At 72.1% G+C, this 57,532-nt stretch carries 48 protein-coding genes, 1 pseudogene and 1 riboswitch (2 of these 50 cut by a window edge); of the genes and pseudogenes, 17 read left to right on the forward strand and 32 right to left on the reverse strand.

The features are described 5' to 3' along the window. The 10 genes in view from ACFYX0_RS01605 to ACFYX0_RS01650 are tightly spaced (at most 6 nt apart) and all read right to left on the reverse strand, a layout consistent with a single transcriptional unit that may run on beyond the window. Positions 1-1,246 carry the 5' portion of an NADH-quinone oxidoreductase subunit N gene (locus tag ACFYX0_RS01605; RefSeq protein WP_388965097.1) on the reverse strand. It extends 254 nt beyond the left edge of the window, so only the first 1,246 of its 1,500 coding nucleotides appear in the window; it begins with the start codon at positions 1,244-1,246; the stop codon falls past the left edge of the window. Continuing rightward, complete coding sequence (locus ACFYX0_RS01610) at positions 1,243-2,817, reverse strand: NuoM family protein (RefSeq protein ID WP_388965100.1); 1,575 nt, start codon at positions 2,815-2,817, stop codon at positions 1,243-1,245. Before ACFYX0_RS01610 ends, ACFYX0_RS01605 begins: the two co-directional genes overlap by 4 nt. Positions 2,818-2,823: 6 nt before the next feature. Then, positions 2,824-4,815, reverse strand: a complete 1,992-nt coding sequence (locus ACFYX0_RS01615) for an NADH-quinone oxidoreductase subunit L (protein WP_388965103.1) — start codon at positions 4,813-4,815, stop codon at positions 2,824-2,826. Continuing rightward, positions 4,812-5,177 (reverse strand): NADH-quinone oxidoreductase subunit NuoK, encoded by a 366-nt coding sequence (gene nuoK / locus ACFYX0_RS01620; RefSeq protein WP_311696845.1) that lies wholly within the window; start codon positions 5,175-5,177, stop codon positions 4,812-4,814. The genes ACFYX0_RS01615 and nuoK overlap by 4 nt, the downstream gene beginning before the upstream one ends. Next, on the reverse strand, positions 5,177-5,809 hold the full coding sequence (locus tag ACFYX0_RS01625; RefSeq protein WP_388965106.1) for an NADH-quinone oxidoreductase subunit J: 633 nt from the start codon (positions 5,807-5,809) through the stop codon (positions 5,177-5,179). The genes nuoK and ACFYX0_RS01625 overlap by 1 nt, the downstream gene beginning before the upstream one ends. Then, the gene (locus tag ACFYX0_RS01630; protein ID WP_388965109.1) at positions 5,806-6,432 is read right to left on the reverse strand and encodes a NuoI/complex I 23 kDa subunit family protein; all 627 of its coding nucleotides are present in this window, start codon (positions 6,430-6,432) and stop codon (positions 5,806-5,808) included. Before ACFYX0_RS01630 ends, ACFYX0_RS01625 begins: the two co-directional genes overlap by 4 nt. Positions 6,433-6,434: 2 nt before the next feature. Next, positions 6,435-7,403 carry a complex I subunit 1 family protein gene (locus tag ACFYX0_RS01635; protein WP_311696848.1) on the reverse strand — a complete coding sequence of 323 codons (969 nt, stop codon included), beginning with the start codon at positions 7,401-7,403 and terminating at the stop codon, positions 6,435-6,437. Then, positions 7,400-8,863, reverse strand: coding sequence for an NADH-quinone oxidoreductase subunit C (locus ACFYX0_RS01640; RefSeq protein WP_388965112.1), 1,464 nt, complete (start codon positions 8,861-8,863; stop codon positions 7,400-7,402). Before ACFYX0_RS01640 ends, ACFYX0_RS01635 begins: the two co-directional genes overlap by 4 nt. After that, a complete protein-coding gene (locus ACFYX0_RS01645; protein ID WP_388965115.1) occupies positions 8,860-9,516 on the reverse strand; it encodes an NADH-quinone oxidoreductase subunit B in 657 nt (218 codons plus the stop codon). Before ACFYX0_RS01645 ends, ACFYX0_RS01640 begins: the two co-directional genes overlap by 4 nt. Continuing rightward, complete coding sequence (locus ACFYX0_RS01650) at positions 9,507-9,956, reverse strand: NADH-quinone oxidoreductase subunit A (protein ID WP_388965118.1); 450 nt, start codon at positions 9,954-9,956, stop codon at positions 9,507-9,509. Before ACFYX0_RS01650 ends, ACFYX0_RS01645 begins: the two co-directional genes overlap by 10 nt. Positions 9,957-10,309: 353 nt before the next feature. On the opposite strand from ACFYX0_RS01650, the gene ACFYX0_RS01655 reads away from it, so the two are divergent. The 5 genes from ACFYX0_RS01655 to ACFYX0_RS01675 all read left to right on the forward strand — a co-directional run bounded on the left by ACFYX0_RS01655 (position 10,310) and on the right by ACFYX0_RS01675 (position 17,534). Then, complete coding sequence (locus tag ACFYX0_RS01655; RefSeq protein WP_388965121.1) at positions 10,310-11,506, forward strand: sensor histidine kinase; 1,197 nt, start codon at positions 10,310-10,312, stop codon at positions 11,504-11,506. Positions 11,507-11,763: 257 nt separating this feature from the next. Further along, on the forward strand, positions 11,764-13,116 hold the full coding sequence (locus ACFYX0_RS01660; RefSeq protein WP_388965123.1) for a sensor histidine kinase: 1,353 nt from the start codon (positions 11,764-11,766) through the stop codon (positions 13,114-13,116). A gap of 444 nt (positions 13,117-13,560) precedes the next feature. Then, positions 13,561-14,220 (forward strand): LuxR C-terminal-related transcriptional regulator, encoded by a 660-nt coding sequence (locus ACFYX0_RS01665; RefSeq protein ID WP_388965333.1) that lies wholly within the window; start codon positions 13,561-13,563, stop codon positions 14,218-14,220. A gap of 313 nt (positions 14,221-14,533) precedes the next feature. After that, positions 14,534-16,462: a 2-oxoacid:acceptor oxidoreductase subunit alpha gene (locus tag ACFYX0_RS01670; RefSeq protein WP_388965126.1), complete on the forward strand. Its 1,929-nt coding sequence runs from the start codon at positions 14,534-14,536 to the stop codon at positions 16,460-16,462. Further along, on the forward strand, positions 16,455-17,534 hold the full coding sequence (locus tag ACFYX0_RS01675) for a 2-oxoacid:ferredoxin oxidoreductase subunit beta (protein WP_388965129.1): 1,080 nt from the start codon (positions 16,455-16,457) through the stop codon (positions 17,532-17,534). Before ACFYX0_RS01670 ends, ACFYX0_RS01675 begins: the two co-directional genes overlap by 8 nt. 21 nt (positions 17,535-17,555) lie before the next feature. Here the strand turns inward: ACFYX0_RS01675 and ACFYX0_RS01680 are convergent, their stop codons facing one another. Continuing rightward, entirely contained in the window at positions 17,556-17,918 is a 363-nt protein-coding gene (locus ACFYX0_RS01680) for a helix-turn-helix domain-containing protein (RefSeq protein WP_311701475.1), read from the reverse strand. A gap of 177 nt (positions 17,919-18,095) precedes the next feature. On the opposite strand from ACFYX0_RS01680, the gene ACFYX0_RS01685 reads away from it, so the two are divergent. Next, a complete protein-coding gene (locus ACFYX0_RS01685; protein ID WP_388965132.1) occupies positions 18,096-18,950 on the forward strand; it encodes an SDR family oxidoreductase in 855 nt (284 codons plus the stop codon). 140 nt (positions 18,951-19,090) lie between these two features. After that, a complete protein-coding gene (gene rarD / locus ACFYX0_RS01690) occupies positions 19,091-20,107 on the forward strand; it encodes an EamA family transporter RarD (protein ID WP_355908473.1) in 1,017 nt (338 codons plus the stop codon). Positions 20,108-20,258: 151 nt separating this feature from the next. On the opposite strand, the gene ACFYX0_RS01695 is transcribed toward rarD, so the two are convergent. The 5 genes from ACFYX0_RS01695 to ACFYX0_RS01715 form a co-directional block, all read right to left on the reverse strand. After that, on the reverse strand, positions 20,259-21,629 hold the full coding sequence (locus ACFYX0_RS01695) for a tetratricopeptide repeat protein (RefSeq protein ID WP_388965135.1): 1,371 nt from the start codon (positions 21,627-21,629) through the stop codon (positions 20,259-20,261). A gap of 357 nt (positions 21,630-21,986) precedes the next feature. Beyond that, positions 21,987-22,883: an ABC transporter permease gene (locus tag ACFYX0_RS01700; RefSeq protein WP_311701280.1), complete on the reverse strand. Its 897-nt coding sequence runs from the start codon at positions 22,881-22,883 to the stop codon at positions 21,987-21,989. Then, positions 22,870-23,892 (reverse strand): ABC transporter ATP-binding protein, encoded by a 1,023-nt coding sequence (locus tag ACFYX0_RS01705; protein ID WP_388965138.1) that lies wholly within the window; start codon positions 23,890-23,892, stop codon positions 22,870-22,872. Before ACFYX0_RS01705 ends, ACFYX0_RS01700 begins: the two co-directional genes overlap by 14 nt. Before the next feature lie 47 nt (positions 23,893-23,939). Continuing rightward, the gene (locus ACFYX0_RS01710) at positions 23,940-25,217 is read right to left on the reverse strand and encodes an outer membrane lipoprotein carrier protein LolA (protein WP_388965140.1); all 1,278 of its coding nucleotides are present in this window, start codon (positions 25,215-25,217) and stop codon (positions 23,940-23,942) included. 367 nt (positions 25,218-25,584) lie between these two features. After that, positions 25,585-26,595 (reverse strand): polyprenyl synthetase family protein, encoded by a 1,011-nt coding sequence (locus ACFYX0_RS01715; RefSeq protein WP_311701277.1) that lies wholly within the window; start codon positions 26,593-26,595, stop codon positions 25,585-25,587. A gap of 826 nt (positions 26,596-27,421) precedes the next feature. Continuing rightward, a riboswitch (cyclic di-AMP (ydaO/yuaA leader) is annotated at positions 27,422-27,622 on the forward strand. 4 nt (positions 27,623-27,626) lie between these two features. On the opposite strand from ACFYX0_RS01715, the gene ACFYX0_RS01720 reads away from it, so the two are divergent. Then, positions 27,627-28,136 (forward strand): transglycosylase SLT domain-containing protein, encoded by a 510-nt coding sequence (locus ACFYX0_RS01720; RefSeq protein WP_355908491.1) that lies wholly within the window; start codon positions 27,627-27,629, stop codon positions 28,134-28,136. A gap of 61 nt (positions 28,137-28,197) precedes the next feature. On the opposite strand, the gene ACFYX0_RS01725 is transcribed toward ACFYX0_RS01720, so the two are convergent. From ACFYX0_RS01725 to ACFYX0_RS01735, 3 genes are all read right to left on the reverse strand, one after another. Next, positions 28,198-29,064 carry an HAD family hydrolase gene (locus ACFYX0_RS01725; protein ID WP_355908494.1) on the reverse strand — a complete coding sequence of 289 codons (867 nt, stop codon included), beginning with the start codon at positions 29,062-29,064 and terminating at the stop codon, positions 28,198-28,200. A 572-nt stretch (positions 29,065-29,636) separates the two neighbouring features. Continuing rightward, positions 29,637-30,839, reverse strand: coding sequence for an FAD-dependent oxidoreductase (locus tag ACFYX0_RS01730; protein ID WP_388965143.1), 1,203 nt, complete (start codon positions 30,837-30,839; stop codon positions 29,637-29,639). An 84-nt stretch (positions 30,840-30,923) separates the two neighbouring features. Beyond that, positions 30,924-32,186 (reverse strand): ATP-grasp domain-containing protein, encoded by a 1,263-nt coding sequence (locus tag ACFYX0_RS01735; RefSeq protein WP_388965146.1) that lies wholly within the window; start codon positions 32,184-32,186, stop codon positions 30,924-30,926. A 223-nt stretch (positions 32,187-32,409) separates the two neighbouring features. Here ACFYX0_RS01735 and fahA point away from each other — a divergent pair, with 223 nt between their 5' ends. Beyond that, positions 32,410-33,624, forward strand: coding sequence for a fumarylacetoacetase (gene fahA, locus ACFYX0_RS01740; RefSeq protein WP_388965149.1), 1,215 nt, complete (start codon positions 32,410-32,412; stop codon positions 33,622-33,624). A gap of 358 nt (positions 33,625-33,982) precedes the next feature. Here the strand turns inward: fahA and ACFYX0_RS01745 are convergent, their stop codons facing one another. Then, positions 33,983-34,489 (reverse strand): ATP-binding protein, encoded by a 507-nt coding sequence (locus ACFYX0_RS01745; protein WP_388965151.1) that lies wholly within the window; start codon positions 34,487-34,489, stop codon positions 33,983-33,985. Positions 34,490-34,745: 256 nt separating this feature from the next. Here ACFYX0_RS01745 and ACFYX0_RS01750 point away from each other — a divergent pair, with 256 nt between their 5' ends. Further along, positions 34,746-35,468: a TetR/AcrR family transcriptional regulator gene (locus tag ACFYX0_RS01750; protein ID WP_388965154.1), complete on the forward strand. Its 723-nt coding sequence runs from the start codon at positions 34,746-34,748 to the stop codon at positions 35,466-35,468. A 10-nt stretch (positions 35,469-35,478) separates the two neighbouring features. Beyond that, entirely contained in the window at positions 35,479-36,627 is a 1,149-nt protein-coding gene (locus ACFYX0_RS01755; protein WP_388965157.1) for an FAD-dependent oxidoreductase, read from the forward strand. 206 nt (positions 36,628-36,833) lie between these two features. Here the strand turns inward: ACFYX0_RS01755 and ACFYX0_RS01760 are convergent. The 4 genes and pseudogenes from ACFYX0_RS01760 to ACFYX0_RS01775 all read right to left on the reverse strand — a co-directional run. Beyond that, positions 36,834-37,490, reverse strand: a pseudogene (locus ACFYX0_RS01760) (MBL fold metallo-hydrolase); the annotation flags it as partial. After that, positions 37,436-37,600 carry a hypothetical protein gene (locus ACFYX0_RS01765; RefSeq protein WP_355907365.1) on the reverse strand — a complete coding sequence of 55 codons (165 nt, stop codon included), beginning with the start codon at positions 37,598-37,600 and terminating at the stop codon, positions 37,436-37,438. The pseudogene ACFYX0_RS01760 and the gene ACFYX0_RS01765, both read right to left, overlap by 55 nt. A gap of 130 nt (positions 37,601-37,730) precedes the next feature. Continuing rightward, the gene (locus tag ACFYX0_RS01770; protein WP_388965160.1) at positions 37,731-37,988 is read right to left on the reverse strand and encodes a hypothetical protein; all 258 of its coding nucleotides are present in this window, start codon (positions 37,986-37,988) and stop codon (positions 37,731-37,733) included. Between the two features lie 152 nt (positions 37,989-38,140). After that, complete coding sequence (locus tag ACFYX0_RS01775) at positions 38,141-38,599, reverse strand: RrF2 family transcriptional regulator (RefSeq protein WP_388965162.1); 459 nt, start codon at positions 38,597-38,599, stop codon at positions 38,141-38,143. A 64-nt stretch (positions 38,600-38,663) separates the two neighbouring features. Here ACFYX0_RS01775 and ACFYX0_RS01780 point away from each other — a divergent pair, with 64 nt between their 5' ends. Then, a complete protein-coding gene (locus ACFYX0_RS01780) occupies positions 38,664-41,639 on the forward strand; it encodes a beta-galactosidase (protein WP_388965164.1) in 2,976 nt (991 codons plus the stop codon). A 57-nt stretch (positions 41,640-41,696) separates the two neighbouring features. Here the strand turns inward: ACFYX0_RS01780 and ACFYX0_RS01785 are convergent, their stop codons facing one another. The 8 genes from ACFYX0_RS01785 to ACFYX0_RS01820 all read right to left on the reverse strand — a co-directional run bounded on the left by ACFYX0_RS01785 (position 41,697) and on the right by ACFYX0_RS01820 (position 49,532). After that, on the reverse strand, positions 41,697-42,596 hold the full coding sequence (locus ACFYX0_RS01785) for a 3-hydroxyacyl-CoA dehydrogenase (RefSeq protein WP_355907354.1): 900 nt from the start codon (positions 42,594-42,596) through the stop codon (positions 41,697-41,699). Then, a complete protein-coding gene (locus tag ACFYX0_RS01790; RefSeq protein ID WP_388965166.1) occupies positions 42,593-43,609 on the reverse strand; it encodes a 3-hydroxyacyl-CoA dehydrogenase NAD-binding domain-containing protein in 1,017 nt (338 codons plus the stop codon). The genes ACFYX0_RS01785 and ACFYX0_RS01790 overlap by 4 nt, the downstream gene beginning before the upstream one ends. Beyond that, positions 43,606-44,838, reverse strand: coding sequence for a CaiB/BaiF CoA transferase family protein (locus tag ACFYX0_RS01795; protein WP_388965169.1), 1,233 nt, complete (start codon positions 44,836-44,838; stop codon positions 43,606-43,608). The genes ACFYX0_RS01790 and ACFYX0_RS01795 overlap by 4 nt, the downstream gene beginning before the upstream one ends. A gap of 5 nt (positions 44,839-44,843) precedes the next feature. Beyond that, positions 44,844-46,070, reverse strand: a complete 1,227-nt coding sequence (locus tag ACFYX0_RS01800; protein ID WP_388965172.1) for an acyl-CoA dehydrogenase family protein — start codon at positions 46,068-46,070, stop codon at positions 44,844-44,846. A gap of 254 nt (positions 46,071-46,324) precedes the next feature. Then, positions 46,325-47,170, reverse strand: a complete 846-nt coding sequence (locus tag ACFYX0_RS01805) for an SMP-30/gluconolactonase/LRE family protein (protein ID WP_388965175.1) — start codon at positions 47,168-47,170, stop codon at positions 46,325-46,327. Continuing rightward, on the reverse strand, positions 47,167-47,940 hold the full coding sequence (locus ACFYX0_RS01810; protein WP_388965178.1) for an IclR family transcriptional regulator: 774 nt from the start codon (positions 47,938-47,940) through the stop codon (positions 47,167-47,169). The genes ACFYX0_RS01805 and ACFYX0_RS01810 overlap by 4 nt, the downstream gene beginning before the upstream one ends. 194 nt (positions 47,941-48,134) lie before the next feature. After that, positions 48,135-49,376, reverse strand: a complete 1,242-nt coding sequence (locus ACFYX0_RS01815) for a helix-turn-helix domain-containing protein (protein WP_355907336.1) — start codon at positions 49,374-49,376, stop codon at positions 48,135-48,137. 3 nt (positions 49,377-49,379) lie between these two features. Then, the gene (locus tag ACFYX0_RS01820) at positions 49,380-49,532 is read right to left on the reverse strand and encodes a hypothetical protein (protein ID WP_311697425.1); all 153 of its coding nucleotides are present in this window, start codon (positions 49,530-49,532) and stop codon (positions 49,380-49,382) included. 247 nt (positions 49,533-49,779) lie between these two features. On the opposite strand from ACFYX0_RS01820, the gene ACFYX0_RS01825 reads away from it, so the two are divergent. From ACFYX0_RS01825 to ACFYX0_RS01845, 5 genes are all read left to right on the forward strand, one after another. Next, positions 49,780-50,757 (forward strand): DUF3068 domain-containing protein, encoded by a 978-nt coding sequence (locus ACFYX0_RS01825; protein WP_388965181.1) that lies wholly within the window; start codon positions 49,780-49,782, stop codon positions 50,755-50,757. A gap of 337 nt (positions 50,758-51,094) precedes the next feature. Next, entirely contained in the window at positions 51,095-52,282 is a 1,188-nt protein-coding gene (locus ACFYX0_RS01830) for a glycosyltransferase family 4 protein (RefSeq protein ID WP_388965184.1), read from the forward strand. Positions 52,283-52,413: 131 nt separating this feature from the next. Further along, the gene (locus ACFYX0_RS01835) at positions 52,414-53,124 is read left to right on the forward strand and encodes a class I SAM-dependent methyltransferase (protein WP_388965335.1); all 711 of its coding nucleotides are present in this window, start codon (positions 52,414-52,416) and stop codon (positions 53,122-53,124) included. Beyond that, positions 53,121-57,410, forward strand: coding sequence for an alpha-(1->3)-arabinofuranosyltransferase family protein (locus tag ACFYX0_RS01840; protein ID WP_388965187.1), 4,290 nt, complete (start codon positions 53,121-53,123; stop codon positions 57,408-57,410). Before ACFYX0_RS01835 ends, ACFYX0_RS01840 begins: the two co-directional genes overlap by 4 nt. Beyond that, positions 57,407-57,532, forward strand: the 5' portion of a protein-coding gene (locus tag ACFYX0_RS01845; protein ID WP_388965190.1) for a condensation protein. The gene runs 1,176 nt beyond the window's last position; the window shows 126 of its 1,302 coding nt (coding positions 1-126); it begins with the start codon at positions 57,407-57,409; its stop codon lies off the right edge, out of view. The genes ACFYX0_RS01840 and ACFYX0_RS01845 overlap by 4 nt, the downstream gene beginning before the upstream one ends.

The raw sequence follows: 57,532 nt of genomic DNA on the forward strand, positions 1-57,532 counted from the left end.
CCTTCGCGAAGAGGCCGATGATGCCCGGCGGGAGGCCGGCCAGGCAGAGCAGGAAGAACGCCAGCAGCAGGGCCGCGAGCGGGTGGGACGCGTACAGACCGCGGTAGTCGCTGATCCGGTTCAGGGCTTTCGCCCGGCCCACGAGCGCGGCCACGGCGAAGGCACCGAGGTTCACCGCCCCGTACATCAGCGCGTACGCCACGGTGGAGCCGATCGACTTCTGGGCGTCCTTGGAGTAGGCGGCCGCGGCGATCGGCACCAGGAGGTAGCCCGCCTGGCCGACGGAGGACCAGGCGAGCAGGCGTACGGCGCTGTACGCGCGCGTGGCCTGCTGCCGCAGGGCGCCGACGTTGCCGACGGTCATGGTCAGGGCCGCCAGTGCGGCGAGGGCCGGGCCCCAGACGTCCGCGTACGACGGTAGGGCCACCACGGTGACGAGGATCAGACCGGAGAAGCCCACCGCCTTGCCGACCACGGACAGGTAGGCGGCGACCGGAAGCGGCGCGCCCACATAGGTGTCGGGCACCCAGAAGTGAAACGGCACCGCGGCCGTCTTGAAGGCGAAGCCGACGAGGGTGAGGACGACGCCCGCCTGCGCGAGGGTGTGCAGCTGGCCGTCCACGTGCTGGATCCGGTCGGCGATCCGGACGAGGTAGAGGCTCCCCGTGGACGCGTACACGAAGCTGATGCCCATGAGGCTCACCGCGGTCGCGGTGACGGACGACAGGAAGAACTTCAGGGCCGCTTCGGAGGACCTCTTGTCGCCGTACCGGATGCCGACGAGGGCGAACGCCGGCAGGGACGCGACCTCCAGGGCGACGATGAGGGTCGCCAGGTCGCGGGAGGCGGGCAGCAGGGCGGCTCCGGCGGAGGAGGAGAGCAGCAGGAACCAGAACTCCCCTTCGGGGACCGTCTTTCGGGCGTCCTTCAGGGTGGTGACGGACAACAAGGCCGCGAGGAGGGCGCCGAGGAGGACCAGGAGCTGGATGACGAGGGTGAAACGGTCCGCCGTGTAGCTGCACAGGTGCGGATCGCCCGTCAGGCAGAAGGTGGCGCGGTTGCCGTCCAGGAGGGGCAGCAGCATGAGCGTCGCGACGGCGAGCCCCGCGACGGAGACCCAGCCGAGCAGGCCCTTTCTCCGCTCGTCGAGGAAGAGGTCGGCGACCAGGACGACCAGTCCGACGACCGCCGCGATGGTGGGTGGCGCGATCGCCAACCAGTCGACGGACTGGACGAGGGAGCTCATCGGGTGCCTCCTGCGAGGAGCTGCTGCACGGCCGGGTCGGTCAGGCCGAGGAGGGCCCTGGGCCACAGGCCGGCGACGACGGTGAGGACGACGAGCGGCGTCCAGGCCGCGAATTCGTAGGTGCGGACGTCGGCGAGGCTCGGGGCCTCCTGCGGCACGGCGCCCATGCACACCCGCCGTACCACGATGAGCATGTACGCGGCGGTGAGCAGGGTGCCGAACGCGGCGATCGCCATGAAGGTGAGGAAGGCCGGGCGGCTGAGGTCGGCGGCGGGCTTGAAGGCGCCGAACATGGCCAGCATCTCGCCCCAGAATCCGGCCAGTCCCGGCAGACCGAGGGAGGCGACGGCGGCGAAGGCGACCAGCCCGCCGAGGCGGGGTGCCTTGCCGTAGAGACCGGCGCCGGTCTCCTCGGCCAGGGTGTCGAGGTCGGTGGTGCCCGTTCGGTCCTTCAGCGCGCCGACGAGGAAGAAGAGCAGGCCTGTGATGAGGCCGTGGGCGATGTTGGCGAACAGCGCGCCGTTCACTCCGGTCGGGGTGGTCGAGGCGATGCCGAGCAGTACGAAGCCCATGTGGCCGACGGAGGAGTAGGCGATGAGGCGCTTGAGGTCGCCTTTCGCACCCCGCTTGGCGAGGGCGAGGCAGGCCAGGGATCCGTAGATGATCCCGACGACGGCCAAGGCGGCGAGGTAGGGCGCGAAGGTGTGGAACCCCTCCGGCGCGACCGGCAGGAGGATGCGCACGAACCCGTACGTGCCCATCTTCAGCAGCACGCCGGCCAGCAGGACCGAGCCGACGGTGGGGGCCGCGGTGTGGGCGTCGGGCAGCCAGCTGTGCAGCGGCCACATCGGCGTCTTGACCGCGAGCCCGATCCCGATCGCCAGAACGGCGATGACCTGCACGGATGTGGTGAGTGACCGGCCGTTGTCAGTGGCGAGTGCCACCATGTCGAACGTGCCTGCCTTGAGTCCGATCAGAAGCAGGCCGAGCAGCATGACGACGGAGCCGAGCAGCGTGAAAAGGATGAACCGCCACGCGGCCTGGGTCCGCCCCTCACCGCCCCAGCGGGCGATGAGGAAGTACATCGGGATGAGGACCATCTCGAATGCGAGGAAGAACAGCAGCAGGTCGAGCACGGCGAACGTGGCGAGGGTGCCGGACTCGAGGACGAGCAGCAGAGCGACGAACGCCTTCGGGGAGGGTCCCGTGGGCGGCTTGAAGTACGAGTAGAGCGCGCAGAGGAAGGTCAGCAGCGCGGTCAGGACCAGAAGGGGGAGGGAGATGCCGTCGATGCCGAGGTGGATCCGCACATCGAGTGCGGGGATCCAGCTGATGTCGGTCGTGGCCTGCATCTTGGACGGGTGGCCATGGTCGAAGCCGAGCGTGAGGACGATCGCGGCGACGAGGACGGCGCCGGTGACGGTGACCCCGTGCCGCAGCACCGCCTGCTCGGGTGACTTCCCCTTCAGCCCGGGCGGGGCCGGCAGGAGAGCGGCGAGCGCGCCGATGAGCGGCACGACGACGATGAATGCCAGAAGGTACTGCATCACGGACTCGCTGATATCGATCACGTCTGCTCACACTCCCGTGGCGACGAGGAGGGCGGCCACCGCCAGGAGGACGGTGCCGGCGAGCAGCGCGCTCACATAGGTCTGCACATTGCCGGTCTGGGCACGTCGTACGGCGGCCCCCAGCAGGCGGGGCAGGGCGCCTGCGCCGCGTACATAGGTTTCGACGACCTCGCGGTCCAGGAACCTGACGAGGCTCGCCCCGGCCCTGACGGGCCGGACGAAGAGCGCGTCGTACACGGCGTCCAGGTGGAAGCCGACGGCCGCGTGGCGGTGCAGCGGGCCGAGCAGCAGACGGCCAGGGTCCGCCGGGTCGGGCGCGTAGGCGACGTCTCCGTACACGGGTGTGTGGCTGGCGATGGCCTCGGCCTCGACCAGTCCGGCGTCTGCCTCGGGGTGGGCCGCGACCGCACCCAGCGGGACACGGGTCGCGAGGGCGGTGGTGTGCCGCCAGGCTCCGTAGGTCACGAGTCCGCCGACCAGGGCGAGGCCCGTGCCGAGGACGGACGTGGTGAGCGCCGGGGTGAGGGAGCGGCCGTCGAACCAGCCGGGCAGTACGCCGTAGGCGAGACCGAACGCGAGCGACGGGACGCAGAGCACCCACAGCACCGCGTTCATGGTGAGGGGCTGCTTGCCGTGGTCGGGGGCCTCGGGGCCGTGGCCGCGGAAGACGAGCAGCCACAGGCGGGTCGCGTAGGCGGCGGTGAGCACAGCGGTGACCAGGCCGGTGACGAGGACGATCCACCCCGCGGCACCGGGTGCGTGCTCGGTGTGGCCGGTGGCGACGTGTTCGGCGGCGCCGAGGACGGACTCCTTGGAGAAGAAGCCCGCGAAGGGCGGGATCGCGGCGAGCGACAGCAGCGCCACGGTCATCGTCCAGTAGGCGTCGGGCACTCGGGCCCGCAGGTCCTTCATACGGGACATGGCGGCCAGCGAGTTGGTGCCGGCGGCGTGGATGATCACGCCGGCGGCGAGGAACAGCAGCGCCTTGAAGGCGCCGTGCGACAGGAGGTGGAAGACGGCGGCTCCACGGTCGCCGACGGCGAGGGCGCCGGTCATGTAGCCGAGCTGGCCGATCGTCGAGTAGGCGAGGACGCGCTTGATGTCGTCCTGGGCGAGCGCGGCGAGCGCCGATCCGGCCATCGTCACGGCGGCCATCATGGCGAGGACCACCATCGCGGCCGAGGAGGCCTCGAAGACCGGAAGGAGACGGGCGATGAAGTAGACACCGGCGGCGACCATGGTCGCGGCGTGGATCAGCGCGGAGACGGGAGTGGGGCCCGCCATCGCGTCGGGGAGCCAGGTGTGCAGCGGGAACTGCGCCGACTTGCCCGCCACACCGGCCAGAAGCAACAGGGCGACCAGGGTGGGGTGGTGCAGCCCGCCGCTCGCCACGGTGCCGAGGACCCTGGTGATGCGGAAGGAGCCGGCGTCGGTGCCGAGCGCGAACAGTCCGATAAGGAAGGGGACGTCGCCGAGCTTGGTGACCAGGAAGGCCTTGATGGAGGCGGCGCGGGCTTCCGGGGTCTCCCAGTAGTGGCCGACCAGGAAGTAGGAGCAGATGCCCATGACTTCCCAGCCGACCAGCAGCACGATCAGGTCGCCCGAGTAGACGACCAGGAGCATCGCGGAGGTGAACAGGGAGACGAGAGCGGAGTACGAGGGATAGCGCGGGTCGTCGCGCAGATAGCCCGTCGAGTAGATCTGCACACAGGTGGCGACGACGCCGGCCAGGACGGCGACGAGGGCGGCGAAGCCGTCGATGTGCAGGGCGAGTTCGATCGGGACCGAGCCCGTGGGCGTGAGTTCGGTGGCCGAGTCGATCGCCGTGCCGCCGCCCTGACGCGCGGCGACCAGCACGGCCAGCACGAGCGACGCGAGGGTGGGCAGGACGGCGAGGGGACGGACGAAGCCGGGGGCCGTGCGGCCGAGCAGCAGGCCGGCCGCGGCGCCGAGGAACGGAAGGAGGGGAACGAGAACGGCGAGGGTGGTCGTGGTCACGCGGTGGCCTCAGCCTTCTCAGCCGCCGGGGTGTCGGCGTCGTGCCCCTCGGCGGTGTCGCGGAGCCGGTCGATGTCCGAGGTGCCGCGGTTGCGGTAGACGGCGAGGACGATCGCCAGACCGATGCCGATCTCGGCGGCGGCGATGGCGATGGTGAACAGGGTCAGAGCCTGGCCGGAGTGCAGCGTCTCGCGGGCGGTCCTGCTCAGCCAGACGTCGAAGGCGACGAGGTTGAGGTTGACGGCATTGAGCATCAGCTCGACCGACATCAGGACGAGGATCGCGTTGCGGCGCGCGAGGACGCCGTACAGACCGGTGGAGAAGAGAAGAGCGGAGAGCACGGCGGGATAGACGAGGTGCATCAGCGGGCGCCTTCCTTCTCGCTCCGGCCGCCCGGGACGACCGGGGCGCTCGCGGTGGTGGCCGCCGCGTCCGCCTTGGCCTTGCGGGACAGGACGATCGCGCCGACCAGGGCGGCGAGGAGGAGGACGGAGAGCGCCTCGAAGGGGAGGACCCAGTTCTGGAAGAGGCTCGCGCCCGTGACCTTGGTGGAGCCGGAGGCGGCGCCGCCGAGATCCATCCAGGTCGTACGGAAGGCGTCGACGACCACCCACACCAGCGCGGCCGCCGCGGCGACGGCCACCGCGAGGGCGGCCCAGCGATTGCCGGAGTCGGCGTCCGGGGAGCGGCCGATCGGGGCCTTGGTGAGCATCAGACCGAACAGAAGGAGGACGACGACGGAACCGACGTAGATGAGGACCTGCACCCAGGCGATGAACTCGGCGGTGAGCAGGAGGTACTCGATGGCGAGCCCGCCGAGGGTCGCCACGAGCCACAGCGCGGCGTGCACCAGCTGCCGGGTGGTGACGGTGACCAGCGCGGCGCCGAAGGTGACCACCCCGACGAGGAGGAAGGCGACCTCCACTCCGGTCGGGGAAAGGAAGCCGTGCGTGGGGGCGGCCCCGACGGCCGCCGTCGCAAAGGCGAGGCTCACGACGCTCCTTCCTGCGGACCGGCGGACTCGGCCGACTCGGCGGCCTGGGCCGCGGCCAGCTTCTCGGCGGCCTTGAGGGCGGCCGCGACCTCCTTGGGCTCCTCGGCGCCGGGGTCGAGGGCAGGCGGGGCCGGCACGGTCCACATCCACTCGCGGAGCTTGTCGCGCTCATGGGTGAGATCGCGGATGTCGGTCTCGGCGTACTCGAACTCCGGGGACCAGAAGAGGGCGTCGAAGGGGCAGACCTCGATGCAGATACCGCAGTACATGCAGAGGGAGAAGTCGATGGCGAAACGGTCGAGGACGTTGCGGCTACGCTCACGGCCGCCGGGAGCAGCGGGCGGGACCGTCTCCTTGTGGGAGTCGATGTAGATGCACCAGTCCGGGCACTCGCGGGCGCACAGCATGCAGACAGTGCAGTTCTCCTCGAACAGACCGATGACGCCGCGGCTGCGGGGCGGGAGGGCCGGCTGGGACTCCGGGTACTGCTCGGTGACGGATTTCCTCGTCATCGTGCGCAGGGTGACGGCCAGCCCCTTGGCGAGGCCGGAGCCGGGGATCGACAGGCGGGACCGCCCGGAGGGCGTCGTCGAGGCGTGGTGGTCGGGCGACGGGCGGGACATGGTTAGGAGATCACCACCTTGACGATGCCGGTGAGGGCGATCTGGGCCAGGGAGAGGGGGACGAGAAGGGTCCAGGAGAGCTTCTGGAGCTGGTCCTCGCGCAGACGGGGGTAGGTGACGCGAAGCCAGATGACCACGAAGGCGAGGATCGCGGTCTTCAGGAGGGTCCACAGCCAGCCGAGGCCGTCGGCACCCCAGGGGCCGTGCCAGCCGCCCAGGAAGAGAACCGTGGTCAGGCCGCACAGGACGACGATCCCGGCGTACTCGGCGAGAAGGAACAGAGCGAAACGAAGACCGGTGTACTCGGTGTACGCGCCGAAGATGATCTCCGAGTCGGCGACGGGCATGTCGAACGGCGGGCGCTGCAGCTCGGCGAGGCCGGCGACGAAGAAGACGAGCGCGCCGATGATCTGCCAGGGCAGCCACCACCACTCGAAGGCGTTGACGATGCCGGGGAGCGAGACCGTGCCCGCCGCCATGGCCACCGAGGCGGCGGCGAGCAGCATGGGGAGTTCGTAGGCGAGGAGCTGGGCGGCGGTACGGAGGCCGCCGAGGAGGGAGAACTTGTTCGCGGAGGCCCAGCCGGCCATGAGGGAGCCGAGCACTCCGACGCCCATGACGGCCAGGACGAAGAAGATGCCCGCGTCGATGACCTGGCCGACCGCGCCCCGGCTCGGGCCGATCGGGATGGCCAGGAGCACGAGGAGGTAGGGCAGCAGGGCGACGGCTGGGGCGAGCTGGAAGATACGGCGGTCGGCGCCCGCCGGGACCACGTCCTCCTTCTGCGCGAACTTCACGCCGTCGGCGACGAGCTGGGCCCAGCCGTGGAACCCGCCGGCGTACATCGGACCCAGACGGCCCTGCATATGGGCCATGACCTTGTGTTCGGTCTGACCGATGATCAGGGGGAACGTGAGGAAGACGACGAACACGACGACGAGTCGCAGAGCGACGTCGAGAGCGCCGTTCACTGCGTGCCTCCGGGGGAATCGTCGGGGGTGGTCTCGTCGGGGGGCGTGCCGTCCTGGACGGGCGGCTCGGGGGGCTGCCGGTCGCCGGGGCGGGGCTTGCCGGGGCCGGTGTCCTCGGGGCGGGGTTCGCCTGGGTCGGACTCGGCGGGCCGGGGCTCGCCGGGGTCTTCGCCGGGACGTGTGCCTTCGTCGGTCGCGTCGGGCTCAGCTACGGCCGCGGTCTCGATTCCGGTCCCGGTCCCGGTCGCCGGAGGCTCGGCGCCGACCGACGGCTCAGCGTCGGCCGATGGCTTCGCGGGCTGTTCGGGAGCGACCGGCTCGGGCTCGTCGAAGGCCGGGCGGGCGTGGTGCCACGGGGCGTCCGCGCTGCGCGGGGCGGTGGGCGGCTTGCGGTCCGCGCCCGTTGCCGAGGCGGCGTCCGCGCGCTGCGAGGCCGACCCCTCCGAGGCGCTCCGGGCGCGGCGGGGGCCGGACGGAGGACCCGCAGGAGCAGCAGGCTGAGCGGCACCCTCGGTGCTCTCGGCAGCGCGCTGCGCGGCCGAGCCCTGCGACGCGCTCCGCGTACGCCGGGGGCCGGCCGGGGCGGCAGGGGCAGCCGTCGCCCCGGTGTCGCCCTCGGTGCGCTGCGAGGCGGAGCCCTCCGAGGCGCTCCGGGCGCGGCGCGGACCCGACGGAGCCGCGGCTTCCGTGCCCGGCTCCGCCCCGCGCTGCGAGGCCGACCCCTCCGACACGGAGCGAGCGCGGCGCGGCGCAGGTGCGGCCTCCGCGGATTCGACGCCTGCCGGGGCCTGGCTCGCCGAGCCCTCGGCTGTCGTACGGGCGCGGCGCACCGGGCGCTCGCCCGCGGCACGGCCGGCGGCGGCTCGGGCCGGACGGGCGGGAGCGGGAGGCAGCTGGCCCTTGAGAGGGCCCCACTCGTTCGGGTCGGGGACGCCCGGGGGCAGCATCTGACGGCGCTTGGGGCCGCCGTGGTCGGACTCCCCCGGTTCCTTGGCACCGGGCCAGGCCTTGGCGACCCGGGCTGCCAGGACGAAGTCCTTGCGCAGGGGGTGGCCCTCGAAGCCCTCGGGCAGCAGCAGGTGGTCCAGCGCCGGGTGGCCCTCGAAGGCGACGCCGAACATTTCGTGGGTCTCGCGTTCGTGCCAGGCGGCGCCCGCGTAGACCTCCACGGCGGAGGGCAGGACGGGGGCCTCGTGCGCGACCGTGGTCCGTACGAGGAGACGGCGGACCGGGGACAGAGCCACCACATGCGCCGAGACGCGCAGACCGGTGCCCGGTTCGTCGACGGCGCTCAGCCAGTCGAAATAGGTGCACCCCAGCTCCTCGCGTGCGACACGCAGCGCCGCGATCCAGCCCGCGGGCGGCACGTCGACCGTCAGGACCTCGTACGACTCCTCGGCCGTGGCCTCCGGGCCGAAGAGGTCCTCGACGGGTACGGGCAGCCAGCCGACGGCGGTCATCGCGCCACCCCGGAGGCCGGGTCCGCACCGGAGCCCGAGTCCGTGATCGCAGCAGCCGACGGCGGCTGGACCAGACCGCTCTGCAGGGCGGCGGCGGACGGTCGCGAGGAGCCGTACCGCTCCCCCAGCGACTCGCGCGCAATCTTCTCCTGGAGCTTGAGGATGCCCTGGAGCAGCGCCTCGGGGCGCGGCGGGCAACCGGGGACGTACACATCCACCGGGATGATCTGGTCGACACCCTTCGTGACCGAGTACGAGTCCCAGTAGGGGCCGCCGCAGTTGGAGCAGGCCCCGAAGGAGATGACGTACTTCGGCTCGGGCATCTGCTCGTACAGACGTTTGACCGCGGGGGCCATCTTGTCCGTGACCGTGCCGGACACCACCATCAGGTCGGCCTGGCGCGGCCCCGGCGCGAACGGGATCACCCCGAGGCGGATGAAGTCGTGCCGGGCCATCGACGCGGCGATGAACTCGATCGCGCAGCAGGCGAGGCCGAAGTTGAAGACCCACAGCGAGTAACGGCGGCCCCAGTTCAGCACCACCTTCATCGGCTCGGGAGCGAGGCGGGCCAGCGCGCCGAGCCGCTTCGGCTCGGGCAGCAGCACGGGCTCCGGGACCGGGGAAGCAGAGGCGGCCGAGGGGTTCACGTCCATGCCAGGACGCCCTTCTTGTATGCGTACAGCAGGCCTACGGTCAGGAAGCCGAGGAAGATGAACATCTCCACGAGCGTCGCCGCGCCGTAGCCGGGGGCGGCGAAGACCGTCGCCCAGGGGAACAGGAAGATCGAGTCGATCGCGAAGATCACGTACAGGAAGGCGTAGACGTAGTAGCGGACCTGGGTGTGGGCCCAGCCCTCGCCGACGGGGTCGACACCGCACTCATACGTCAGGAGCTTTTCCGGGGTGGGAACGACGGGACGCAGCAGGCGGCCCGCGCCGAAGGCGACGGCGACGAAGAACACGCCGATGACGGCGAGCAGCCCGACGACGGAGTAGGAGTGGAAGTAGCCCGCCGCGATGACGTTCCCCGTGTTCGCGGCGTTCCCCGCGCTCCCCGTCTCCGCCATGACAGCGACGGCGGTCGGATCCGGCACGTCAGCCCCTCGCTCCCTGACCTCGTGACTCTGGTGAACGTTGTGTTCGACGATCTGTACGCACGGGAGTCTAGGCCCTGCTAAAGAGAGGGTAAGCAGCCCGTCACACCTCGAGACGGGCCGGCCCTCCCCCGTGCGCTCCGGTCACTACCCATCGTGCAACCGCGCGCACGCCTCACGGGACCCCGAAAACCCGCCCAGCGCCCCCGAGAACGCGCGCACCGTCTCCATAGGCGTGCCTCGCCGCCCCCGGAAGGTGGGGATTTCCCCACCGGATCGCGGCGGCCCGCCTCATGGTGTCGCGGCGGGCGGCACGGCAGGCTGAAAGACATGACCGAACGAGGCCGGCAGATATGACCGAACGCATGACGCCCCAGAGCGTCCGGGACCACGACGAGCACCCGCCGCCCGCGCGTCTCGCCCTGGACGGGCACACCTGGCGAGAGATCGCGTATCTGCTCGCGAACCTGCCGATGTCGCTGGTTGGGTTCATCTACGCCGTGACGGTGCTGTCCACGGGTGCGGGGCTGACGGTGACCGTGATCGGTCTCCCGGTGCTGGCGGCCGGGCTGGCGGGCGCCCGGCAGATCGGCAAGCTGGAGCGGGCGCGGGCCAGGGCGCTGCTCGGGGTGCGCGTGGACGAGCCGACACCGCTGCGCCTGCTCAGAAGCCGTGGACTGGTCCAGCGGCTGTGGATGGCCCTGAAGGATCCCGTGGGCTGGCGGACGATGCTGTACGGCTTCATCCGGCTGCCCTGGGGGATCCTGACCTTCACGGTGACCCTCGTATCGCTGTTCGTGCTGTGGCCGATTCTGCCCTTCCTGGCGCGCGGGCTGACGAACGTGGACCGGGCGATGGCGCGGGTCCTGCTGTCCCCCTCCGACGAGCTGGAGCGGCGCATCGCGGAGCTGGAGTCCGACCGCGGGGTGGTCGTGGACACGGCGGCGGCCGACCTGCGGCGCATCGAGCGCGACCTGCACGACGGGGCGCAGGCCCGGCTGGTGAACCTGGCGATGGGGCTCGGACTGGCCAAGGAGAAGCTGCTGGAGGACCCGGACGCGGCGGCGGCGATGGTCGACGAGGCGCACGGCGAGGTGAAGCTGGCGCTGCAGGAGCTGCGGGACCTCGCGCGGGGCATCCATCCGGCGGTGCTGACCGACCGGGGACTGGACGCGGCGCTGTCGGCGGTCGCCACCCGCTGCACGGTGCCGGTCAAGGTGACCGTGGACCTCAGCCGGAGACCGGCCGCGGCGATCGAGGGCATCGCGTACTTCACGGTCTCCGAGCTGCTGCAGAACGTCAGCAAGCACAGCGCGGCGAGGTCGGCCTCCGCCGATGTCTGGCGCTCGGAGGAACGGCTGCTCATCCAGGTCCGGGACGACGGTCGCGGCGGCGCCCGCCTCGACGGCGGCACCGGCATGGCGGGGCTGGCGGAGCGGCTGGACGCGGTCGACGGCGTGTTCGCCGTGGACTCCCCGGTGGGCGGCCCGACGACGGTCACGGCGGAACTGCCGTGGCGGGACCGGGAGGACAAGACGCCCGGGCGGTAGGGCGTACGCGCGAGTTGTACGGCAGGGAGCGGTCGTGCGCGGAGGCGTGCGGCCGCTTCTGCGTATGTGGGCTCGCCTCGGCTCGTCCCCGAGGCGTGCGCGCCCGTCGTAGGGGGTGGGGAAAACCCCCGTTCCAAGAGGCCGACGCGCTCCATGGCCGGGCGGGCGCGGGACCGGGAGGGTAGAGGTACGAACCCGGAGAGGCCAGCACGGACCGAGCGCACCGGGGTGGACGACGAGGAGAACGGAAGACACCGATGGCGACGTACTACGGGCAGGGGTACGGAGAGTGGGACGACCCGGAATCCCCCGGCGCCGGAAGGCGGCCGCACCGGCTTCCGGTCGTGCTGCGGGCGCCGTTCGAGGGGCGCAGCTGGGGTGAGTTCTGCTATCTGCTGCTGAGCCTGCCCCTCGGGACCCTGATGTTCAGCTACAGCGTCACGATGCTCTCACTCGGCGCAGGCCTGCTGGTGACGTTCCTGGGGATACCGGTGCTCGCGGCGACCCTCGCGGGATGCCGGGGCTTCGGGGCGCTGGAGCGGGCGCGGGCCCGGGGGCTGCTGCGGCTCGAGGTGGCCGAGCCGGGGCCCCTGGTAGTGAAGAGGCGGGGGCCGATGGCCTGGGTCGGGGCGATGCTCCGGAGCGGGGTGTCGTGGCGGCACATGCTGTACACGGTGCTGCAGTTCCCGTGGGCGGTCTTCTCGTTCGTCGTGGGGGTCACTTTCTGGACGTGTGGATGGGGACTGCTCACCTATCCCCTGTGGTTCTGGGTGTTCCCCATGTACGGCGGCCGAGGCGGCATTCAGCTCTACGGCGACGAGGCCCACAGCGTCTACCTCGACAACCCGTTCGAGATCACGGTGACCGCACTGGTGGGCCTGCTGATCACGCTGGCCACGCCGTGGATCGTCCGGGGGCTGACCACCGTGGACCGGCTGCTGGTGCAGGGGTTCCTCGGGCCGTCGCGGCTGGCCACCCGCGTGGTGGAGCTGGAGTCGGACCGGGGCGTGGTGGTCGACACGGCGGCGGCGGACCTCCAGCGCATCGAGCGGGACCTGCACGACGGTGCGCAGGCGCGGCTGGTGGCGTTGGCCATGGATCTGGGGCTGGCCAAGGAGAAGCTGGCGCAGGACCCTCAGGCGGCGGCTCGGATGGTGGACGAGGCGCACGGAGAGGTGAAGACGGCTCTGCAGGAGCTGCGGGACCTGGCACGCGGGATCCATCCGGCGGTGCTGACGGACCGGGGACTGGACGCGGCGCTGTCGGCGGTGGCCTCGCGGTGCACCGTGCCGGTGCGGGTGGAGGTGGACCTGCCGTCGCGGCCGGCCCCGGCGATCGAGGGAATCGCGTACTTCACCGTGTCGGAGCTGCTGCAGAACGTCAGCAAGCACAGCGGGGCGAAGTCGGCCTCCGTCGATGTGTGGCGGGCGGAGCAGCGGTTGCTGCTCCAGGTGGCCGATGACGGGGTGGGAGGCGCGGACGCCTCCAGCGGGTCGGGACTGGCCGGGCTGGCGGAGCGGCTGGACGCGGTGGACGGGGTGCTGGTGGTGGATTCGCCGCCCGGGGGGCCGACCCGAATCACCGCCGAACTGCCCTGGCGATCGTCCTGACTGACCACACCTCACCGACCAGGACTCCTAGCCCCTCGAACACCTCGGCACCCCACACCCGAAGACACCCGACCCACGCGCCCTGACGGAACCCCACGGACCCCCCACTCCATGCCCCACCCCCGCCGCACCCCTCCCCGTCTCCCTGACCCGCCGCTCCGTCATCCCGTGCCCGCCACCCTGACCCGCCACCGGCCGCATTCCCGCCCGTCCCGAAGCCCCGGGCCCATCGGCCCGCCCCGCCCCACCACCCCTTCCACGGCACGAAATCGCCTCCCAACACGGCCGCGCGAGGCTTATCCACAGGCCCGATGTGGAAGTGTGGATCGCGCGATACTGAGGTGCAGAAGGGGGCTGGGCGTCGGGCGTCCAGGACATCGCCGGACGCGCAGACGCACGGTCGAAGACAAAGGGCACGGGGGGCCGAGGATCGTGGAGGACAGGGTGCGGGTGGTCATCGCCGAGGATTCAGTGCTGCTCAGGGAGGGCCTGACCCGGCTGCTGACCGACCGCGGGCATGAGGTCGTCGCCGGTGTCGGTGACGGGGTCGCGTTGATCAAGACCATCACCGAGCTGGCGGACCGGGGCGAGCTGCCCGACGTGGTCGTGGCCGACGTCCGGATGCCGCCGACGCACACGGACGAGGGTGTCCGGGCCGCGGTGCAGCTGCGCAAGGCGCACCCGGGGCTCGGTGTCCTGGTGCTGTCGCAGTACGTGGAGGAGCGGTACGCCACCGAACTGCTGGCCGACTCCAGCCGCGGGGTGGGCTATCTACTCAAGGACCGGGTCGCCGAGGTGCGCGAGTTCGTGGACGCCGTGGTGCGGGTGTCCCAAGGGGGTACGGCGCTGGACCCGGAGGTGGTCGCCCAGCTGCTCGGCCGCAGCCGCAAGCAGGACGTGCTCGCCGCGCTCACTCCGCGTGAGCGGGAGGTCCTCGGACTGATGGCCGAGGGACGGACGAACTCCGCGATCGCCCGGCAGCTGGTCGTGAGTGACGGAGCCGTGGAGAAGCACGTCAGCAACATCTTCCTGAAGCTCGGCCTGGCGCAGAGCGACGGGGATCACCGGCGTGTTCTGGCCGTGCTCACCTACCTCAACTCCTGATCGACCGACACTGTGTCAGGCGGCGGGACGCTCAGGCGCGCACCCGACGGCCTCTCGGGGCCGGGCCGGACACCGGCACGGCCGCAAGGCAGCACCCCGAAGTACCAGCACCGAATGATGAACAGGGAGCGTCGTCGAAAACAGCGCCGGGAGGCGGAGAGAACATGGCACACCAGGTCGTCGGACTGCCCCTCGATCGCGTCCATCGTGCGAGACGCCGAGGGAAGGCGACCCTTACCGACGTAGGGTTGATTTCGGGTAGGCCGACGGGACGGCCACACCCCGACAGCTGCCTCGAAGGAGGTCCAGTTCAGTGACCAGCCAGGTCAGCAGGACAGCGGAGCAGGCCGACGGAGCCGTCGTAGGAGAACAGCGCAAACCGGCGAGCGCGAAGGACGTGCGCAAGCTCGACCGGGTGATCATCCGGTTCGCGGGCGACTCCGGTGACGGAATGCAGCTCACCGGGGACCGTTTCACCTCCGAGACGGCGTCCTTCGGCAACGACCTGTCCACCCTGCCGAACTTCCCAGCCGAGATCCGCGCCCCTGCCGGCACCCTGCCGGGCGTCTCGTCCTTCCAGCTGCACTTCGCCGACCACGACATCCTCACCCCCGGCGACGCGCCGAACGTCCTGGTGGCCATGAACCCGGCCGCTCTGAAGGCCAACGTCGGCGATCTGCCCCGCGGCGCGGAGATCATCGTCAACACGGACGAGTTCACCAAACGGGCGATGCAGAAGGTCGGCTACGCCGCCAGTCCGCTGGAGGACGGCACGCTGGACGGCTACAGCGTCCACCCGGTGCCGCTCACGACGCTCACCGTCGAGGCGCTCAAGGAGTTCGACCTCAGCCGTAAGGAGGCCGAGCGCAGCAAGAACATGTTCGCGCTGGGCCTGCTGTCGTGGATGTACCACCGGCCGACCGAGGGCACCGAGAAGTTCCTGCGCGCGAAGTTCGCGAAGAACCCGGACATCGCGGCCGCCAACATCGCCGCCTTCCGCGCCGGCTGGAACTTCGGCGAGACGACGGAGGACTTCGCGGTCTCGTACGAGGTGGCGCCGGCCGCCAAGGCCTTCCCGGTGGGCACGTACCGCAACATCTCCGGGAACCTGGCCCTGTCCTACGGCCTGATCACCGCCTCGCGCCAGGCGGATCTGCCGCTGTTCCTGGGTTCCTACCCGATCACCCCGGCCTCGGACATCCTGCACGAGCTGTCCAAGCACAAGAACTTCGGTGTGCGGACCTTCCAGGCCGAGGACGAGATCGCCGGGATCGGTGCCGCGCTGGGCGCGTCGTTCGGCGGTTCACTCGCGGTCACCACGACCTCCGGCCCCGGTGTGGCCCTCAAGAGCGAGACCATCGGGCTCGCTGTCTCCCTCGAGCTGCCGCTGCTGGTCGTCGACATCCAGCGTGGCGGGCCGTCCACCGGCCTGCCGACCAAGACCGAGCAGGCCGACCTGCTCCAGGCGATGTACGGGCGCAACGGCGAGGCGCCGGTTCCGGTGATCGCCCCGCGCACCCCGGCCGACTGTTTCGAGGCGGCCCTGGAGGCGGCCCGGATCGCGCTCACCTACCGCACGCCCGTGTTCCTGCTCTCCGACGGCTATCTGGCGAACGGCTCCGAGCCCTGGCGGATCCCCGAGGTGGACGAGCTGCCGGACCTCCGGGTCCAGTTCGCCCAGGGTCCGAACCACACGCTGGACGACGGCACCGAGGTGTTCTGGCCCTACAAGCGCGACCCTCAGACCCTCGCCCGCCCATGGGCCATCCCGGGTACCCCGGGCCTGGAGCACCGCATCGGCGGCATCGAGAAGCAGGACGGCACGGGCAACATCTCCTACGACCCGGCCAACCACGAGTTCATGGTGCGCACGCGTCAGGCGAAGGTCGACGGAATCGTGGTACCCGATGTGGAGGTCGACGACCCGCACGAGGCGGGGACCCTCGTTCTCGGGTGGGGGTCGACGTACGGCCCGATCACCGCGGCGGTACGGCGGCTTCGCACGGCGGGCGAGTCGATCGCGCAGGCCCATCTGCGGCACCTCAACCCGTTCCCGCAGAATCTCGGTCCGGTTCTGAAGCGTTATGACAAGGTGGTGATCCCCGAGATGAACCTCGGTCAGCTCGCCACGCTCGTCCGGGCGAAGTACCTGGTGGACGCCCATTCGTACAACCAGGTGAACGGTATGCCGTTCAAGGCCGAGCAGCTCGCCGCGGCTCTCAAGGAGGCCATCGATGGCTGAGACGACCACGGAAGGCACGGACACTATCGAGGCGCTTTCCCTCGTCCCGAAGGCCGTGGCCAGGCAGTCCATGAAGGACTTCAAGTCCGACCAGGAAGTGCGCTGGTGCCCCGGCTGCGGCGACTACGCGATCCTCGCCGCCGTCCAGGGCTTCATGCCGGAACTGGGCCTGGCCAGGGAGAACATCGTCTTCGTCTCCGGCATCGGGTGTTCGTCGCGCTTCCCGTACTACATGAACACGTACGGCATGCACTCCATCCACGGCCGTGCTCCCGCGATCGCGACCGGGCTTGCCTCCTCGCGTCGCGATCTGTCGGTCTGGGTGGTCACGGGTGACGGCGACGCGCTGTCCATCGGCGGCAACCACCTCATCCACGCCCTGCGCCGCAACGTCAACCTGAAGATCCTGCTGTTCAACAACCGGATCTACGGGCTGACCAAGGGCCAGTACTCGCCCACCTCCGAGGTCGGCAAGATCACCAAATCGACGCCGATGGGCTCGCTGGACGCGCCCTTCAACCCGGTGTCGCTGGCGATCGGCGCCGAGGCATCCTTCGTGGCCCGCACGGTCGACTCCGACCGCAAGCACCTGACCGAGGTGTTGCGTCAGGCCGCCGCCCACCCGGGCACCGCACTGGTGGAGATCTACCAGAACTGCAACATCTTCAACGACGGCGCCTTCGACGCCCTCAAGGACAACCAGACCGCGGAGGAGACCGTGATCCGGCTGGAGCACGGGCAGCCGATCCGGTTCGGGGCCGAGGGTTCGCGCGGTGTCCTCCGGGACATGCGCACGGGCGATCTGAAGATCGTCCCGGTCACCGCGGAGAACGAGGCGGAGATCCTGGTCCACGACGCCCACGCCGCCTCGCCCACGACGGCGTTCGCGCTGTCCCGGCTGGCCGATCCGGAGACCCTGCACAACACCCCGATCGGCGTCTTCCGCTCCGTGGACCGGCCCGTCTACGACATGCAGATGTCCGACCAGCTCGACACCGCCATCGAGCAGAACGGCAAGGGCGACCTGGCCGCGCTCCTGGCGGGCGGGGACACCTGGACGGTCGTCGGCTAGAAGAGCCGGAAGAGAGCGGTTCTACGAGGCCTGGGCGCTCCGCGTCCGGGCCTCGTCGTATGTGTGGCGGGCGCGCTCGACGTCGGGCATCCGCTGCTCCGTCCACAGTGCCAGCGCACGCACCTGGTCGGCCGCCTCGCGGCCCAGGTCGGTCAGGGAGTAGTCGACCCTCGGCGGGATCACCGGCTTGGCGTCGCGGTGCACCAGGCCGTCCCGTTCCAGGGTCTGCAGGGTCTGGGTGAGCATCTTCTCGCTGACGCGGCCGACCCGGCCGATCGCCCGGCGCAGCTCGCTGAAGCGGTAGGGGCGGTCGAGCAGCTCGATCAGCACGAGGACACCCCAGCGGCTGGTGACGTGCTCCAGGACGATCCGGTAGGGGCACATCGCGGCGTCGGCGTCCGTCGCACGGACTGCCGGGGCGGCTGCACGGACTGCCGGGGCGCCGGAGGGGCGTGAAGCACTTACCGTCATACCAGTACCTTACTTCGAAGTGGGTACTTTCCAACAGTTAGTGCCCCTCCTAGGGTGAGTGTCAGACCCACCCCACAAGGAGATCCCGTCATGAGCATTGTCGTCACCGGAGCCACCGGACACCTCGGCCGCCACGTGGTGGAGCAGCTGCTGGAGAAGGTTCCGGCCGGCCAGATCACCGCCGTCGTACGCACCCCGGAGAAGGCCGCCGGCTTCGCGGACCGCGGTGTGCGGATCGCGGTCGCCGACTACAACGCCCCCGAGACCTTCGGCGGCCTCTTCGCGGCCGGCGACAAGGTGCTGCTGATCTCCGGGAACGAGTTCGACAAGGGCCGGGTCGGCCAGCACCAGGTCGTCCTCGAAGCCGCCAAGGCCGCCGGCGTGGCCCTGTTCGCCTACACCAGCGCCCCCGGCAGCCTGACCGCCGCCCTGGCCGACGACCACCGGGCCACCGAGCAGCTGATCGTCGAGTCGGGCGTGCCGTATGCGCTGCTGCGCAACGGCTGGTACCACGAGAACTACACCGAGAACCTGGCCCCCGTCCTGGAGCACGGTGCGGTCGTCCAGGCCGCCGGTGAGGGCCGGGTCGCGTCCGCCTCCCGCGCCGACTACGCGGCCGCCGCCGTCGCGGTGCTGACCGGCGAGGGCCACGAGAACGCCACCTACGAGCTGAGCGGCGACACTGCATGGGGCTTCGCCGAGTACGCCGCCGAGCTGAGCCGGCAGACTGGCAAGGAGATCGCCTACAACGCCGTCCCGCTGGACGTCTACAGCGGCATCCTGACCGGCGCCGGACTGCCCGGGCCCCTCGCCGCGATCCTGGCCGGCGTGGACGTCGCCATCGAGAAGGGCGAGCTGGCCGTCACCACCGGCGACCTCTCCCGGCTGGCCGGCCGCCCGACCGCCCCGTTCACCGAGTCGATCACGGCCGCGCTCAAGGGCTGACACCGCCTCGGCAGGCTCCTGATCACCACGGCCCCCCGCCTGTCATGACCGTATGGCGATACGGGTATGACGGGCGGGGGTCCTCGCGTTACCTTCTTGGATGCTGCACAGGAGCAGCCGAGAGCGAGTGAGGAGGGCCCGTGGCCGAGAAGTCGACGGGCGAGCGGCGGACAGGTCTGCTGAACGGCTTCGCGGCGTACGGGATGTGGGGGCTCGTCCCCCTCTTCTGGCCGCTGCTGAAACCCGCCGGGGCGATGGAGATCCTCGCCCATCGCATGGTGTGGTCGCTGGCCCTGGTCGCCCTGGCGCTGCTGGTGATGCGGCGCTGGGCCTGGGCGGGCGAGCTGCTGCGGCAGCCCCGCAAGCTGGCGTTGATCACGGTGGCGGCGGCGGTCATCACCGTCAACTGGGGCGTGTACATATGGGCCGTGAACAGCGGCCATGTGGTGGAGGCCTCGCTCGGCTACTTCATCAACCCGCTCGTCACCATCGCGATGGGCGTGCTGCTTCTGAAGGAACGGCTGCGGCCCGTCCAGTGGGCGGCGGTCGCGGTCGGCTTCACCGCCGTGGTCGTGCTGACGATCGGGTACGGCCGTCCGCCGTGGATCTCCCTCTGTCTCGCTTTCTCCTTCGCCACGTACGGGCTGGTCAAGAAGAAGATCGGCCTGGGCGGCATCGAGTCGCTGGCCGCGGAGACCGCCGTGCAGTTCGTGCCCGCGCTGGTCTATCTGCTGTGGCTGTCGGCGCAGGGCCGGGCGACGTTCGCCTCCCACGGCGCCGGGCACGCGACGCTGCTCGCCGCCACCGGGGTGGTCACCGCGCTTCCCCTCGTCTGCTTCGGCGCCGCCGCGATCCGGGTGCCGCTGTCCACGCTCGGTCTGCTGCAGTACCTGGCGCCTGTCTTCCAGTTCCTGCTGGGCATCTTCTACTTCCATGAGGCGATGCCGCCCGAGCGGTGGGCGGGCTTCGCGCTGGTCTGGGTCGCGCTGGCACTGCTGACCGGGGACGCGCTGCGCACGGCCCGCGCGGCGGCGCGCGCGCTCAAGGGCCGCTCCGTGGTGGCGGGCTCCGTCCCCACCGTCTCCGGGACTGTGAGCGCGCCGCGGAACCCGGACGGTGTGGCGGCCGGCCCCGATCCGGTGGACGCCACGTCGTAGTACGGGGCGGTCGGCTCCTGCCGGGGCCCGAGGCCGGACGGGGTTCCGCGCGGCTCAGTACGGGTCCCGTCGACCGACGAGTGCCGTGGACGGCGGTTGCGTCACCGGGCGGACCCAAGGCTGCGGGTCCGAGGGCCCACGACCCCTCGGGTCACTGGACGCCGACGGGTGCCTCGCCGGTGGCGGCGCGGGCGCGCTCGGACAGCCGGCCCATACGGGTGCGGGCGCGTTCCAGTTGCTCGAGGTCGCGCGCGGCGGGGCCCGGTCCGGCGGCGAGTTCGCTCCACACCTCGATGAGGTCGCGGCCTAGGTCCAGGCCCTGGTACGGATCACGGACGGCACGCCAGGCGGCCGCCGCGCTCTGCACATTGCCGTACGCGCCGCGCGCGTCGCACTGACGACGGCGGACCCGGGCGAGGTCGAGCGAGAGGCGGAACGAGCGCAGCGGCTCGTCGGCGAGGTAGGCGACGTAGGCGGAGAGTTCGCGCAGGCGCAGCACATCGGGGTGGTCGGCGCCGAGGGTCCCGGAGGCCTCGGCCAGGGTCCGCTCGGCCGTCTCGGAGGCCTCCGTGATCCGGCCCTCCTTCACGGCCTCGTTGATCCGGGCCAGGGGCCCGGCCAGGGGCCCGGCCATGTCCGCGTCGGGCGCGAGCACCGCCTCGGCGACGGAGTCGAACTCGCGTACCGGCGGCTCCACGGGCGCCTCCTCGTCCCCGGTGACGGGAACGGCCGGCGGAGCCGGGACGGGGGCGGGCTGCCACTCGGGCGCGGAGTGCGAGTCGAGACCGGACCCGAAGTCGGGCTCCGGCGTCTGCGGATCGTCCGGCTCGGTCGCGGGCGCCGGCCACACGGGAGCGGTCACCGGCGGAAGCCCGAGAGCCCCCGCCGAGGAGCCGAAGGCCCCCGCCGGGGAGCCGAAAGTTCCTGTCGGGGCGCTGAAGATCCCTGTCGGAGGCCCGAAGGTTCCGGTCGGGGGCTGGACCGTCCCCGGAACCACGCCCTCAGCCCTCGGCCACACCTGGGCCGGTCCTGACGTCGCCGTGATCAGCGGCTCCTGCTCGGGCGCCGCTTGCACCATGCAGGTCGCGACGGCGGCTCCGGGGCGCTCCGGTACGTCCCCCGCGGTGGCCGCGTCGGCCGGGCAAGCGGACGTGTCGGGCGTGTCCAGCTGCCTCGGCTCCCCCGTGAACTCGCTCGATCCGTCGACCAGGACCCGGACCGACACCACGTACCCGATCCGCTCGTCACGGACGGCCGCGAGGACAGGGTGGCCCGCGGTGAGGGCGAGCCGGTGGAGGTGGTTCAGGACGGCCTGCTGGACCGACTCCCCCGGTGCCGCGACCACCGGCATCCCGCCGACGGTCGCCCCGATCCCGATCCCGGTCCCGGCATCGGGAGCCCCGTCCCGCGCGCCCACCGGCACATGGACCTCGATCGGCGTCATCCCGGACTCCGTTCCCTCCATGGACGCGGCCACGGCGGCGGAGCTTCCCCGCTCGGGTTCGCGGCTGAGTCGAGACATCGTTCCCCTCACTCGGGTCGGCCGGTCGAGAAAAGGGCGGCGGTGGGGGTGCCCGCGACGACGAGCACACGGCAGGCAAGCGTACGCGGACCGGGCGGGGTCCGGTGTCCTCTGCGTCCCGTACCCGTCGTACGTGCCCTGAGTGCCGTACGCGTCATCCTGCCCCTCCTCACCCGGGCCCGGCCACGATGTCCGATCGGCCTATGTGAAGTCTGCGGCCGCCATGCCCTTCCGGCGTCACCGCAGCGTCACAGGCCTGTCCCAGGATCCGACCCGCCCCTTGCGGAGTGGGGCCTCGACGGTTTCAACGGCTTCGACGGCTTCGACGCCCTGAACGGGTGAGCGGGGTAGACGCCCTCAGGCAGTGATGTCCTTCGTCGTGAAGCGCGCCCACGCCGCCGAGCCGAAGACCGCCACGTACAGGGCCTGGAGGCCGAGGTTGCGGGTCAGATCGTCCCAGTAGACCGGGTCGCGCATGAGGTCCGCGAAGGACATCCAGTAGTGCGGGAAGAAGTACGGCTGCAGTGCGTGCAGTTGGGGGATCTGGTCGAGGATCTGCACGGTGATCACCAGACCGACCGTGGTCGCCATGGCCGCGATTCCGCTGTCGGTGAGGGTGGAGACGAACAGCCCCAGGGCCGCGAGCCCGGTCAGGGACGCGGCGACGGCCAGCGCGATGAGCAGGGCGCGGCCGAGGCCGTCGGCGAAGTCGATACGGGTGCCCGAGATCGTCGTCAGGTCGCCCAGCGGGAAGAGCAGGGCGCCCACGGCGAGCGCCGAGAGCGCGACGACGAGGGTGGCGAGCAGACAGAAGGCCATCGTGGTGGCGTACTTGACGAGGAGGAGGCGGGTGCGGCCCGCGGGGGCGACCAGGAGATAGCGCAGGGTGCCGGAGTTGGCCTCCCCCGCGATCGCGTCGCCCGCGACCACACCGACCGCCATCGGCAGGAAGAACGGGAGCGTCACGGCGAGCGCGGTGAAGACCAGGAACAGGCCGTTGTTGGTGATCTGCGCGATGAACGCGGGGCCGCCCTCACCGCCTCGTCCGCCGGCACCGGGACCGTCGCCGGTCTCCACCTTCACGGCGATCCCGACCAGGATCGGTACGGCCGCGAGTACGGCCAGCAGCGCGAGCGTACGCCAGCGCCGAAGGGTGGTCACCAGCTCACTGCGCAGCAGTCCGAGGGACCACAACGGGTTGCGTTCCCGCGCGACCAGGGTCCGGTCCGGCCCCGTCCACTCAGCCTGCGACATCGAATCCCTCTCCCGTCAGCGCCACGAACGCGTCCTCCAGGGAGGCCCGTTCGACGCCGAAGCCGCGGACGCGGACTCCGGCGGTGACCAGTGCGGTGTTCACGTCCGCCGGTTCGCCCTCCGGGGGATCCGCCGTGACCCGGCCGTCCCCCACGACCACGTCGGCGACGCCCTGTTCCTTCAGGACGCGGGCCGCCTCCGTCATGTCCGGGGTGGTGACGACAAGACGTCCGCGCGCCCCGGCCGCCAGGTCCGCCACCGCGCCCTGCGCGATCAGCCGGCCCTGCGCCATCACGGCGGCGTGCGTGCAGACCTGTTCGATCTCGTCGAGCAGATGGGAGGAGAGGAAGACGGTCGTGCCCTCGGACGCCAGTTCCCTGACGAGGGAGCGGATCTCCCGCATGCCCTGCGGGTCGAGGCCGTTGGTCGGCTCGTCCAGGACGAGAAGGCGGCGGGGCTGGAGCAGGGCGGCCGCGAGGCCCAGGCGCTGCTTCATCCCCAGGGAGTACGCCCTGGCCTTCTTGCCAGCCGCCGCCGAGAGGCCCACCCGGTCCAGCGCGGTCCCGACCCGGGCACGCCGGGTGCGCGGGTCGGCGGTGGGGTCGGCTGAGTCGTAGCGCAGGAGGTTGCCGCGGCCGGAGAGGAAGCCGTAGAGCGCCGGGCCCTCGATGAGGGCGCCGACGTGCGGGAGCACGGCGCGCGAGGCGCGGGGCATGGGCCGCCCCAGCACGCGCGCCGTGCCCGAGGTGGGCTCGATCAGGCCCATCAGCATGCGGATGGTGGTGGTCTTGCCCGAGCCGTTCGGCCCGAGGAAGCCGAAGACGCTGCCCGCCGGGACGGTCAGATCGAGTCCGTCCACGGCGAGCTGCCCGCCGCGGTAGCGCTTGGTGAGGGCACGCGTGGCGATGACCGGGGCCTCCTCGGCCTCGGGGGCCTCCTGGGAGCCCGGGTCGCTCACCGTCGCCCCGGAGCCGTGCGACTCCCCTTCCCCGGCGGGCAGTTCCTCCATGGACTCTCCTGCTCCCCTGCTCCAGCCATCCGTGCCGCGCGGGGGGACTACTTCCCCGCGTCGGCCGCCTTCACCAGCGCGTCCTTGGTGACCGCGCCCACGTACACCTTGCCGTTGTCCGTGATCAGGGCGTTGACCAGGCGGGTCGAGAAGACCGTGCCCGAGCCGAACTTGCCCTTGACGTGGTCGCCCAGGGAGCCCAGGAAACCGGCGACCGCGCCGCCCTTGGACGCGTCGCCCTTGGACGAGGTGCCCGAGGGCACGCCGCCCTTGCTGCCCGAGTCGAGGACGTAGATGGAGTTCCAGCCCTCGCCGATGGTCTTCGGCTCGGTGCCGGGCACCGCCTTCTCGGAGCCGCGCGCCGCCTTCCAGTCGCCGTGCGCCGACTTCTCGGTGCCGTGGGACGGCGCCCTGCCCTCGTCCTTCAGGTCGTCGCCCTGGGTGACCTTGGTGCCCTTGGGCGGCGTGAAGGTGAACGCCGACGCGGCCGGCTTGCTGAACGACACCTCGGTGAAGCCCGCGTCGACGACGGCCGCGCCGCCCGACGCCGGGGTCAGGGTGAACTTCAGCGGCAGTCCCGTCTTCGCGTCGACCGCGATGCTGATGGCACCGACCGTCGTACCCGACTGCTTGGGCCGGATGAGCAGCTTGTACGCGTCGCGGCCCGCGACCTGCGCGGTGCCGTCGACCGTGACCGACGTCGTCTTGTCGGCGGCCTTGAGGGCCTCCTCGGCCATGTCCTTCGGCGTGGCCGGCATGTCCTCGGGCGCCGCCTTCGCGCCCTTGTGGTCGCCCGCGCCGGTCGCGTGGAAGGCCTCGTTGGACGCGCTGTCGTAGGTCCACACCTGGTCGCCGTTGCGGATGACGCTGTACTCGGCGGCCTTCTCCATGAGGGAGATCTTCTGCTTGTCCTGGCCGTCGGCGGCGACGCGCACGGTGTGCGTGCCGGTGGCCAGCTCCAGCAGCTTGGCGCTCGGGTCCGCGGCCGAGCCGCTCTTGCCGCCCGCGCCCTGCGAGAGTGCGCCCGAGGCGAGACTGCTCTCCAGGCCGCCCAGGTTGGGCAGGCCCAGGTCCGTGCTGATCTTCACCGTGCCGGACAGCTGCTGGACGTCCGACTTGGCGATCTTCTCGATGAGCTGCTGGGCGCTGATCTTCGGCAGATCCGGGTCACCGGATCCGGCGAACGCCGGGACGAGCCCGATGGTCGCGGCCGCCACTCCCACCACCGCGACCGGGACGACGTACCGTGCGGCGGTGCGCCGCCCGTCGCGTACGTCCTCGGCCTCGCCGGCGGGCGTGCTGCCGTCGGATTCGTACGGTGCCATGTGTGCCTTACCTCCGTCGTCGGCGGCGGCCTACCATCTGTGCCCTGGTCCACCCCTGTGCCGCCATTCTCACCCGAACTCCTTTGAGGTGGTGTCCCCCATCTGACCAAATCGGCCCGGCAGAAGCGTCAGCCCGCGGGCTCAACTCCGCGTAATCCTGGGGTATGACATCGGGGAGACGGCACCTGCCCCGACCCGTAGGGGTTCTACGGGGAGGGGCGCCGGCCGGGCGGTTTCGGGTACGGGTACGGGTACGGGTACGGAACTGATCTCGGCCTGGACCCGATCCAACCCCGGGGCCCGGGTCATACGGCTCCCACGACGAGTGGACCCGAAGGTCCCCTGCGAGGGTGACACGCGGGCGGTGTCAGCCCGCCCGGTGCACCACCGCGTCACACAGCTCCATCAGGGCCGCCTTCGCACCGCACTCCGGCAGCGGGGCCAGACCCGAGCGGGCGTCCTCCACATAGCGGACCGTGTCGCGGCGCGCCTGCTCCAGGGCCGGGTGTGCGCGCAGCCGGGCGAGGGCCTCGGCGTGCCGGGCGTCGTCGGTGAGGTCGGAGTCCAGCAGCTCGCACAGGGCGATGTCCTCCGCCAGCCCCATGCGCTCCGCGCGCTCGCGCAGACGCAGCACCGGGAGGGTGGGGATGCCCTCGCGCAGGTCCGTGCCGGGCGTCTTCCCGGACTCGTGCGAGTCGGAGGCGATGTCCAGGACGTCGTCGGCCAGCTGGAACGCCACGCCCAGCCGCTCGCCGTACTGCGTGAGCACGTCCACGACCGTCTCGTCGGCGCCCGACATCATCGCCCCGAAGCGGCATGCCACCGCGACCAGCGAGCCGGTCTTGCCGCCGAGGACGTCGAGATAGTGCTCCACGGGGTCACGGCCGTCCCGCGGACCCGCCGTCTCCAGGATCTGACCGGTGACCAGGCGTTCGAACGCCTCCGCCTGGATCCGGACCGCCTCCGGGCCGAGATCGGCCAGGATGTGCGACGCCCGCGCGAACAGGAAGTCACCCGTGAGGACCGCCACCGAGTTGCCCCAGCGGGTGTTCGCGCTGTCCACCCCGCGCCGCACCTCGGCCTCGTCCATCACATCGTCGTGGTAGAGGGTGGCGAGATGGGTCAGCTCCACGACCACGGCCGAGGGCACGATCCCGGGCGCGTACGGATCGCCGAACTGTGCCGCGAGCATCACGAGCAGCGGCCGGAACCGCTTCCCACCCGCACGCACCAAGTGCTGCGCGGCCCCCGTGATGAAGGGCACCTCACTCTTGGTGGCCTCGAGCAGCCCTTCCTCGACAGCCGCCAATCCGGCCTGGACATCGGCTTCCAGAGCCTGGTCCCGCACGCTCAGCCCGAACGGCCCGACGACGGTCACGTGGGGTCTCCTGTCTGCTGACGTCTGCTGACGCTCACACGGTCGGTCTCAAGGACGGTCACTTGGTCGATGACGCCGTTCGTCGACGTGACTTGTCGAGTTTGTCGATCTGTCGCCGCCATCACTCAAGTCAGCGTATCCGGTCACGTTTCGATCACCACGAGCGCCCACTGTTCCAGGCCGGGCGGTATCGGATCACGAACGGTATGTTCTTGATCATCTGATACGAACAGACATTCGCTGACATAAGCGAAAAGCACCTTTTACGTCATGAATCGCACCATTTGCCCACTGGGCTCGCGGGCGCCGGGCACCCCTCCACTCTCCTCGCGCATCACCACCCCGCCCCCCGGAGCACCCCTTTTCAGCCACCGGATGCCCCCTGCGACTCCCCCGCACTCCCAGCAACTCCACTACACCCACCCGCCCGCGTACGCCGCACGCGCCGACCGGAGGCTCACCCCTCCCAGCCGGGCGAATCCCGAGAACACCCCTTGCCGACAAGGGAGTCCAGGCCGCACGAGCAGCCCCGACCCACTCGAGGCGCCCGAGCCGGACCGCATGAGGCCTGGTCGTTTTGTCCGAATTAAGCACTTATGCAATGAAGTGCCGGTGGCGATCACGGGAGTGGCAGTGAAATAGCTCACATGCTCGACATGCGCGTCACCGCGAACGTTCCGCCAACTCCGGCTTTGCTAATAGCAACTTGAGCCTGGCTCAACAATCCGGATCACCGATCTTATTCCCGCACTTCAAGGTCAATACGGATGGAGTGCGACTTGAAGGCTTGTTTCCGACATGTGCTATCGCATACCTTCCCCTCGATCCGAGCGGAACGCCGAATCCTGCCACCACTCGGAAGCCCTTCGACCCATGACGGCAGGAGCGGGGGACCCAGGTAAGCCGCCGGTCCGGCCACCACACCGGAACGGCTAGGGGTGAAACCGTGGCCTCGGCATCGAGGACACAGCCGGGCACCTCCCCGCCCGAACCCGACAGCTCACCTCGCAGGCGCAGGAGAGGAACGCGACATGTCCGCTTTCGCACTGCCCGCACGCCGTCGGGACCGTGGCTCCAAGGCCGCCCGTCTCACCCGTGCCCTCGCAATCGCGGGGACGGGTGCCGCCCTTCTCGCCCTGCCGGTCATGGGAGCGACCGCCGCTTCCGCCGCGCCCGGCAAGCCGGGGAACGTCACCTCCGTCACCGTCGTGAAGACCCGAGGCACCACCCTCGACAGCTGGATCCGTCAGTCGCTGGATGTCATGGCCCAGCACGGTATCCCCGGCACGTACAACGGCATCTACCGCAACGTGATGCGCGAGTCGTCCGGCAACCCGAGAGCCATCAACCTCTGGGACTCCAACGCCCGCAAGGGAATCCCCTCCAAGGGCCTGCTCCAGATCATCGACCCGACCTTCGCCGCGTACCACGTGCCCGGCACGTCGTTCGATCCCTACGACCCGGTGGCCAACATCACGGCCGCGTGCAACTACGCCGCCCACCGGTACGGCTCGATCGACAACGTCAACAGTGCCTACTAGGAGGCCTGTCGGTCGCCTGCCGGTAGGAACCTGACACCCCACCGGTGGGCCCGGCAGCCGATCAGTAGGCCTGGTAATAGCCGGCGGGGCGCCGGCCGGCGCTGTCGGCCGGCGGCCGGTGACCGGCGAAGATTCGTTCGAGGACGACGGCGATGCCGTCGTCCTCGTTCGACGTGGTGATCTCGTCCGCCACAGCCTTGAGTTCGGGGTGGGCGTTGGCCATCGCCACCCCGTGCGCGGCCCAGTCGAACATCGGGATGTCATTGGGCATGTCGCCGAAGGCGATGGTCTCCGACGGCCCCAGCCCCAGATGGCCGGCCGCCAGCGCGAGCCCCGTCGCCTTGGTGATGCCGCACGGCTGGAGCTCGACGGTGCCCGGCCCGGACATGGTGACCGTCGCCAGGGAGCCCACCGCCGCGCGGGCCGCCGTCGCCAACTCGTCGTCCGACAGGGCGTGATGGCGCAGCAGCACCTTGCTGATCGGCTCGCACCACAGGTCGTCGCGCCGCTCGACCCGTACCGCGGGCAGGGTGGGATGCGGCATCCGGTAGCCGGGTTCGATGAGCGTGAGCCCGTCCACCCCGTCCTGGTCCACCGCCGCGTACACCTGCCCCACCTCGGCCTCGATCTTGCCGAGTGCGGTCTCGGCCAACTCCCGGTCCAGGGTGACGGAGAACAGCAGCCGGTTCGTACCGGCGTCGTAGACCTGCGCGCCCTGCCCGCACACCGCGAGCCCCGTGCTGCCGAGGTCGTCGAGCAGCGGCCGCACCCTGGGCGCCGGGCGCCCTGTCACGACCAGGTGCTGTGCGCCTGCCGCGGAGGCCCGCGCCAGCGCGGCCCTTGACCGGTCGGAGAGCGTGTCGTCGTGACGCAACAGCGTTCCGTCCAGGTCAGTGGCGATGAGTGAATATGCGAGCGGTGCGGCCATGATCAGAGAATACGGATGGAACGCCCCAGCGACTCGGCGCGAACCGGACGACGTCCGGTATCCCGTGCCCACCGAACTCCCGTAACACGGAACCGGAGTTGCCCAGCCCTGTCCGGAACACGACCACACCCTGCCCCGGCACGCCCCGCCCCGGTACTGGCCCCGCCCTTCGGCCCCGGGACCGCACCGCAGACCCACCCGGCGCGCGGCAGCACCACGCGCGGCCGGTGCACGCATCGGGCGCTCAGGCGCCCGCGTCCAACAGCCGGCGCCCCAGCGCACGAACGGCCACCCGGAGTGCGTACGGCCGCACGACGCGGAACGGCGGGTAGGACGAACCGGTGTCCTGGAACCGCCGGTCGCGGGTGACGAGACCACACCCTGGTGGGTCCCTGGAGCGGCAGTGCGGGAGTACGTCTCCCGTGCGGGACTCCTCCGAGGAGTTGTACGCGCTGTGGTGGCAGACGATGGCGCGTTCTCGTGCGCCCGCACCACGCCGACGGGTTGGGGCGTGGCGATGCCACCCCCCAGCCCGTCGTCCGTCGATCCCCGGCCGGCCCGGCCTCGCGCCCTCAGCCGTGCACCGCGGCCAGGTGTTTCGCCAGCCGGGGCGAGGCGAACTCCGTGCCGCACACGAAGCGCATCACCGGGCCGTACGAGGACGCCGCGGGCAGGCCCGTGAAGTACAGGCCCGGCACGGAGGACACATAGCCCGCGCCGAGCCTCGGCGTGCCCCGGCTCACCGCAAGTTGCGTGCGCAGCTCGTGGCCCAGGAAATCCATCGCAGCGATGTCCACGCGGTAGCCGGTGGCGGCGATCACATGGTCCGCGGTGAGTTCCTCCGTGCGCCCCGCGTGCGTCCGGATCGTCAGAACGGGGCTGCCGTCCGACGCAGAGGCGCCGACCACCCGGGCAACCTCACGCACCTGCACCTTGCTCTGGAAGCGGTCGCGCAGCCACCACGCGCCGAGCGGGCCGAGAACCCGGCGCACCAGGTAGTGACGGGTCTGGTCCGGGAGGAACCGGTAGGGCTGCGGGTAGTAGCTCAACGCCCACAGGGACCAGGCACGCCCGAACGGCGATTCGGGACGGAGCCTCGGCTGCTCCCAGGGGGGCGCGCCGAAGGCCACCCTGCCCTCGCCCCGCGAGATCACCCGCACCCGGGCGCCCGCCTCGGCCGCGAGCGCGGCCGTCTCCAGGGCGGACTGCCCCGCGCCGATGACCACCAACTCCTTGCCGGAGAACCGGGTCAGGTCATGGTGCTGGGAGCTGTGGGAGACCGGTCCCGCGGGGGTGGGGCCGTCCACCGCGGCGGCGGCCAGCTCCGGCGGGAGGTGGGCGAGGCCCGACAGACCGGTGGCCACCACGACCGCCCGCGCCGCGAACTGCTCGCCCGAGTCCAGCTTCAGGTCGAAACCGCCGCCCGGACGGCGGTCCACGGAGACGACCCTGACCCGCTCCAGCTCGGGCACCAGCTTCTCCTGGAACCACTCACCGTAGCCGATGAACGCCTCGACCGGGATGATGTCCTCGTCGGTCACCAGCCGGGGTATGCCCGCCGCGTCGCAGTAGTCGACCAGGGTGTGACCGCTCTGGGGGGCGTCGATGTTCGAGGCGACCGGGGTCGACTTCAGGAGCATGCCCTCGGGCATGTGGTCGCGCCAGCTCACCATGGGCTCACCGAAGACGCGTACCGGGATACCCCGCGCCCTCAGATGGGCGGCGGTGGACAGGCCGAACGGCCCGGCGCCGATGACTGCTACCGGTTGAATCACGAAGTCCCTCCCCAGGACGCGACATGCCTACTTCGTGGTGGAGCAGTACGCACCAGGGCGTGCTGGTGCGGTGATTCGTACGCGCTAACGCGTACCGGTGGTGGAACCGCGGCGGTTGGTCCGCCACAGCTGATACAGATGCTTCGCGCCCGGCCGTACGAAGCGTGCGAGCATCGTGAAGAACGGCCGCGGGTCGTCACCCGCGAACCAGGCCAGCTCCGTGCCGCTGGCGCGGGCCGGTGCGTGCGGCGTGGTGTAGCCGCTGCGCCGGTAGGCCAGCAGGGCCGCCAGGTCGATGTTCTCCACGACGTACCGATGGCCGGCGCGCTGTTCCCCCTCCGGAACCGTACGGCCGGTCAGGTCCAGGTGCATGGCGCGGACGACGTCCACCCCCGCCTCGTTCTCGAAGAGGCGGAACTGGGCGCCCATGCGCGGGTTGAAGTCGAGCAGTTTGTAACGGCCGTCGCGGCGGTCGAAGCGCAGGTCCAGATCGACGATGCCGGTGAAGCCGATCTGCTTGATGAAACGTGCCGCGAGGTCGGCGAGTTCCGGGTTGTCGACGACGTAGGCGTTCGCCGTCATGCCCGCGTGCGGCGGCCAGGAGCGGACCTTGACGCCGGTGAACAGCGCGAGCGGGGCGGAGTCCTGGCCGAAGTACGCGTGCACGATCCAGTCCTCGGCCTCCTCCCGCGGCAGATACTCCTGGAGGATCACGCCCGGGCGCTCACCCCAGTCGCGGGCCAGCGTGAGCAGCCCCTCAGGAGTGGTGATCTTGGTCGTCCCGTTCACGGCGGGCCGCTCGCGGCGGACGAACGCCTCACGGTTCTTGGCCACGAGCGGGAAGCGGGCCTTCTCGGCGAACCGCACGATGTCGTCGTACGACTGCGGGAAGGCCGCCTGCGGGCTCGGGATGCCGTGTTCCACACACAGCTCGTGCAGGCCCTGCTTGCTGGCGAGACGGCGCGGAAGCTTGGCATCCACTTTCGGGAAGAGGAAGGGACCGCCGAGCACGTCCTGATGCTCGGCGATCAGGACGGCGGCCTCCTCGTCCGTGGGAACGAGCACGGTCGGCCGTCCGATACGACGCCCGATGCGCAGCAGGCCCTCCACGAGCTGCTCCGGTTCCTCCGTCCCGGAGGTCGGCCACACGAAGGCGCGCCGCAGATAGCGGGAGACCGCGGCCGGCGTGTAACGGTCCTCGGTGATGGCGTACATCGGTATGCCCAGCCGCCCCAGGCTGCGGATGGCACCCACGCCACCGTGGTGCAGTGGATAGCCGCCAAACTTCACGATGAGCCCGGGCACCTCACGGTCCGCGTCGAACGGCGCGCCGGTGCTCCTGGCCACGGGTCCCCCCACGTGTCCCCCCTACGGACCGGACCCACCCCGTCCGTGTCCCCAAAGGACGCTAAGCCGGAATTGGACGCTCCGACAAGGCCTATTCGGACATTGTGAACTCTTTAGACCCTGCCCAAGACAGGGAACTCACCCGTAACGTGTGCGACGACCACATGGAACGCACCCCCAAGGCACGACACAGCTGACGTGCACGAAAGCGAGGCAGCATCCCATGCCCCCCTTCGACGTCCCCGAGGGCGACCCCTTCGGACCGCACAACCTCCCCTACGGCGTGTTCTCGTCGGTCGGCTCCGCCGAACGGAGGGTCGGCGTCCGGCTGGGCGACCACGTGCTCGACGCGGGCGCCGCCGCCGAGGCGCTCGGCTCCCCGTACGCCCCCCTGTTGTCAGGGCCCTCGCTGGGCCCCCTGCTGGCCGCCGGCCGCACCGCCTGGTCGGACGTGCGCCGGGCGCTGACGGCGTGGGTGACGGTGCCCGCGCACCGGGAGACCCTCGAGCCCCTGATGCTCCCGCTCTCCGAGGTGACCCTGCACCTGCCGTTCGAGGTCGCGGACTACGTCGACTTCTACGCCTCCGAGAACCACGCCCGTAACGTCGGCCGGATCTTCCGCCCGGACGCGGCGGACTCCCTGACCCCCAACTGGAAGCACCTGCCGATCGGCTACCACGGCCGGGCGGGAACCGTCGTGGTGTCCGGCACGGACGTCGTACGCCCCCAGGGACAGCGCAAGGCGCCCACGGACCCGGAGCCGGTCTTCGGCCCCTCGGTCCGCCTGGACATCGAGGCGGAGGTGGGATTCGTGGTGGGCGTGCCGTCGCAGCTCGGCCGGCCGGTCCCGCTGTCGGACTTCCGCGACCACGTGTTCGGGCTCTGCCTCCTCAACGACTGGTCGGCGCGGGACATCCAGGCCTGGGAGTACGTGCCGCTCGGCCCCTTCCTCGGCAAGTCGTTCGCCACCTCCGTCTCCGCCTGGATCACCCCTCTGGACGCCCTGGAGGACGCCCGGGTCGCACCCCCCGAGCGCACGCACCCGCTGCTGCCGTACCTGGACGACGGGCAGGACGAACCCGGCGGCTACGACCTGCGCATCTCCGTTGCGATCAACGGCCATGTGGTCTCCGAGCCGCCGTTCTCGACCATGTACTGGACGGCGGCCCAGCAACTGGCGCACATGACGGTGAACGGGGCGCCGCTGCGGACGGGCGACCTCTACGGCTCGGGCACCGTGAGCGGCGAGACCGAGGGCGAGCGCGGCTCCCTGCTCGAACTGACCTGGAACGGGCGCGATCCGCTCGAACTCCCGGACGGCAAGCGAACGTTCCTGGAGGACGGAGACGTGGTCACCATGACCGCCTGGGCTCCGGGACCGCACGGGACCCGGGTGGGGCTGGGGGAGGTTACGGGCCGGGTGGTACCCAGCACCTGAGCCACCCCGGGGGGGCCCTCCCCCCCCGGCCCCCTCCCTCCCCCTCTCCCCCGCCCCACAACGCCTTGAGCCGTACCTCTTGCCCCGGCCCCCACGGCACCCCTCTCAGGGGTTCACGGGCCGTGGGGGCGGGGCCCGCCCCCCCCCCCCCCCCCCCCCCCCCCCCCCCGGCCCCCCCCCCCCCCCCCCCCCCCCCCCCCCCCCCCCCCCCCCCCCCCCCCCCCCAACCCCCCCCCCCCCCCCCCCCCCCCCCCCCGGCGGGGGGCGGGGGGGGGGGGGGGGGGCCCCCCCCCCCCCCCCCCCACCCCGTTGCAACTGAAAAGGCAGAGCGCGCCAGGACCGCTGCGGACGAGACCCGTCACAGCGCGGACCCCGGGCGCGCTCCTGTCGTTCGGTCTCTGACCAGACACAGCCACCCCGGCACGTCCACCTCGGCCCGCACCGTCTTGCCCGGTGGCGGGTCCCGGTCCAGCACCTCCCATCGGGCGGCGAACGCGTCGACGAGGAGGAACCCGCGGCCCCCTTCCGCCAGCGGCGCCGGGGACGTTGTGCCGCCGGGCCTCGGTGGGCGGGGCGGTCCGCTGCGGGTGTCGCTGACCTCGATGCGGACGCTGCCCGTGACGAGGGAGAGCCGCAGCTCGAAGTCCCGCCCGGGCACCCGGCCGTGGGTCACCGCGTTGGCGGCGAGTTCGGCCACGATCACGGCGGCGGCGTCGGAGGTCTCGGTGCCGTGCGGGATACCCCAGGTGTGCAGCTGGTGCAGGGCGAGGTGCCGGGCATGGCGTGCGCCGCGCGTGGTGGCGCTGAAGCGCTGGGAGAACACACTTACGGTAACCGGGCGTTGGGGGCTTGAAGGTGCGGTCATGCGCTCAATCTGACGGCCTAGAAGGGTGTTTCACCAGGTCGACGCCGCGTACACAGGACAGCGCACGCGCTTACATCCTGAAATGTACCCGTGACAGCCCGTTACCATGTGCGGCGAAGGGCCGCCGAACGGTGGTCGACGGCGCGAGGGGAGCGCGGGACACCGCACCCCTCGGCGGGCGCACACCCCCGTACGCGGTGACGAACATGTTCGTGACGTACTTGTTCGCGACGAACATGTTCGTTACGGTGAAGGCATGACAGCACAGCCCCCGGCCCCGCGCAGCCGCCGCGACCGCCCCGCCAAGCCGGCCCTCACCCGGGACGGCATCATCGACACCGCCGTCGCGCTGATGCGCGCCGAGGGCCTGGAACGGGTCACCATGCGACGGCTGGCGCAGGAGCTGGACACGGGTCCGGCGTCGCTGTACGTCTACGTCCGCAACACGGCGGAGCTGCACGCGGCCGTCCTCGACCGGCTGCTCGGCGAGGTGGATCTGTCCCCCGTGGGCACCCGAGGCGACTGGCGTGACCGGCTGGTCCGGCTGCTGACCTCGTACATCGATGTGCTCTTCGCCCACCCGGCGCTGGCCCGCGCGGCCCTGGTGGCCCGCCCCCACGGCGAGCACTACCTCGATCTGGTGGAGGCGATCCTCGCCCTGCTCGCCGAGGGAGAGGTGCCGCCCGGGCGGGCGTCATGGGGTCTCGACCTGCTGTTGCAGTTCGCGACGGCGAGTGCGGCCGAGCACTCCACCCAGGGCCAGGAGCCCGAGGCCCAGGAGGACTTCGACGCGCTGACCCGGGCCCTGCTGGGCGCCCGGCCCGAACGGCACCCGCAGATCGCCGCCCTGGGCACGGACTTGGTGTCCGGCCCCGGCGAGGCCCGTCTGGCCTGGGGGTTCCAGGTGCTGATCAGCGGCATCACGGCGGCACCCGAGCCGCCCACCACTTCGCGTACACCTCGTACGCCCGCTCCCTGAGGAGGCCGCCATGGCCACGGGAAAGACCGCACCCACCCACCACCCCGTCACCGTCGTCGGCGCCGGTCTCGGCGGTCTCGTCGCCGCACGGGTCCTGCATGTGCACGGCATCGAGGCGGCCGTCCACGAACGCGACGCCTCGCCCACCGCCCGTCCCCAGGGCGGCATGCTCGACCTGCATGAGGAGTCGGGGCAGGCCGCGCTGCGCGCCGCCGGGCTCTTCGAGGAGTTCCGGGCGATCGTCCACCCCGGCGGCGAGGAGTGCCGCGTCCTCGACCCGGACGGCACGGTCCGCTTCAAGGACACCGAGGAGACCGGCCGGCCCGAGGTCGACCGCAACGACCTGCGGCGCGTCCTGCTGGACTCGCTGCCCGAGGGCACGGTCCGCTGGGGCACGAAGGTGACCGGCGCGCGCCCCCTGGGCGACGGACGCCATGAGGTGACCCTCGCCGACGGCACCGCGTTCACCACGGACGTGCTGATCGGCGCGGACGGCGCCTGGTCCCGGATCCGCCCCCTGCTCTCTCCCGCCGTGCCCGCCTACGCCGGTGTGTCCTTCGTCGAGACGGACCTGCACGAGGCGGCCGTGCGGCATCCCGCGACGGCCGAGCTCCTGGGCGGCGGCATGATGTTCGCGCTCGCCGACGGCAAGGGATTCCTCACGCATCTGGAGACCGACGGCTCGATCCACGCGTATGTCGCGTTCAAGGTGCCCGAGGACTGGCTGGGGAAGCTCGACTTCACGCGCCCGGACGCGGTCAAGGAGGCGCTGCTCGCCCACTTCGAGGGCTGGGACGACCGGCTGCGCGCGCTGATCGCCGACGCGGAGGGCGCACTGACTCCGCGCCCGATCCACGCCCTCCCGATCGGCCACCGCTGGGCGCACACGCCGGGCGTGACGCTCCTCGGCGACGCGGCACACCTGATGTCGCCGTTCGCGGGCGAGGGGGCGAACGCCGCGTTGCAGGACGGCGCGGAACTCGCCACGGCCCTGGCGGCCCACCCGGACTCCTTCGGCACCGGTCTCCTCGCCTACGAACAGGCCCTGTTCCCGCGCGCGGAACACACCGCGGCCGACTCGGCCCAGGGCCTGGACCTCCTCTTCGGCCCGAACGCCACGGAGAACCTGGTGGCCATGATGAGCGGGCGGACGGAGTAGCCGAAGGAGCCGTACGGCCCTTCTCGTGCCGCGCGCGGGGCCGGAACGCCCCGCGCCCCCGCGACGGGCTGCCGCCCCGCCCTCACACGACGCCGCTCTCCAGCCCCATCCGGGCCGCCTCCGCGATGCCCGGTCCAGGGTTCGCCGTGCCCCGGCAGCACGAGGTCCGCGTCGAGGGTGCCCAGCGTCCGCAGCGACTCCCGGGCCGCCGTACTGTCCTGCGTGAACGCCCGGCACAACAGACAGGGGCCCTGACGGCCGGTGACGCTGTCGTCGGTGACCAGGGCGTCGCCCGTGAACGCGACGGCCCGGCCGGGCAGCAGGAACGTCGTGCTCCCGGCGGTGTGGCCGGGTGTGTGCACCGCCTGCGGACGCCCGGGCATCGAGCACCTCCCCGTCCCGGAACGACCGCAGGACCGGGACCGCGGCGGTGCCGAGCGCTCCGGACCGGGCCAGGTGCAGCGGCGCGCGCAGCGCGGACGGACGGCGGACGGCGTAGCGGGCCAGTGAGCGCTCGGGCCGCCAGTAGCGGCGGGTGCGCCGGGGGCGCGGAGGATCGGGGCGTCCTCGTCGTGCACCCACACCTCCGCGCTCACCCGCCGGGCGATCCCGAAGTGGTCGAGGTGCCCATGGGTCACCAGCACGGCCCTGATGTCGCGGACCGACCGGCCCGGGCTCTCCAGCCGGTCGGACAGCCCGCCCCAGTGGCTGGGCAGTCCGGCGTCCACCAGGGTGAGATCGGTGCCTTCCTGGAGGAGATAGAAGTTCACGAGCGGATCGCCGAGCCGGACGACCCCGGCGGGGAGCGTCATCGCGACACCTCCGCGTGGCGCCCGGGAGCGCCGGTCACGGTGACGGTGCATCCCACCGCCTCCACCAGGCCGGCACCCAGGAGGGCGCAGGGCGTCCAGGCACCGGGAGCGGCCCCCGCCAGCACGCGCAGTGCCGTCTCGGCGGCCAGATCGGCGGTCATCGCGACCCCTTCCCCGGCGCTCAGCTCGGCGGTCAGGACCCGACCGTCGGGGGCGATGGCCTCGGCGTAGGCGTACGAGACATCGGCGGCGACCCGCGACGCGCGGTCGGCGGGGCAGGACCGTAGGCGGTCACGTCGTCCGCTCCGCCCACCCGCCGGGCGGCCTCAGGTCCCCCACCGGCAGCGGGATCATCGACCGCTGCACCCCGCCGAGGGTCGGTGTCGCGGCGCCGGAGCCGAGAGGAGCGCGCACCAGCCGCCCCGCCGCATACGTGGTCGCTCCCTCGGGCAGCGTCGCGGCGACGGTCGCCGGGGTCCCGGCGGTGTCCTGGGCGGCGGCCGGGGCGGCGGCCACCCGGAGGCCGCCCTGCTGCGCCGGCTGCTGCACGGCACCCCCGGCGGCGAGGCCCTGGCCACCCGCTTCCCGTCACCCGCCCCCGCACCGGCCAAACCCTCGGCACCGGCCGACGCCCCGCCCGCCCGGCGACCGGCGAAGAACCGCTGAGGCCCCGGCCCGCGGCCGGAGGGCGCACGCCTCCGCTACGGGTTCTCCCAGGCCGCCGGCTCCTCCGCGAGCTCCCGCACCGGTGCCGGCAGGGTGCCCGACGCGATGTCCGCGAGCGTGACGCCCTCCAGGATGCGGCGGACGTTCGCCCGGACCGCCACCCACAGCGGCAGCAGCGGCTCGGCGGGACCGGTGTAGGCGAGTTGGCTCGGGCGTTCGCCGCGTACGGAGACGATCGGGCCGTCCACCGCGCGGATGACGTCCGCGACCGTGATCGCGTCGGCGGGCCGGGCCAGCCGGTATCCGCCGGTGCCGCCGCGCCGGCTGTCGACCAGGCCTCCCCGGCGCAGATCGCCGAGGATGCCCTCCAGGAACTTGTGCGGAATGCCCTGCGCGGAGGCGACCGTCTCCGCCTTGACCGGACCGCTGTCCTGCCGGACGGTCAGCTCCAGCACCGCCCTTACCGCGTAATCCGCCCGCGCCGAGATCCTCATGGACCCATTGTCGGGCCTGCCCCCATGCACAATGGCCGCATCCGCGCCCGTCGAGGAGACTGTCTTGGAGCTGAGCAGACGTACCTTCAGCGCGATCGCCGGCACGGCAGCGCTCGGACTCTCACTCGGCGGGAGCAGCGCCATGTGCGTGGCGGCCGCCGGCGTGCCGACCGGCCCACCGCCCGCCACGCCGGGCGCGGACGGCCGGACGCACCGGGTGGACTTCGACCGGTACTCGATGATCGTCGACGGCCGGCGGCTCGTGCTGTGGTCCGGCGAGATGCACCCCTTCCGGCTGCCGAGCCCGTCCCTGTGGCGGGACGTCCTGCACAAGCTCCGCGCGTACGGCTGCAACACGGTCAGCGTCTACGTCTCCTGGAACTACCACTCCCCGGCGCCGGGCTCCTACGACTTCACGGGCGTACGGGATCTGGACCTCTTCCTGCGCACGGCCGCCGAGGCCGGGCTGTACGTGACCCTGCGCCCGGGCCCGTACATCAACGCCGAGGTCGACGCGGGCGGCTTCCCCGGCTGGCTGACCGCCACCCGGGGCACGGCCCGCACGGCCGACCCGACGTATCTGCGTCACGTCGACGAGTGGCTGACCGCCGTGAACCGGATCGCGGTGCGGCACCTGTACACCAGGGGCACCGGCACGATCGTGCTGTACCAGCTGGAGAACGAGTACGCGAACCACGTCACCGAGCCCACCGGCCGCGACTACATGGCCCATCTGTACCGCAAGGTGCGGGCCGACGGCATCGACGTGCCACTGTTCCACAACGACAAGGGCAGGAACGGGGACTGGGCCCCCGGCACGTTCGACACGGGCGGTGAGCGCGGCCGCTGGCTGTACGGCTTCGACGGCTATCCGTCGCCGTTCCAGGCCCCGCCGGACTGGGGGTACTTCGGCCCGGGTGGGATCAAGGGCGGCTCCACGGCGAGCCCCGAAACCCCCGGTCTCATCGCGGAGTTCGGGGGCGGCTGGTTCGATCCGTGGGGCGGTGCGGAGTTCGGCGGGAAGGGGTACGCCGAGTCGCGCCGCACCCGTGACGCGGCGTACGAGCGACGCTTCTATCTGACCAACCTCGCCAACGGCATCAAGATCCACAACGTCTACATGACCTTCGGCGGCACGTCCTGGGGCTGGCTGCCCGCGCCCGCCGTCTACACGTCGTACGACTACGGGGCCGCCCTCGACGAGGCCCGGCAGCCCACCGCCAAGCTCGTGCCGATGCACCAGATCGGGCATCTGCTGCAGAGCTTCCCCGACCTGACCGAGCTGGACCGGGCGGCGGACGTCTCCGTCGGCGCGCCGGAGATCAGGGCCTACCACCTCGTCAGTCCCGGCACCGGAGCGCACGTGTACGTGCTGCGCAACGACTCCCCCACCGACGCCGTCGCCGCCGTTCCGCTCGCCGGGACGACCGTGCAGGTGCCGGTCCCCGGCCGGGACGCCCGGCTGCTGGCCGCCGGGATCTCCCTCGGCCGGTGGACACTGCGCCACTCCACCGCGCAGCCCATGCTGCGCATGACCGCCGGCCGCCAGGACATCGCCGTGTTCACGGGCCGCACGGGCGAGGCGACGGAGACCGCCCTGGAGAGCGCGAGCGAGCCGGCCGTCGCCGTGCTGGAGGGCACGGCCGACTGGTCCTACGAGGGCGGCGTCCTGCGCGTGACCGCCCGGCTCGACGGCCTCACCCGGATCGCGGTGACGGACAAGGGAAAGGGAGGGGCGGCCCCCCTGCTTCTGCTGCTCGCCGACGACGCGGCCTCCGTACGGCTGTGGCCGCGCACCACTCCATCGGGGCCGGTCCTGGTGCACGGGCCCGCCCTGCTGCGCACCGCCGCGCTGCGCGGTGCGACCGCCGAGCTGACCGGGGACACGGTCGAGGAGGCGGACCTGGAGGTGTGGGCGCCGCGCGGGGTGAGCGAGGTCGTCTGGAACGGGTCCGGGGTGCGCACACGGGGGACCCGCTCCGGCAGCCTGCGCGCCGAGCGGCGGCTGCCCGGCGCCGGTGCCGTGCGGCTGCCCGCGCTGACGGGGTGGCGCCGCAAGGACGAGAACCCCGAGTCCGCCGCCGGTTTCGACGACTCGGCGTGGCGGACCGCCGACCTGACCACGTCCTTCAGCACGACCCCCGTGCCCGCCGGGGGGCCGGTCCTCTTCGCCGACGACTACGGCTTCCACTACGGGGACGTCTGGTACCGGGGCCGCTTCGAGGGCGCGGCCGGGGCCGAGTCGGTGTCCCTCTCCTATGTCACCGGCACCCAGGGCCTGTTGATGGCGTGGCTGGACGGCCGCCAGCTGGGCACCCACCGGATGCCCGTGCCGGACACGAGCACGGTCCGGCAGGCGACCTGGAAGGCCACGGCGACGTTCCCGCTCGCGCCGGGCAGCCGGTCCCTGCACGAGAACGGCCCGCACGTCCTCTCCGTCCTCGTCCGCCGGATGCAGCACGACCAGGACGGCCGGGCGAACGACAGCCACAAGGCGGGCCGGGGCCTGACCTCGGTCGCCTTCGACGGCGCCTCCCCGTCCGTACGCTGGCGGATCCAGGGGGCGGCCGCCCCCGACCCCGTACGCGGTCCGCTCAACAACGGCGGTCTGTACGGCGAGCGGAACGGCTGGCATCTGCCCGGCTTCCACGACCGCGGCTGGCGGCCCGCGCCCCTCCCGGACGCCGGGCGACGACAGGGTGTGGTCTGGTACCGCACCGGCTTCCGGCTGTCGGTCGACCCCGCCACGGACGCGTCGATCGGCCTGACCCTCGGGGACGACCCGTCCCGCGCCTACCGGGTACAGATCTTCCTCAACGGCTGGAACATGGGCCAGTACATCAACGACGTGGGCCCCCAGCACACCTTCGTCCTGCCGAACGGGATCCTGAACACACGGGGCGACAACACCCTCGCCCTCGCCGTCCTGTCCGACGGCACCACACCCTCCGGTCCGGCCACAGCAGAACTGACCCTGCTCGGCCGGGCGTCCGGAGGAGTCCCGGTGACACGGGTGAACTCCCCCGGCCCGGTGCGGTAGAAGCCGGCCGGCCGATCCGGTCACGGCACCCGTGGCCCGGCCCGGTCGGGTGCGCTGTCATTCCGGGGGGAGTGTGGTGTGGGCGATGCCCGTCAGGTTGCCCTGGACGATGAGGGGTTCGGTGAGGGAAGAACCGTCCAGATCGGCTGCGTAGACGGTGCCGCCCAGGTCCGTCACGTAGAGGCGGGCGGACCCCCGGTCCAGGGCGAGGCCGATGCCTTCCATCAGGTGGGCCCACAGGATCTCGGGCTCCCGGCGGCCTGCGGACGGCGGGTCCAGCGGGGCGCGGTTCACGGTGTTGCCCCGTGGTGGGGCTCCGCGGTCCGTCCAGTACAGCATGCGTGCCGTGAGGTCGAGTTCCAGGTCGATCGGCTCCGGCAGCCCCTCGAACAGCACCTCGATGTCGCTTCGTTCGGCCGCGGTCTCGCCGGCCGGGACGTCGATCCCGGCGCGCAGGATCCTCCCGAGGCCACCGTCGTTCGGGCCCTTCTGCGTCCAGTAGAGGTGTCCGGCGCCGGGGTCCACGGCCACGCCCACACACCATCTGGTCTCGTCGCGGCGGTCCTCGTCGCCCTCGCCCGCCCGCACCAGCGTCTCGACGTGCGAGCCGTCGAGGTCGCAGCGCATGACGCGCATCCCCTCCCGGTCGCCCCAGTACAGCTTCCGGGTCGTGGGCTCCAGCTGGAGTTGCTTGGGGGTGTGGGTGACGCCGGTCGGGACGATCGTCGTACGGTTGCCTCCGTCCAGGTCCACGCGCTCGATCGAGCCGTCGTCCGCCGACGGGACCCCCATGTTGGTCCAGTAGACGTGCCCGGCCTCGGCATCGACGGCGATCCCGTCGGGGATCCTGCATCCGGTGACGAGGATCTGCTTGCCGGAGCCGTCGGGGTGCACGGAGAACAGCCGGCCGCCGCCGCTGGCCTCCAGCACGAACAGTCTGTCCCGCGGCCCGGTCATCGTCCCTCCTCCGGCGGCCCGTCGGTCCCCGCGCTCGCCGATCGCAGGTCGCCCTGGCTCGCACGCACCGCCAGCAGGCCGAACAGCATCGCGTCGCGCCGGGCCGCCAGTTCGTCGATGGAACGGCCGCCCGCCTCCTCCAGGACACCGCTGACGATCTTCTCCCTGAGCTCGGGCGTGAACTCGGGCGCGCCCAGTTCCTGCCAGGACTCGACCATCCGCGGCATGAGGGTGTCCATGAAGTGCTGGATGCCGCCCTCGCCGCCGCCCAGATGCCACAGCAGGCTGGGCCCCATCACGCCCCACCTCAGTCCCGGCCCCCAGGACACGGCGTCGTCGGCGTCGGCGACGTCGAGCACTCCCTGCCCGATCAGATGGACGACCTCGCGGTACAGGGCGGCCTGGATGCGGTTGGCGACGTGTCCGGGGAGTTCCTTCTTGAGGTGGATCGGCTTCTTGCCGATCGCGGTGTAGAAGGCCATGACCTCCCGGACCGTCTCCGGGGCCGTCCTCGATCCGCCGACGACCTCGACCAGCGGGATGACGTGCGGCGGGTTGAAGGGGTGGCCGATGACGGTGCGCTCCGGACGCCGGCACTCGGCCTGGATGACGCTCATCGTGATGCCCGACGTGCTGGACGCGATGATGGCGTCCGGCGGGGTGGCGTCGTCGATGTCGGCGAACAGCTTGACCTTGAGTTCCGGGCGCTCCGGCGCGTTCTCCTGGACGAAGTCGGCGTCCGCGAGGGCCTGACGCAGGTCGGCGGTGAAGCTCAGGCGCTCGGGCGAGGCCCCGTGCGCGAGCCCGAGGCCGGCCGCCGCGTCCCAGGCCGCCGCCACGTACGACCGCAGGGCCGTCTCCGCGCCGGGGGCGGGGTCGGTCGCGGTGACGTCGAAGCCGCGGGCGAGGTAGTGCGTGGCCCAGCTCGCGCCGATGGTGCCCGTGCCGACGATCGTCACTCGGTGGACGGGCTTGCGCGGCGCGACGGGGTCCGTCCGGCTGCCCGTGCTCATCGCGTCGGCTCCGTCCCCGATGCGCCCGGGATCGCTCCCTGGGTGCGCAGCTCCGCGATCTCGGCGGTGTCGAAGCCCAGTTCGGCGAGGATCTCGTCGGTGTGCTCGCCCAGGTCCGGCCCCCGCTTGGCCGGCACCTTGGGCACCCCGCGGACGTTGACCGGGCTGTTGACGGTGCGGTCCAGACCGGGGACCCCCTCCAGCGGTACGACGATGCCGTTCGCGGGCAGCTGCGGATCCTCCGCGGTCTCCTGCGGGGTCTGGATGAGGCTGTAGGTGATGCGTTCCCGGTCCAGGACGTCCTTCCAGTAGGCGAAGGGCCGTGAGCGGAACTCGGTGTCGAGCAGCCCGGTCAGCGCCGCGGAGTTCCTGATGAAGCCCTCGACGTCCCGGAAGCGTGCATCCTCCAGCAGCTCGGGATGCCCGACCGCCCTCGTCAGCGCGGGCCAGTAGGCGGGGGTGGTGACGAGCATGAACCACTCGTCGTCCGCGCACCGGTAGGGGTTGACCAGCGGGTTCGACGGCGCCGTCCGGTCGTGCAGCCCGAAGAACGCGCCGCCCGCGAGCGCGCCGGCCACCAGCGTGGCGGTCGACCAGACGCCCGCGGCGAGCAGCGAGGTCCCCACGCTGGTGCCCTGTCCCGTGCGCTCGCGGTGGTACAGGGCGGTGACGACGGCCGCGTAGACGGCGATCGCCGACATGTAGTCACCGCTGCCCCAGACCGGCACCGTCGGCGGGGCCCCCGCGTCGCGGGTGGAGGCCAGCAGTCCGCTGCGCGACCAGTAGGCGGTCACGTCGAAGCCCGGCAGCGCGGCGTCCGGTCCGGCGTCCCCGAAGCCCGTGATGTCGGCGTAGACGACCCGCGGGTTCCAGGCCGAGACCTCCTCGTACCCCAGGTGCAGCTTCTCGCGGGTGCCGTGCGGGAAGTTGGTGATCACCACGTCCGCCCATTCGACGAGACGCTTGAGGATCTTGGTGCCGCCCGGCGACTTCAGGTCGATCACCATGCCGCGCTTGTTGCGGTTGGCGAGGTGCCAGCTGTAGTTGGCCTCCGCGCGGGGGCTCGGCGGCAGATAGCTCAGCCGCCGCTGCGGGTCGCCCGGTCCCGGTGGCTCGACCTTGATCACCTCGGCGCCGAAGTCGCCGAGCATGGTGGCCGCGGCCGGTCCCGCGATGAAGCTCGACGCGTCGAGGACCTTCAGGCCCGTGAAGACGGATTCCGTGGTCATCGTCATCACCTCACAAAGGCGCTGAGACCGCCGGTCACGGCCCGGCCGACGATCAGCGTCTGGATCTCCCGGGTGCCCTCGTACGAGTAGAGGGCCTCGGCGTCGGCGACGAACCGGCCGACCTTGTAGTCGAGGACGATGCCGTTGCCGGCCAGCAGCTCCCGCGCCCACCCCACGCTCTCCCGCATCCGCACGGTGCAGTAGGCCTTCGCCAGCGCGGACTGCTCGTCCCGGTACACCCCCGCGTCCTGCAACTGGGCCAGACGCGTCACCATCCCGCACGAGGCCGTGGCGTTGCCGAGCATCTTCACCAGCAGGTCCTGCACGAGCTGGAAGCCCCCGATCGGCCGCCCGAACTGCTCGCGCTCCTTGGCGTACTGCAACGCGATCTCGTAGGCGCCGAACATCACCCCCACCGCCTGCCACGCGACCCCGCTGCGCGTCCGGCGCAGGATCTCCGCGGTGTCCTTGAACGAGTTCGCGTTCTGCAGCCGGTTGGCCTCCGGAACGCGGCAGCCCTCCAGCACGATGTCGGCGTTCTGCACGATCCGCAGCGCCATCTTGTGCTCGATCTTCGTCGCGGTGAACCCGGGGGTGTCCTTCTCCACGACGAAGCCCAGCACATGACCGGTCTCGACATCGCGGGCCCAGACGACGACCAGGTCGGCGAACGTCGCGTTCCCGATCCACCGCTTGGCTCCGTCGAGGACCCATCCGTCGCCGTCCCTGCGCGCGGTCGTCCGCAGGCCGCCGGCCACGTCGGAGCCGCCGTGCGGCTCGGTCAACGCCCAGGCGCCGATCTTCTCGAAACGGCTCATCGCCGGCAGCCACCGCTGCTTCTGTTCATCGGATCCGAAGGTGAGGATGGTGCCCATGGTCAGACCCGTGTGCACGCCGAAGAACGTCGCCAAGGACGCGTCGGCGTGCCCGAACTCCAGCGCGAGGAAACCCGCGAAGAGGTTGCTCGGATGGGCTTGCCCGGAGTCCGGGGCCGCCCAGTCCAGCAGGCCCAGCTTCCCGAAGCCCTCCACGAGCTGGAAGGGGAACTCGGCCCGGGCCCAGTAGTCGTCGACGATCGGGGCGGCCTGCGTGCGGAGGAACGTGCGGACGGACTCGATCTTCTCCCGTTCCCTGTCCGACAGCAGTTCCTCGTAGGCGTAGAAGTCGGCGGGCAGCAGGCCCGCCTCCAGATAGGGACCGGACGGTGTCGGCATCATGGCCGCGACGCTCATCGCGCTCTCCCTCGGGCACGGATCGGCAGCGGGTCTACAGGTCCGGGACGGCGGGCGCGCTGCTGCCCGGTGTTCCGGTGCCCCGGCGCGATTGAACGCGGATCCGGGGCCGGTTCCGTGGACCCACGCCGTACGCGGGCGCGGTCGGCGCCGTGCACCACCCCAGTGGTCCGGTCGCGGTCCGGTGCGCGCGCCCGGCCGGCGCACAGCGAACGGCCCCCGCCCGGCGACCGGGCGGGGGCTCGAAGGAGGGGTCAGCCCGCGAACGCGGGCTGTGGCAGGCCCGTCCCCGCGCCGGGTACGACGAGCAGCGAACCGGAGAGCGGATGCGGTGCCTCCAGTCCCGTACGGGCCGTGGTGATGTAGAGGTCCGACAGATCGGCGCCGCCGAACGCGCATGCGGTGGGGCGGCGCACCGGCAGCCGAAGGACGCGGTCCAGCTCGCCGGAGGGGGTGTAGCGGTGGATCGCGCCGCCGTCCCACAGGGCGACCCAGACACAGCCGTCGGCGTCGACGGTGAGTCCGTCGGGGAATCCCTCCTCGACCTGGACCAGCGGACGCCGGCCGGCCGGAAGGCCGTCCTCGCCGATGTCGAAGACGTCGACCCGGCGGGTCGGCGAGTCGATGTAGTACACCAGCCTGCCATCAGGGCTCCACCCCGTGCCGTTGCTGACGGCGACGTCGTCCAGCACGGTCAGCACGGTGCCGTCCGGGGCGATGCGGGTCAGGGCGCCGCCGCCCGGCGCCTCGTCGTAGCGCATGGTGCCCGCCCACAGCGAGCCGTCGGCGGCGACGGCCGCGTCGTTGCCGCGGCGGCCGGGCACCGGTTCGCGGTGCAGCCAGCGGAAGCCGTCCGCGTCCGGCCCGTACAGGCCGACGCCGTCCCGGAGGTTGACCACCAGGCCGCCGCCCGCGCGCGGCTTGGCGGCGCCCACGTGCTGCTCGGTCGCCATGACGGTGCGGCGCCCGGCGGCGGGGTCGTAGGTGTGCACCCGTGACCCCAGGATGTCGACCCAGATCAGCCGCCCGGCGGCGGCGTCCCACGTCGGGCCCTCGCCGAGGGCCGCGTACTCCCGTACGGCGATCTCGTACGGCGTCATGCGGCGCCCCGGTGGCCGAGCTGCTCGGACAGCTCCGCGGCACCCTTCGTCACGAGCTGCTCCAGCTCGGCGCGGCGCTCCTCGCTCCAGCGGATCATGGGCACGGAGATGGAGAGCGCGGCGACGACCTGTCCGGTGCGGTCGCGCACGGGCGCCGCGACACAGCTGACGTCGGGGTTGGACTCGCGGGTCTCCACGGCGATGCCGCGGGCGCGGATCTCGCTCAGCGCCTCGTGCAGGGCCGCCGGGTCGGTGATGCTGTTGGGGGTCATCGCGACCAGCTCGGCGTCGCCCGGGATGCGCGCGGCCAGCTCCTGCTCGGGGAGGGAGGCGAGGAGCATCTTGCCGACGGAGGTGCAGTGGGCGGGCAGCCGGCGGCCGGCGGCCGACACCATGCGCACGGCGTGCGTGGAGTCCACCTTGGCGATGTAGATGACGTCGGTGCCTTCGAGGATGGCCACGTGCACGGTCTCGTCGCAGGTCTCGGCGACCGAGCGGGCGATCTGCTGGCCCTCGGCGGCGAGGTCGAGCTGCTCGGCGTAGCGGCTGCCGAGCTGGTACGGGCGCACACCGAGCCGGTAGCGGCCCGGCTGCCCCGGCACCGGGACGATGTAGGACCGGGCGGCGAGCGTGGTGACCAGCTCGTGCACGGTGGTGCGCGGCAGCTGGAGCCTGCGCACGATGTCGGGGGCGGAGAGCGTCCCGTCACCGTCGAGGAAGAGCTCGAGTATGTCGAGAGCCCGTGTCACGGCAGGTACGAGGCGTCCCACGACCGGCCCCCTCTCTGTGTTCGAAATTTCAACTGGCGATCGGCATCGCGAACACAGGCTAGTCATACTGGGCTTGGGCGGGCAATGGGCGTGCGGGGCGTGCACCCTGGGGGCCACGGTCCTGCTGTGGTCACGGAGGGCGAGCGAAACGGCGACGGTGCCGGGCGTGGCCAGGCATACGGGGCCCGGCGTCGCTAGCGGTGGAAACCGAGGTCGCCCAGTTCTCCTCTGAGGCGCTGTGCGCGCAGGACCAGTTCCAGTTCGAAGCGGCGGTCCGGGTCATCGATCTCGTCCCCCCACAGTTCGCGGATCTGCCGCAGGCGGTAGCGGACGGTCTGCGGGTGGACGCCCAGCCGGGCGGCCACCTCCGGCGCCCCGCCCCGGGTCTCCAGCCAGGCAAGCAGCGTCTGGGCGAGCCGGCGCGCATGGGTCGGCCCGCACTGGGCCAGCGGCGCGAGACAGCGCAGCGTCAGGTCGTCGATCAGCTCCTCCGGTTGCAGCAGCACCAGCGCCTCCGTGTGCTCGGTGCAGTGCAGCACCTCCCCGCCGGGCAGCAGCCCCCGCTCCATCAGCCGCACCGCCGCCTCGGCCCAGCGCAGCGACTTGGCCGCGTCGGCGAGCGGTACCGGCGGCCCGATCGCCCCGGCCCATCCGCTCAGGGCCCGTTGCAGCAGTTCGGGACGGCCCGCCGCGTCCGGCTCGGGCACGACCATGCGGGGCCGCTCGTACTCCATGTCGAGCAGCACGCCCTGGCCGACCGCCGGCGCCATCGCCTCCCGTGCCGGGCGGATCAGCACGCCCACGGCGACCTTCTCCGGCAGCGGCCAGCCCACCCGCGCCGCCCGGTCGGCGAGCGCGTCGACGGGATCGCCGCGGTGGTACTCGGACAGCAGCAGTTCCATCAGCCGCCGCTGGAGCCGCAGGCGCTCGCCCGCCTGCCGGGCCGCCGCCTCGGCATAGCCCCGCACGGACTGGTCGACCAGGCCGTCCAGGTACTCGTATCCGGCGTCGACCAGCTCGTACATCGCCGGGGGCGGGATGTCGACGCGCTGGCCGATCTCGGCGAAGCGCCGCCAGGCGAGCCGGACGCCGAGCCGGTAGATCGCCTGGAGCGCGTCGAGACTGCGGCCCTCCAGCCCCTCGCCGCGCCCGAACTCCTGGAAGACCTCGGGGTGCACACGCGGACGGTCCTCCGCGGACTCCAGATGCTGGACGAAGACCTCGATGGCGCGGCGGATCCCGACCAGGGCCATGGGTTCGCCGGAGTCGTCGAGCACCACCGGAAGATGCGGATACTCCCGGCGGATCTCCTTGAGGATCTCCTCGGCGAGCGCCGGCGCCTCGGCCATCGCCAGCGCCGTGAACCGCCGCGCCTGGAGGCGGGGCACCGCGTACCAGGCGGAGCGGGCCGTGACGGTTCCCGGGCGGGCCGTCACGGATCAGCGCTCCTGGCCGGTGTTCTCGTAGGTGATCAGCGGGGTGTTCGGCTGCGCGGGCGTCGCGTCGAGGAGGGCGACGACACCGAGCGCGGCGCCCACGGCGAGCGCGGCGGCGGCCGCCATGGTGAGAACGGCGGCGAGAAGTCTGGACATCGCAGGGTAAGCCTCTCTGTCGAGGTCGTCCCCCACCCCGGTGCGCCGCAGCGACCGCGAACGGTCGCTCCGCGGCACCTGCCCTGCCGGCCCCGTACCGACAAGTACCCAGTTTCGGCAAGTGATTGACACTCCGTCAAGAGGCGCCTACGGTTCCCGGCCCAGACCGCACGCGCACTATCCCTCTGGTGTCGGCCCACCCGTAGCCCGCGTGAGTCGAGCCGTCTGACTCCCCTGGAGTGCCCGGATGCGCCGTAGAGTCCGACCTGTCTCCCTGGCCCTGCTGGGCCTCGGCACCTTCCTGCTGGTGCTGGCCCCGCTGCTCGCGTGGTACGTGCTGCCGCGGGCCGCCGTCAATCCGATCGACATCGACACGACCGCCGTCTACGTCGGCACGGGCGGCGTCTTCGACGCCGACCAGGTGCGGACCGTCCCGGGTCAGCGGATCACCGTGACCCAGCGGGTGCGCGGCGACGTCGCCGACAGCGAACGCAGCGGGGCCGCGGTGTGGGACGTGACCACCACGGTCGACACCGGCAGGACCCGGCCGGCCGCCGACCCGCACGGCGCGCTGGAGTTCATGCCCGCCCGCTGGGTCACCGACCGCAGGACCAACGAGCCGGTGCACTGCTGCCACGAGAGCCCCACCTTCGAGGGGGACGCGTATCTCAAGTTCCCCTTCGACGTGGGCCGGCACTCCTACCAGTGGTGGGACGACTCCCTGGGCTCGACCGTGACGCTGCACTACGCCGGCACCCGGAAGATCCAGGGCTACACGGGCTACCGCTTCACCGGCACGGTCGCCCCCGCCAAGGTCGGCACCCGGCTGGTGCCCGGCGTGCTGGTCGGCCGGCCCGCCGCCGGTCAGGTGCTCGCCGAGGAGTGGTACGCCAACCACGGCATCGAGCTGGTCGTCGACCAGCGCACCGGCCGGGTGATCTACGCCCAGGTCGGCCCCCGGCGTACGCTGCGCGCCCCCGGCGCGACCAAGGACGCGGTGGTCCTGCTGGACAGCCGGAAGATCGCCTTCGACACGGCCACCCAGCGGGACCAGGTCCGGCAGGCCAGGCGGGAGAGCGGCCGACTGCGGCTGCTGGGCGGACCCTTGCCGATCGGCGCCGCCGCGACGGGGTTCGTCCTGGCCGTGGCGGGCGGTGTGCTGCTGGTACGGGGGCGACGGGTTCCCGGAACATCCGGGTTGTCCGGGCCGGCGCCCACGATGTGATGAGGTGTCAGCTCCAAATGGCATCGAAATTGTCACCCCCGTGAGTAGCCCGCGACGGACTCCTGGGCCAAAACTGTCCACCCCCACCCGAGCACGACCTGCCCGACCCGCCCCCGAGGAAAGGCACGCCCCGCCCCACCCGTACCACCGGCGTCACCGCGCCACCCCCCACCACAAGCACCACCCCGCACCCCCCGCACCGGCCGACCGCGCACCCCGGCCTCGGCGCCCCCCGCACCGGGCGCCGGCCCGCAGCCGCACCGGCGGCCGGGCGGCGACCACCGTCGCTCCCTGCCCCCACGCCGAGTTCCGCACCCCGAGACGAGTTGGAGCACCCATGCCCCAGCACGTACCGTCCACGCTGCGCGCCGCCGTCCCGCGCGTCGCGCAGCACCCGGCGGCGCTCCCCCCACACCCGCGCCGCATCGTCTTCCTCGCCCGACGCGATCTCGGCAATCCGGCCGCGGGCGGTTCCGAACTGCTGGTCGACCGCCTCGCCGACGGACTCACCCGCCTCGGCCACCAGGTCACCCTGCTGTGCGGCGGGCCCGCCTCCCCCGCCGCCGACCATGTCCGGGCCGGCGGCAGTCCCCTGCGTGACTACCGGGTCGTCTCGGCGGGCGGCGACCTGGGCCACTATCTGCGCGCCCGGCCCGCCCTGCACCGCCGGATCGGCGACTGCGATCTGCTGGTCGAGGTGTGCAACGGCATGCCCTACCTCGCCGCGTTGTGGCACCACGGCCCCACCCTCTGCCTGGTCAACCATGTCCACACGGACCTGTGGCGGATGCGGTTCCAGGGCCCGCTGGCGCCCGCCGCGCGGATCGGCCGGCGGCTGGAGCACTGGGCCCTGGCGGGCGGACAGCGCGGCGGTCTGCTGGTCGCGGTCTCCCCGTCGACGGCGCACGCGCTGCAGGCGATCGGGGTCGAGCGCGAGCGGATCCGGGTCGTGCACAACGGCGTCGAGGATCCGGGGCCGCTCGTGCCCAAGGCCCCCGAGCCGCTGTTCGTGACGATGGGACGGCTCGTCGAGTACAAGCGGATCGATCTGCTGCTACGGCTGTGGGAGCGGGTCCGCCCGGTCACCGGCGGACGTCTGGTGATCGTCGGCGACGGGCCCGAGCGGGAGCGGCTGGCGCAGCTCGCCGGTCCGGGCGTCGAGTTCACGGGCCATGTCCCCGAGGCCGAGAAGCACCGGCTGCTGTGCGCCGCCTGGCTCCTGCTGCACCCCTCCGCCGTCGAGGGCTGGGGCCTGGTGGTGACGGAGGCGGCGGTGCGCGAGACCCCGGCGATCGCCTTCGACGTGCCCGGACTCAGGGACTCCGTCACGGACGGGGAGACGGGGGTGCTGGCGCGCGGGGAGTCCTCCTTCGCCGCCGCCTGGTGCGCCCTCGCGCTCAGCAACGACCGCCGCCGGCTCATGGGAAGGGCGGCCCGCGAACGCGCGGCCCGGTACCGCTGGCACCGTACGGTCCAGCGGTTCCGGGCGGTGGCGGCGGAGGCGGTGAGGAGCTGGGCGCCGTGACCGCGGCGGCCGGGCCGGCCCCGGACAGGGACCCCGGCACCCCGGACCGTCCCCCGGACAGGGACCCCGGCACCCCGGACCTCCCCACGGCCACGGGCGCGCGCCCCGGCTCCTGCCGCAAGGACCCCTCCCTGCGCCGCTCCCTCGCCCTCTTCCGCGCCTTCCGCCGGGAGCAGCGGGACCCGGACGCCTGCTACTCGCTCCTCGCCCGGGACGCCGCCGACCAGGTGGAGGCGTACGGCGGCCCGGTGCGCGAGCGCACGGTGGTGGACGTCGGCGGCGGGGGCGGCTGGTTCACCGAGGAGTTCCGGCGGCGCGGCGCGCACGCGTATCTCTTCGAGCCGGACGTGCGGGAGCTGGGCCCGCGGCCGCCCGCCGGAGCGGTGATCGCCGACGGCTATCTCCTGCCCCTCGCCGACGGGGCGGCCGACGTGGTCTTCTCCTCCAACGTCCTGGAGCACGTGGCCGATCCGGGAACCTTCCTCAGCGAGCTGGTGCGGGTGACCCGGCCCGGCGGACTGGTCTATGTGTCGTTCACCAACTGGCTCTCCCCGTGGGGCGGCCACGAATGGGCGCCCTGGCACTACCTGGGCGCCGAGCGGGCCCGGGCCCGCTACCGGCGCCGTACCGGGAGACCCGCCAAGCACACCCTCGGCGAGAACCTCTTCGCCGTGCACATCGGCCCCACCCTGCGGCAGGTGCGCGCCCGTGACGACGTCACGGTCGTCGCGGCGCGCTCCCGCTACTGGCCGTTCCTCGCGTCCGCGGTCGTGAAGGCGCCGGGGCTGCGCGAGTTCGCCACCTGGAACCTCCTCCTCATCCTCCGGCGGTGTCCCCCATGACGACCACGGTCCAGGCCCCTCCCCCGGCAGCCGTCCCCACCACCGCGGGGAGCGCGGACCCGCCGGAGGGCCCCCGCTCACGGCGCTGGCTGCTGGGGTTCTGGGCCGTGGTGTTCGTGCTGTTCCTGGCCGTGCAGCCGGGGCGGCAGACCTTCGACACCAAGCTCGGGGTCACCGTCGACCCCTGGCAGTTCCTGTCCGACCTCGGCCAGGTGTGGCACGACCGGGGCGGCTTCGGGGGCCTCCAGGACCAGTACGCCGGCTATCTGTGGCCGATGCTGCCGTACTACGCGCTGGCCAGACTGCTCCATCTGCCGGTGTGGCTCGCGGAGCGGCTGTGGATGTCGCTGATCGTGTCCGTGGCCTTCTGGGGCGCGCTGCGGCTGGCCGAGCGGCTGGGCGTGGGCACCCGCGCCTCCCGGCTGACGGGCGCGGTCGCGTACGCGCTGTGGCCGGTGTTCACCGTGGTGATCGGCTCGACGTCGGCCGCCGCGCTGCCCGGCGCCTTTCTGCCCTGGGTGCTGCTGCCGCTGACGGACGAGCGCCGCACCGCCCGGGTCGCGGCCTTCCGCTCGGCGCTGGTCGTGCCGTTCATGGGCGGGGTCAACGCCGCCTCCACCCTGGCGTCCCTGCTGCCCGCCGGTCTCTATCTGCTCTCCCGGCCGCGCGGGCCACGGCAGCGCAGGCTGATCGGCTGGTGGGTGCTCGGCGTGGTCCTGGCGACGGCGTGGTGGGTGGTCCCGCTACTGGTGCTGGGCGTCTACGGCGAGAACTTCCTCCCGTACGTGGAGAGCGCGCGGACCACGACGGACACCATGTCGGCGGTGGAGTCCCTGCGCGGCGCCGGCAACTGGGTGGCGTATCTGCACTTCGGCGAGGCGTGGCTGCCGGCCGGCTGGACCGTGGCGTCCTCGGTCCTGGTGATCGTCTGCTCGGCGCTCGCGGCGGGGCTCGGTCTCGCGGGCCTGGCCAGACGGGACATGCCGGAGCGGCGCTGGCTGGTGCTGACCGTGCTGGTGGTCGCGGTGGTCACGCTGGCCGGGTACGGCGGCGTGTTCGGCGCGCCCTTCCACGGGGCCGTACAGGGCTGGCTGGACGGCTGGCTGTCGCCGTTCCGCAACGTCTACAAGTTCCAGACGGGCACGGCGCTCGCGCTGGCGCTCGGTCTCGTCCATCTCGTGGGGGTCGCCGCCGATCCCCGTGGGGCCCGCCGGGTCCGGGGCCGCCGGTTCGCCCCGCTGATCGCGGTGGTGCTCGTCCTGCCCGGACTGGCCTGGCCGTATCTCAACGGCTCGATCCTCCAGCCCGGTTCCTTCCAGCAGCTCCCGAAGTACTGGCAGACCACGGCCGACTGGCTGAAGAAGTACTCCCCCGACTCCCGGGCCCTCGTCGTCCCGGCGACCGCGCACGGCCTGTACACCTGGGGCTCCCCCGTCGACGAGCCGCTCGACGTGCTCGCGGACTCCCGCTGGGCCGAGCGGGACTTCGTGCCCTTCGGCACCGCCGGCAACCGGCGCGCGATGGACGCGGTCGAGCAGGCCCTGATGACGGGCGGTGACATCCCCGGGCTCGCCGACTATCTGAGCCGGGCCGGCCTCTACTACGTGGTCGTCCGCAACGACCTCGACCCGGACCAGATCGGCGCCGTCCCCACCACCACCGTCAAGCGCGCCCTCGAACAGTCCGGCTACCGCCGGGTGACCGGCTTGGGGCCGGAGATGACCGGGGGGCGGATCGCGCACCACACCCCGCTGCAGATCGAGGGCCTCTATCCCCGCGCGCGGGCCGTGGAGATCTACGAGCCGGTGAACGCGGAGGTGTCGCGGCCGGGACCGGCACGGCTGCTGCCGGTCGCCGACACCGCCGTCGTCTCCGGCGGCCCGGAGGCACTGCTGCCGCTGGCCGCCGACCCGGCGATCCGGGGTCGCGCGGCCGTGCTCACCGGCGACAACACCCCGGGCCTCGGGACCTCGCCGGTGCAGGTGGTGGGCGACGGGCTGCGCCGCGCCGACACCCGCTTCGGCCTGGTCGACGCCAACACGTCGTACACCTACACCCGCGACGAGAGGAACGCCCCCGACGCCGTACAGGACCCCGGGCGGCGGCCGCACCAGATCCTGCCGGTCACGGGGCTCGGCCACCAGACGGTCGCCGAGCTGCGCGGGGCCCGCTCGGTGACCGCGTCCTCCAGCGGCAACTGGCTGTTCCAACTGCCGCAGTACGACCCGGTGAACGCCTTCGACGGCAACCCGGACACGGCCTGGGCGGAGGGCGCTCCGGGCTCGGCGGACGGGCAGTGGCTGCGGATCGCGTTCACCGGACCGGTGGACCTGCCGTCCTCGTTGAAGGTGACGCCGCTGCCGCAGGACGGGGTCCGCTCGGCGGCGACCCGGATCCGGGTGGAGACCGCGAGGGGCTCGGTGAGCAGCTATCTCCGCCCCGACGGTACGACCCAGACCGTCAAGTCCCCGGCGGGCGGGACGGGTTGGCTGCGGATCACGATCCTGGACTCGGTACGGCACCGGACCGGGCTGACGGGCGCGGGCTTCTCGGAGATCAGGATCCCCGGGGTCCAGGTGACCCGGCTCCTCAGGCTGCCGACGGACGCGGACGCGTCCGACGCGAGCGCCGAGATCGTCTCCCTGCACCGCGCCGCCGACCCCACCGGACTGTCCGCCACGGGCACGGAGGCCGGACTGCACCGGCGCTTCACGACCTCGGCGGCGGGGACGTACGAGGTGGCGGCGAGCGCGGTACCGCTCCCGGGCGATGCCCTGGACAAGCTGCTGTACCAGGTGGCGCCCGAGCAGCAGAGCCGTATCACCGCGACCGCCGACTCCACGGCGCAGCTGGGCGCCGGTCTGTCGGCCCGCAACCTCACGGACGGCGATCTGACCACGGCGTGGATCGCCGGGGACCGGCCGACGATCCATCTCTCCTGGCCCGGGAAACAGCCGGTGAGCTCGATCGTGCTGGCCGCCGCGGGCGGCCTGTCGAGCCGTCCGACGAAGGTGGAGATCAGCTCCCCGGACGGCGCGACGATCGCCGGCGTCGACGAGAACGGCTGGGCCCGCTTCGACCCGATCACCAGCGACCACCTGGACGTCACGGTCGTCGAGACGGCCCCGGTGACCCTCCACAACCCGGTCGCGGGCGACGACCTGCGTCTGCCGGTGGGCCTCACGGAGGTGTACATCCCCGCGCTGGAGCAGTACCGCACGCCCCAGCCGTCGGCCTCGCGGACGTTCTCGCTGCCGTGCGGGCAGGGTCCGGTGCTGGCGATCGACGGTGAGCTGTACGAGACGGCCGCGAAGGGGACCGTACGGGACCTGGTGGAACGGCGGCCGGTGACCCTGACGCTCTGCCGGCAGCACCGCGCCGACACCTCCGTCGATCTGCCCGCCGGCGCGCACCGGGTGGAGGCGGGCGATGCCGGGCCGCTGGCGGTGACGGATGTGACGCTGACCCGGGGGACGGTCGCCGAGCCCGAGGCCGCGAGCCGTGATCTGCGGGTCGTCGACTGGCTGGGCGACCGCCGCGAGGTACGGGTCGGCTCGGGCACGGCCTCGTATCTGACGACGTACGAGAACTACAACAAGGGCTGGGAAGCCACGCTGAACGGCATGAAGCTCACGCCGGTACGGCTGGACGGCTGGCAGCAGGGCTGGCGGATCCCGGCCGGGGCGGGCGGCACGGTCGAGCTGTCGTACGCGCCCTCGACGACGTACCGGGCCGGGCTGATCGGCGGCGGGGTCGGGGTGGCGGCGCTGGCCTTCTTCGCGCTGTGGCGACGCCGCTCACCCGACCAGGACGGGCCGTCGGCGCCGGTACCGGGTGCCGGGGTGTGGCTCGGCACGGTGGCGCTGACCCTGGCCGGCATCGTGATCGCGGGGCCGTTCGCCCTGCTGGTCCCGCTGCTGGCGCTGGTGGCCTGGCGACGGCACACCCTGCTGGTCCCGATCGCGTTCCTGGCGCTCGCGGGCGCGGGAATCGCGGCGGCGACGGGAGCGGGGGCGGCTCCGGCGGCCGGACGGGGGGCGTTCGGACCGGCCGCCCAACTCCTCGCGCTGATCGGGTTGTTCGCGGCTCTGGTGAGCGTACGGGAGCCGGACGCGCCCGGGACGACGGCGGTACTGCCGAGAGTGGGCACGGCCCCGGAGACGCCACCGGCACGGTCCCTGCCGCGACGGAGGCCGCCTGCCGCCGCACGCCTCCCGTGGCGCAGGCCGAAACCGCGGGCGACACCGCCCGGGGAACCGGACGACACCGAGGGGGACGGCGCATGACCGCGCTGGAGCACCGCGCCGAGGATCCCGTACGGCGGCCCGTCCGCATCCCGTTCCCCGTGGTGGACGAGGTGGCCCGGCACTGCCTCCAGGAGGCGGAACCGGAGACGGTCCATATCGAG

This window comes from Streptomyces sp. NPDC002573 (assembly GCF_042889625.1).
Classification (GTDB): Bacteria; Actinomycetota; Actinomycetes; order Streptomycetales; family Streptomycetaceae; genus Streptomyces; species Streptomyces gibsoniae.

What these genes read in the sequence shown, in the direction of transcription:
- nuoK (WP_311696845.1), bottom strand. Translation starts at nt 5,177, where the DNA reads ATGCACCTCGTCTATCCCGCCGTGCTCTCCGCTCTTCTCTTCTCCACC.
- ACFYX0_RS01630 (WP_388965109.1), bottom strand. Translation starts at nt 6,432, where the DNA reads ATGTCCCGCCCGTCGCCCGACCACCACGCCTCGACGACGCCCTCCGGG.
- ACFYX0_RS01640 (WP_388965112.1), bottom strand. Translation starts at nt 8,863, where the DNA reads ATGACCGCCGTCGGCTGGCTGCCCGTACCCGTCGAGGACCTCTTCGGC.
- ACFYX0_RS01645 (WP_388965115.1), bottom strand. Translation starts at nt 9,516, where the DNA reads ATGGACGTGAACCCCTCGGCCGCCTCTGCTTCCCCGGTCCCGGAGCCC.
- ACFYX0_RS01655 (WP_388965121.1), top strand. Translation starts at nt 10,310, where the DNA reads ATGACCGAACGCATGACGCCCCAGAGCGTCCGGGACCACGACGAGCAC.
- ACFYX0_RS01660 (WP_388965123.1), top strand. Translation starts at nt 11,764, where the DNA reads ATGGCGACGTACTACGGGCAGGGGTACGGAGAGTGGGACGACCCGGAA.
- ACFYX0_RS01675 (WP_388965129.1), top strand. Translation starts at nt 16,455, where the DNA reads ATGGCTGAGACGACCACGGAAGGCACGGACACTATCGAGGCGCTTTCC.
- ACFYX0_RS01680 (WP_311701475.1), bottom strand. Translation starts at nt 17,918, where the DNA reads ATGTGCCCCTACCGGATCGTCCTGGAGCACGTCACCAGCCGCTGGGGT.
- ACFYX0_RS01685 (WP_388965132.1), top strand. Translation starts at nt 18,096, where the DNA reads ATGAGCATTGTCGTCACCGGAGCCACCGGACACCTCGGCCGCCACGTG.
- ACFYX0_RS01695 (WP_388965135.1), bottom strand. Translation starts at nt 21,629, where the DNA reads ATGTCTCGACTCAGCCGCGAACCCGAGCGGGGAAGCTCCGCCGCCGTG.
- ACFYX0_RS01700 (WP_311701280.1), bottom strand. Translation starts at nt 22,883, where the DNA reads ATGTCGCAGGCTGAGTGGACGGGGCCGGACCGGACCCTGGTCGCGCGG.
- ACFYX0_RS01705 (WP_388965138.1), bottom strand. Translation starts at nt 23,892, where the DNA reads ATGGAGGAACTGCCCGCCGGGGAAGGGGAGTCGCACGGCTCCGGGGCG.
- ACFYX0_RS01710 (WP_388965140.1), bottom strand. Translation starts at nt 25,217, where the DNA reads ATGGCACCGTACGAATCCGACGGCAGCACGCCCGCCGGCGAGGCCGAG.
- ACFYX0_RS01720 (WP_355908491.1), top strand. Translation starts at nt 27,627, where the DNA reads ATGTCCGCTTTCGCACTGCCCGCACGCCGTCGGGACCGTGGCTCCAAG.
- ACFYX0_RS01725 (WP_355908494.1), bottom strand. Translation starts at nt 29,064, where the DNA reads ATGGCCGCACCGCTCGCATATTCACTCATCGCCACTGACCTGGACGGA.
- fahA (WP_388965149.1), top strand. Translation starts at nt 32,410, where the DNA reads ATGCCCCCCTTCGACGTCCCCGAGGGCGACCCCTTCGGACCGCACAAC.
- ACFYX0_RS01745 (WP_388965151.1), bottom strand. Translation starts at nt 34,489, where the DNA reads ATGACCGCACCTTCAAGCCCCCAACGCCCGGTTACCGTAAGTGTGTTC.
- ACFYX0_RS01750 (WP_388965154.1), top strand. Translation starts at nt 34,746, where the DNA reads ATGACAGCACAGCCCCCGGCCCCGCGCAGCCGCCGCGACCGCCCCGCC.
- ACFYX0_RS01755 (WP_388965157.1), top strand. Translation starts at nt 35,479, where the DNA reads ATGGCCACGGGAAAGACCGCACCCACCCACCACCCCGTCACCGTCGTC.
- ACFYX0_RS01765 (WP_355907365.1), bottom strand. Translation starts at nt 37,600, where the DNA reads ATGACCGCCGATCTGGCCGCCGAGACGGCACTGCGCGTGCTGGCGGGG.
- ACFYX0_RS01775 (WP_388965162.1), bottom strand. Translation starts at nt 38,599, where the DNA reads ATGAGGATCTCGGCGCGGGCGGATTACGCGGTAAGGGCGGTGCTGGAG.
- ACFYX0_RS01785 (WP_355907354.1), bottom strand. Translation starts at nt 42,596, where the DNA reads ATGACCGGGCCGCGGGACAGACTGTTCGTGCTGGAGGCCAGCGGCGGC.
- ACFYX0_RS01790 (WP_388965166.1), bottom strand. Translation starts at nt 43,609, where the DNA reads ATGAGCACGGGCAGCCGGACGGACCCCGTCGCGCCGCGCAAGCCCGTC.
- ACFYX0_RS01795 (WP_388965169.1), bottom strand. Translation starts at nt 44,838, where the DNA reads ATGACCACGGAATCCGTCTTCACGGGCCTGAAGGTCCTCGACGCGTCG.
- ACFYX0_RS01800 (WP_388965172.1), bottom strand. Translation starts at nt 46,070, where the DNA reads ATGAGCGTCGCGGCCATGATGCCGACACCGTCCGGTCCCTATCTGGAG.
- ACFYX0_RS01805 (WP_388965175.1), bottom strand. Translation starts at nt 47,170, where the DNA reads ATGACGCCGTACGAGATCGCCGTACGGGAGTACGCGGCCCTCGGCGAG.
- ACFYX0_RS01820 (WP_311697425.1), bottom strand. Translation starts at nt 49,532, where the DNA reads ATGTCCAGACTTCTCGCCGCCGTTCTCACCATGGCGGCCGCCGCCGCG.
- ACFYX0_RS01825 (WP_388965181.1), top strand. Translation starts at nt 49,780, where the DNA reads ATGCGCCGTAGAGTCCGACCTGTCTCCCTGGCCCTGCTGGGCCTCGGC.
- ACFYX0_RS01830 (WP_388965184.1), top strand. Translation starts at nt 51,095, where the DNA reads ATGCCCCAGCACGTACCGTCCACGCTGCGCGCCGCCGTCCCGCGCGTC.
- ACFYX0_RS01840 (WP_388965187.1), top strand. Translation starts at nt 53,121, where the DNA reads ATGACGACCACGGTCCAGGCCCCTCCCCCGGCAGCCGTCCCCACCACC.